51 protein-coding genes and 1 riboswitch are annotated in these 57,671 nt (G+C 59.1%); of the genes, 40 read left to right on the forward strand and 11 right to left on the reverse strand.

The genetic code is table 11. From position 1 onward, the window contains the following. The first annotated feature begins 710 nt into the window (after positions 1-710). The 16 genes from ACFFT4_RS18610 to ACFFT4_RS18685 all read left to right on the forward strand — a co-directional run bounded on the left by ACFFT4_RS18610 (position 711) and on the right by ACFFT4_RS18685 (position 13,965). Positions 711-1,136 carry a Fur family transcriptional regulator gene (locus tag ACFFT4_RS18610; protein WP_378050194.1) on the forward strand — a complete coding sequence of 142 codons (426 nt, stop codon included), beginning with the start codon at positions 711-713 and terminating at the stop codon, positions 1,134-1,136. A 229-nt stretch (positions 1,137-1,365) separates the two neighbouring features. Further along, positions 1,366-1,515 carry a 50S ribosomal protein L33 gene (rpmG, locus tag ACFFT4_RS18615; RefSeq protein WP_378050196.1) on the forward strand — a complete coding sequence of 50 codons (150 nt, stop codon included), beginning with the start codon at positions 1,366-1,368 and terminating at the stop codon, positions 1,513-1,515. A gap of 147 nt (positions 1,516-1,662) precedes the next feature. Further along, positions 1,663-2,370 carry a metal ABC transporter ATP-binding protein gene (locus ACFFT4_RS18620; RefSeq protein ID WP_378050198.1) on the forward strand — a complete coding sequence of 236 codons (708 nt, stop codon included), beginning with the start codon at positions 1,663-1,665 and terminating at the stop codon, positions 2,368-2,370. Next, positions 2,316-3,137 (forward strand): metal ABC transporter permease, encoded by an 822-nt coding sequence (locus ACFFT4_RS18625; protein WP_378050393.1) that lies wholly within the window; start codon positions 2,316-2,318, stop codon positions 3,135-3,137. The genes ACFFT4_RS18620 and ACFFT4_RS18625 overlap by 55 nt, the downstream gene beginning before the upstream one ends. Positions 3,138-3,165: 28 nt before the next feature. After that, on the forward strand, positions 3,166-4,269 hold the full coding sequence (locus ACFFT4_RS18630) for a metal ABC transporter substrate-binding protein (protein ID WP_378050200.1): 1,104 nt from the start codon (positions 3,166-3,168) through the stop codon (positions 4,267-4,269). Between the two features lie 186 nt (positions 4,270-4,455). Beyond that, positions 4,456-4,827, forward strand: a complete 372-nt coding sequence (locus ACFFT4_RS18635) for a DUF3024 domain-containing protein (RefSeq protein ID WP_378050202.1) — start codon at positions 4,456-4,458, stop codon at positions 4,825-4,827. Then, positions 4,814-5,653 carry an AAA family ATPase gene (locus ACFFT4_RS18640; RefSeq protein ID WP_378050204.1) on the forward strand — a complete coding sequence of 280 codons (840 nt, stop codon included), beginning with the start codon at positions 4,814-4,816 and terminating at the stop codon, positions 5,651-5,653. Before ACFFT4_RS18635 ends, ACFFT4_RS18640 begins: the two co-directional genes overlap by 14 nt. A 26-nt stretch (positions 5,654-5,679) precedes the next feature. Further along, positions 5,680-5,937 carry an AbrB/MazE/SpoVT family DNA-binding domain-containing protein gene (locus tag ACFFT4_RS18645; RefSeq protein WP_378050207.1) on the forward strand — a complete coding sequence of 86 codons (258 nt, stop codon included), beginning with the start codon at positions 5,680-5,682 and terminating at the stop codon, positions 5,935-5,937. 106 nt (positions 5,938-6,043) lie between these two features. Continuing rightward, positions 6,044-6,475, forward strand: a complete 432-nt coding sequence (locus ACFFT4_RS18650; protein WP_378050209.1) for a Fur family transcriptional regulator — start codon at positions 6,044-6,046, stop codon at positions 6,473-6,475. A 44-nt stretch (positions 6,476-6,519) separates the two neighbouring features. Then, the gene (locus ACFFT4_RS18655; protein ID WP_378050211.1) at positions 6,520-7,731 is read left to right on the forward strand and encodes a GTP-binding protein; all 1,212 of its coding nucleotides are present in this window, start codon (positions 6,520-6,522) and stop codon (positions 7,729-7,731) included. Between the two features lie 74 nt (positions 7,732-7,805). Further along, positions 7,806-8,279 carry a hypothetical protein gene (locus ACFFT4_RS18660; RefSeq protein ID WP_378050213.1) on the forward strand — a complete coding sequence of 158 codons (474 nt, stop codon included), beginning with the start codon at positions 7,806-7,808 and terminating at the stop codon, positions 8,277-8,279. A gap of 4 nt (positions 8,280-8,283) precedes the next feature. Continuing rightward, entirely contained in the window at positions 8,284-9,498 is a 1,215-nt protein-coding gene (locus ACFFT4_RS18665; protein WP_378050215.1) for a GTP-binding protein, read from the forward strand. Positions 9,499-9,742: 244 nt separating this feature from the next. Next, positions 9,743-10,741 (forward strand): helix-turn-helix domain-containing protein, encoded by a 999-nt coding sequence (locus ACFFT4_RS18670; protein ID WP_378050217.1) that lies wholly within the window; start codon positions 9,743-9,745, stop codon positions 10,739-10,741. 70 nt (positions 10,742-10,811) lie between these two features. Then, positions 10,812-11,420: an ECF transporter S component gene (locus ACFFT4_RS18675; protein WP_378050219.1), complete on the forward strand. Its 609-nt coding sequence runs from the start codon at positions 10,812-10,814 to the stop codon at positions 11,418-11,420. A gap of 14 nt (positions 11,421-11,434) precedes the next feature. Beyond that, complete coding sequence (locus ACFFT4_RS18680) at positions 11,435-13,174, forward strand: ABC transporter ATP-binding protein (protein ID WP_378050395.1); 1,740 nt, start codon at positions 11,435-11,437, stop codon at positions 13,172-13,174. Then, a complete protein-coding gene (locus ACFFT4_RS18685) occupies positions 13,171-13,965 on the forward strand; it encodes an energy-coupling factor transporter transmembrane component T family protein (protein WP_378050221.1) in 795 nt (264 codons plus the stop codon). Before ACFFT4_RS18680 ends, ACFFT4_RS18685 begins: the two co-directional genes overlap by 4 nt. A 64-nt stretch (positions 13,966-14,029) precedes the next feature. Here the strand turns inward: ACFFT4_RS18685 and ACFFT4_RS18690 are convergent, their stop codons facing one another. Further along, positions 14,030-14,734, reverse strand: coding sequence for a response regulator (locus ACFFT4_RS18690; RefSeq protein WP_378050223.1), 705 nt, complete (start codon positions 14,732-14,734; stop codon positions 14,030-14,032). Between the two features lie 121 nt (positions 14,735-14,855). Continuing rightward, positions 14,856-16,280, reverse strand: a complete 1,425-nt coding sequence (locus tag ACFFT4_RS18695; protein WP_378050225.1) for a sensor histidine kinase — start codon at positions 16,278-16,280, stop codon at positions 14,856-14,858. 264 nt (positions 16,281-16,544) lie between these two features. After that, positions 16,545-16,703, forward strand: a riboswitch (cyclic di-AMP (ydaO/yuaA leader). Positions 16,704-16,813: 110 nt separating this feature from the next. On the opposite strand from ACFFT4_RS18695, the gene ACFFT4_RS18700 reads away from it, so the two are divergent. From ACFFT4_RS18700 to ACFFT4_RS18725, 6 genes are all read left to right on the forward strand, one after another. Then, positions 16,814-17,230, forward strand: a complete 417-nt coding sequence (locus ACFFT4_RS18700; RefSeq protein WP_378050227.1) for a hypothetical protein — start codon at positions 16,814-16,816, stop codon at positions 17,228-17,230. A gap of 150 nt (positions 17,231-17,380) precedes the next feature. Next, positions 17,381-19,051 (forward strand): potassium-transporting ATPase subunit KdpA, encoded by a 1,671-nt coding sequence (gene kdpA, locus ACFFT4_RS18705; RefSeq protein ID WP_378050229.1) that lies wholly within the window; start codon positions 17,381-17,383, stop codon positions 19,049-19,051. 27 nt (positions 19,052-19,078) lie between these two features. Further along, entirely contained in the window at positions 19,079-21,106 is a 2,028-nt protein-coding gene (kdpB, locus tag ACFFT4_RS18710) for a potassium-transporting ATPase subunit KdpB (protein ID WP_378050231.1), read from the forward strand. Between the two features lie 30 nt (positions 21,107-21,136). Next, positions 21,137-21,715: a potassium-transporting ATPase subunit KdpC gene (gene kdpC, locus ACFFT4_RS18715; protein WP_378050233.1), complete on the forward strand. Its 579-nt coding sequence runs from the start codon at positions 21,137-21,139 to the stop codon at positions 21,713-21,715. 64 nt (positions 21,716-21,779) lie between these two features. Continuing rightward, positions 21,780-24,092, forward strand: coding sequence for a histidine kinase (locus ACFFT4_RS18720; RefSeq protein ID WP_378050235.1), 2,313 nt, complete (start codon positions 21,780-21,782; stop codon positions 24,090-24,092). Positions 24,093-24,206: 114 nt separating this feature from the next. After that, on the forward strand, positions 24,207-25,061 hold the full coding sequence (locus ACFFT4_RS18725) for an SDR family oxidoreductase (protein WP_378050237.1): 855 nt from the start codon (positions 24,207-24,209) through the stop codon (positions 25,059-25,061). Here the strand turns inward: ACFFT4_RS18725 and ACFFT4_RS18730 are convergent. Further along, positions 25,053-25,940 carry a MerR family transcriptional regulator gene (locus ACFFT4_RS18730; RefSeq protein WP_378050239.1) on the reverse strand — a complete coding sequence of 296 codons (888 nt, stop codon included), beginning with the start codon at positions 25,938-25,940 and terminating at the stop codon, positions 25,053-25,055. The two genes, ACFFT4_RS18725 and ACFFT4_RS18730, sit on opposite strands and share 9 nt — an antisense overlap. 186 nt (positions 25,941-26,126) lie before the next feature. On the opposite strand from ACFFT4_RS18730, the gene ACFFT4_RS18735 reads away from it, so the two are divergent. After that, complete coding sequence (locus ACFFT4_RS18735; RefSeq protein WP_378050242.1) at positions 26,127-28,085, forward strand: AraC family transcriptional regulator; 1,959 nt, start codon at positions 26,127-26,129, stop codon at positions 28,083-28,085. 19 nt (positions 28,086-28,104) lie between these two features. On the opposite strand, the gene ACFFT4_RS18740 is transcribed toward ACFFT4_RS18735, so the two are convergent. From ACFFT4_RS18740 to ACFFT4_RS18755, 4 genes are read right to left on the reverse strand one after another with little or no spacing between them, the layout of a single operon-like run. Beyond that, positions 28,105-28,332 (reverse strand): hypothetical protein, encoded by a 228-nt coding sequence (locus tag ACFFT4_RS18740; protein ID WP_378050244.1) that lies wholly within the window; start codon positions 28,330-28,332, stop codon positions 28,105-28,107. Next, positions 28,329-29,438, reverse strand: coding sequence for a GerAB/ArcD/ProY family transporter (locus ACFFT4_RS18745; protein ID WP_378050246.1), 1,110 nt, complete (start codon positions 29,436-29,438; stop codon positions 28,329-28,331). The genes ACFFT4_RS18740 and ACFFT4_RS18745 overlap by 4 nt, the downstream gene beginning before the upstream one ends. Then, complete coding sequence (locus ACFFT4_RS18750; RefSeq protein WP_378050248.1) at positions 29,435-30,652, reverse strand: Ger(x)C family spore germination protein; 1,218 nt, start codon at positions 30,650-30,652, stop codon at positions 29,435-29,437. The genes ACFFT4_RS18745 and ACFFT4_RS18750 overlap by 4 nt, the downstream gene beginning before the upstream one ends. Beyond that, positions 30,649-32,196: a spore germination protein gene (locus tag ACFFT4_RS18755; protein WP_378050250.1), complete on the reverse strand. Its 1,548-nt coding sequence runs from the start codon at positions 32,194-32,196 to the stop codon at positions 30,649-30,651. The genes ACFFT4_RS18750 and ACFFT4_RS18755 overlap by 4 nt, the downstream gene beginning before the upstream one ends. Positions 32,197-32,523: 327 nt before the next feature. Here ACFFT4_RS18755 and ACFFT4_RS18760 point away from each other — a divergent pair, with 327 nt between their 5' ends. Further along, positions 32,524-34,248 (forward strand): ABC transporter ATP-binding protein, encoded by a 1,725-nt coding sequence (locus ACFFT4_RS18760; protein WP_378050252.1) that lies wholly within the window; start codon positions 32,524-32,526, stop codon positions 34,246-34,248. A gap of 79 nt (positions 34,249-34,327) precedes the next feature. After that, entirely contained in the window at positions 34,328-34,690 is a 363-nt protein-coding gene (locus ACFFT4_RS18765) for a DUF1304 domain-containing protein (RefSeq protein ID WP_378050254.1), read from the forward strand. Positions 34,691-34,791: 101 nt separating this feature from the next. Here the strand turns inward: ACFFT4_RS18765 and ACFFT4_RS18770 are convergent, their stop codons facing one another. Next, entirely contained in the window at positions 34,792-35,499 is a 708-nt protein-coding gene (locus tag ACFFT4_RS18770; protein WP_378050257.1) for a response regulator transcription factor, read from the reverse strand. Between the two features lie 184 nt (positions 35,500-35,683). Between ACFFT4_RS18770 and ACFFT4_RS18775 the strand changes: the two genes are divergently transcribed. From ACFFT4_RS18775 to ACFFT4_RS18825, 11 genes are all read left to right on the forward strand, one after another. Next, on the forward strand, positions 35,684-36,682 hold the full coding sequence (locus tag ACFFT4_RS18775) for a helix-turn-helix transcriptional regulator (RefSeq protein WP_378050259.1): 999 nt from the start codon (positions 35,684-35,686) through the stop codon (positions 36,680-36,682). A 94-nt stretch (positions 36,683-36,776) separates the two neighbouring features. Further along, the gene (locus tag ACFFT4_RS18780) at positions 36,777-37,841 is read left to right on the forward strand and encodes an ABC transporter substrate-binding protein (protein WP_378050261.1); all 1,065 of its coding nucleotides are present in this window, start codon (positions 36,777-36,779) and stop codon (positions 37,839-37,841) included. A gap of 42 nt (positions 37,842-37,883) precedes the next feature. Continuing rightward, positions 37,884-39,719 carry an ABC transporter ATP-binding protein gene (locus ACFFT4_RS18785; protein ID WP_378050263.1) on the forward strand — a complete coding sequence of 612 codons (1,836 nt, stop codon included), beginning with the start codon at positions 37,884-37,886 and terminating at the stop codon, positions 39,717-39,719. Next, positions 39,688-41,424, forward strand: a complete 1,737-nt coding sequence (locus ACFFT4_RS18790; protein WP_378050265.1) for an ABC transporter ATP-binding protein — start codon at positions 39,688-39,690, stop codon at positions 41,422-41,424. Before ACFFT4_RS18785 ends, ACFFT4_RS18790 begins: the two co-directional genes overlap by 32 nt. 143 nt (positions 41,425-41,567) lie before the next feature. After that, on the forward strand, positions 41,568-41,918 hold the full coding sequence (locus ACFFT4_RS18795; protein WP_378050267.1) for a helix-turn-helix domain-containing protein: 351 nt from the start codon (positions 41,568-41,570) through the stop codon (positions 41,916-41,918). A gap of 234 nt (positions 41,919-42,152) precedes the next feature. Further along, positions 42,153-43,727 carry a helix-turn-helix domain-containing protein gene (locus ACFFT4_RS18800; protein WP_378050269.1) on the forward strand — a complete coding sequence of 525 codons (1,575 nt, stop codon included), beginning with the start codon at positions 42,153-42,155 and terminating at the stop codon, positions 43,725-43,727. A 143-nt stretch (positions 43,728-43,870) separates the two neighbouring features. Further along, complete coding sequence (locus ACFFT4_RS18805; protein ID WP_378050271.1) at positions 43,871-44,863, forward strand: ABC transporter substrate-binding protein; 993 nt, start codon at positions 43,871-43,873, stop codon at positions 44,861-44,863. Between the two features lie 260 nt (positions 44,864-45,123). Beyond that, entirely contained in the window at positions 45,124-47,463 is a 2,340-nt protein-coding gene (locus tag ACFFT4_RS18810) for a helix-turn-helix domain-containing protein (protein WP_378050273.1), read from the forward strand. Positions 47,464-47,484: 21 nt separating this feature from the next. Next, entirely contained in the window at positions 47,485-48,387 is a 903-nt protein-coding gene (locus ACFFT4_RS18815) for an ABC transporter permease (RefSeq protein ID WP_378050275.1), read from the forward strand. Then, positions 48,378-49,259 (forward strand): carbohydrate ABC transporter permease, encoded by an 882-nt coding sequence (locus tag ACFFT4_RS18820; protein ID WP_378050397.1) that lies wholly within the window; start codon positions 48,378-48,380, stop codon positions 49,257-49,259. Before ACFFT4_RS18815 ends, ACFFT4_RS18820 begins: the two co-directional genes overlap by 10 nt. A gap of 30 nt (positions 49,260-49,289) precedes the next feature. Continuing rightward, positions 49,290-50,813, forward strand: coding sequence for an extracellular solute-binding protein (locus ACFFT4_RS18825; RefSeq protein WP_378050277.1), 1,524 nt, complete (start codon positions 49,290-49,292; stop codon positions 50,811-50,813). Between the two features lie 295 nt (positions 50,814-51,108). Here ACFFT4_RS18825 and ACFFT4_RS18830 read toward each other — a convergent pair whose 3' ends face one another. Further along, complete coding sequence (locus ACFFT4_RS18830) at positions 51,109-52,380, reverse strand: TolB family protein (protein WP_378050279.1); 1,272 nt, start codon at positions 52,378-52,380, stop codon at positions 51,109-51,111. Between the two features lie 133 nt (positions 52,381-52,513). On the opposite strand from ACFFT4_RS18830, the gene ACFFT4_RS18835 reads away from it, so the two are divergent. Together ACFFT4_RS18835 and ACFFT4_RS18840 are read left to right on the forward strand one after the other, a co-directional pair. Next, positions 52,514-53,449: a helix-turn-helix domain-containing protein gene (locus ACFFT4_RS18835; protein ID WP_378050281.1), complete on the forward strand. Its 936-nt coding sequence runs from the start codon at positions 52,514-52,516 to the stop codon at positions 53,447-53,449. Between the two features lie 265 nt (positions 53,450-53,714). Then, positions 53,715-54,545: a nicotianamine synthase family protein gene (locus tag ACFFT4_RS18840; protein WP_378050283.1), complete on the forward strand. Its 831-nt coding sequence runs from the start codon at positions 53,715-53,717 to the stop codon at positions 54,543-54,545. An 83-nt stretch (positions 54,546-54,628) separates the two neighbouring features. Here the strand turns inward: ACFFT4_RS18840 and ACFFT4_RS18845 are convergent, their stop codons facing one another. Beyond that, positions 54,629-55,147: a nitroreductase family protein gene (locus tag ACFFT4_RS18845; protein WP_378050285.1), complete on the reverse strand. Its 519-nt coding sequence runs from the start codon at positions 55,145-55,147 to the stop codon at positions 54,629-54,631. Between the two features lie 25 nt (positions 55,148-55,172). Then, positions 55,173-55,748: a nitroreductase family protein gene (locus ACFFT4_RS18850; protein ID WP_378050287.1), complete on the reverse strand. Its 576-nt coding sequence runs from the start codon at positions 55,746-55,748 to the stop codon at positions 55,173-55,175. A 269-nt stretch (positions 55,749-56,017) separates the two neighbouring features. On the opposite strand from ACFFT4_RS18850, the gene ACFFT4_RS18855 reads away from it, so the two are divergent. Both ACFFT4_RS18855 and ACFFT4_RS18860 read left to right on the forward strand, forming a co-directional pair. Continuing rightward, positions 56,018-56,905: an SMP-30/gluconolactonase/LRE family protein gene (locus tag ACFFT4_RS18855; RefSeq protein WP_378050289.1), complete on the forward strand. Its 888-nt coding sequence runs from the start codon at positions 56,018-56,020 to the stop codon at positions 56,903-56,905. A 96-nt stretch (positions 56,906-57,001) separates the two neighbouring features. Further along, positions 57,002-57,661: a Uma2 family endonuclease gene (locus ACFFT4_RS18860; RefSeq protein ID WP_378050291.1), complete on the forward strand. Its 660-nt coding sequence runs from the start codon at positions 57,002-57,004 to the stop codon at positions 57,659-57,661. The last annotated feature ends 10 nt before the right edge of the window (positions 57,662-57,671 follow it).

Genomic DNA, 57,671 nt, shown 5'->3' on the forward strand with positions numbered 1-57,671 from the left:
AGGAGATTTTTTTATGGATGGACAGGTAAAACAATTAACAATTACCATAATTAGTAACATATAGCTTGTCTTTTTTTATGTCAGGTTTTACGCATGGCTAGTGCGTCGGAAGTGCTTATCGGCCCGAAATCGTCACAGGGGCGAGGGTTAAGCTCGTCGGAAGTGCTTATCGGCCCGGAACCGACACAGGGGCGAGGGTTAAGCTCGCCGGAAGTGCTTATCGGTGGCTGATTATCTTGTTGACAGGTCTTATGAACGAGATTCGTTCTTGCTGGAAGCGTTGTGGGTTACGCATAGCTCTCCCGTGAGGGGACAACCGTTCGATCGATGAATAGGTACCGGGGTATGTATTTTTTTCCGCTACAATGTACGCCAGAAAGTGACGAGAAGCTTCGCAGCTTATTCCGATTACTTTCCGGGATCCCGAAGCGAGGTCATGAAGTCAGGAATGGTTAAACCCGTGACAGGGTAATTTCATGACCGTATGAGGCAGGCGCTTCGCTCTGCAGGAGATACATCCCCCTATTTCTACTTCGATCCTTCAAATGGTCTGACTTAGGAGACATTCCCCGCCGGTGCGAGACAGCCTCCAACCGTTCAGCACCTATCAAGCCTCATATGACAAATGCCATCGTTCTTGGTAAAATACGAAGTAAAGACAATGTCCGCTGCGAAACCTGCAAATTTCGGGCGAAGGGAACGGTTGGATAATGGCGAACGACAAAGTCAAAAACATGCTGGACACGATGTCCAGGAACGGCTGGAGAGTGACCGAGCAGAGAAAAACGCTGGCCGGCATTTTCGCGAACTACGACGGGTACCTGTCCCCCAAGGACGTCTACGATCAAATGGTCGTACACTATCCGAGCGTAAGCTTCGATACCGTCTACCGGAATCTCCGCATGCTGAGCGAGATGGGCGTTCTGGAGCATTTTTATTTTATGGAGGGCGGCTTGAAGTTCAGGGAGAACTGCATTTCCCACCACCACCACCATTTGATTTGCGTCAACTGCGAAAAAACGCTGCCCTTCGAGTATTGCCCGATGGAGCAAAACGTGAACCTGCCCGGAAACTACAAAGTTTTGCGGCACCGTTTTGAAGTATACGGACTTTGCGAGGAGTGCCAGCTTCAATAATATCGAACCCGCGAATGGCTCCGGCATGCGGTCTAAGACCATGTGCGACCGGGGCCTTTTTGCCCTCCCTTTCCCCGCCGATCCGCGGAATTTTCCTTTCTTTGTTCACGATTTCTCCAATTTCTTTTTGCGGCTTTGCCGGCTAGACGTTGACAGACCGGTCTGGAGGCGCTATGCTTTCTATATGCGTAATAATTACAAATAAATACGAACAAAGGAGGTGAGCGTAATGAGAGTGATCGTCACGCTGGCTTGCACGGAAACGGGAGACCGCAACTACATGACCTCGAAAAACAAAAGAACGCACCCCAACCGTCTGGAGCTCCGCAAATACAGTCCTCGTCTCAAGAAATATACGCTTCACCGGGAAACCCGTTAATTTCCCGCAAGCATGGCCGGGCGCGGCTCGGTCATCCTTGGAACGCTTTTTTTATGACCCCAAATCGTAATCGTTACGCATACGCCGGGAAATTTCCGGAGCGCAACGGCCGGGGGCATGACGGATGGAAGGGGGGAGACGCGGCTTATGCGAATGGTATCGCTGCGAAACGTAAATTTCGGTTACGGGGACGTTCCGTGCCTGGAGCAGGCGGACGTCGATATTTTCTCCGGAGAATTCGTGACAATCTCGGGTCAGAACGGGGCCGCCAAAACCACGATGCTTAAGCTGATGCTGGGGCTGCTGAAGCCTTGGAGCGGCACGGTGGAGTTGGCCCGGCGCAACGCCGAAGGGGGCAAGCTGGCGATCGGCTACGTTCCGCAGCAGATCGCCGCTTTTAACGGCGCGTTCCCGAGTACGGTTACGGAGTTTGTCCGTTCCGGCAGACATGCCAGAGGCTCGTGGCTGCGCAGGCTCGATCAGGAAGACCGCCGGATAACGGAGGATGCGATCCGGCAGGTAGGCATGTGGGAGTTTCGCCATCGCAAGATCGGCGAATTGTCCGGCGGGCAGAAGCAGAAGGTGTGCATCGCCAGAGCGCTTGCGCAGGAGCCGGATCTGCTCGTGCTGGACGAGCCGACGACCGGCATGGATCAGGAAAGCCGGCTCGGATTTTATCGTCTGCTCCAGGCCCAGGTCAAGGATTACGGCCGGACCGTGGTGATGGTCACGCACAACCTGTCGGAGATGACGGACTTTCTCGACCGCTGCATCACCTTGGAACGCAAAGAAGATGGAGGCTGGAAATGCTGCACTACGACTTCATGCAGCGGGCATTTTGCGCCGGTGGGATAATCGCGCTCATCGCTTCGGCGCTGGGCGTGTATCTGATGCTGCGCAGACAGGCTTTAATGGCGGATATGCTCTCGCACGTATCGCTGGCCGGCGTGGCTGCGGGAATTTATCTTCACGTTAACCCGACTTTGACGGGGTTTGCGACGGCCGTCGCGGGCGCGATCGCGGTGGAGTACGTAAGAAGAGCCTACAAAACCTACAGCGAGATGTCGGTCGCCATTATTATGGTCGGCGGGCTGTCCACCGCCGTTATTTTGATGAGTCTTGCCCGCGCGACGAACAAAAGCTTCACCTCTTACTTATTCGGTTCCGTCGTAGCCGTGAACCGGACCGAGCTGCTGCTCATGGGCGCGGTGGCATTGGTCGGAGGCGCGTTTTTTTATTTCATGCGCAGGCCGCTGTATCAGATGACGTTCGATGAGGAAACGGCGAAGACGAACGGCCTGCCGGTCAAGTGGATCTCGCTCGGCTTCAGCGTCATTACCGGAATGATCGTCGCGGCGAGCATTCCGATCGTCGGCGTGCTTCTCGTCTCTTCCCTTATTGTGCTTCCCGCGGCGCTGGCCATTCGGATCGCTCCCAGCTTCGCCGCGGCATTGGTCATCTCCATGGGCATCGGATTGACGGGCGTGTTTTCCGGCCTGGCGGCCTCTTATCAATTGAGCACGCCGCCGGGAGGGACGATCGCTTTCGTGCTGTTAATCCTGCTTATTGCGGGAATCGGAATAAGGAAAGCGACGCTAAAATTCAAGAAACTTCAATCTTAAATATCGGATTTTCGGGAGGAAATAAACGGTGAAAAAAGGGTTCAAGACATCGATGGTATTGGTAGCGGGATTGGCTTTGGCATTGGCGGGCTGCGGCAAGAACGACCAGCCGTCCGGCACGGCGTCCGGAAGCGCGGAGCCTTCGGGCAGCGCGGGCGCCGCGGAAGCCGCCAAGCTGAAAGTCGTCACAACTTTTTATCCCATGTACGAGTTCAGCAGGCAGGTGGGAGGGGAATACGCCGACGTGGTCGCGCTCGTCCCTCCCGGAACGGAGCCGCACGATTGGGAGCCATCGCCGCAGGACATGGTGAAAGTGAAGGAAGCCGATATTTTCGTATACAACGGTCTCGTGGAAGAATGGGTCGAAGACGCCCTGGCCAGCGCGGCCAACGACAAGCGGATCGTCGTGAAGGCGAGCGAAGGCATCGAGCTGATGGAAGGCCTGCCGCACGAACACGAGCACGGCCATGAACACGGAGAGGAAGACGAGCACGCGGACGAACACGAACACGCCGACGAGCATGCGGACGAACACGCAGACGAAGGCGAGCACGCCGACGAGCATGCGGATGAACATGCCGATGAGCACGACCACGAACACGAGCATGTGCTCGATCCGCACGTCTGGCTCGATCCGGTGCTGGCCCAACAGCAGGTCGCCGCGATTGTCGACGCGTTCGCGCAGGCCGATCCGGACCACAAGGACGACTACAAGAAAAACGCGGACGCTTATACGGCCAAGCTGCAGGAGCTGGACGAAGCGTTCAAGACGGAGCTGAGCGGCGCCAAGCGCCAGGAATTCGTGACGCAGCACGCGGCGTTCGGCTATCTCGCCAAGCGCTACGGACTTACGCAGCTTCCGATCTCGGGGCTTTCTCCCGACCAGGAGCCGTCCCCGAACGAAATGGCGGAAATCGTGGAATTCGCCAAGGAGCATCAGGTCAAGACGATCTTCTTCGAGACGCTGGTCGACCCGAAGGTGGCGCAGACGGTGGCCGACGAGCTCGGCGCGCGGACGGATGTGCTTAATCCGCTCGAAGGGCTGACGGAAGAGGAAATCGGCAACAACCTGGACTACATCGCGATTATGAAAAGCAACCTGGAAGCTCTGAAGAAGGCGCTGAACGAGTAGAATACCAGCCGCCGCAACAACGAACGATCCGCCGAATCGGCCGTCCGCACAGGAAGCCGGTTCGGCGTTCCCTTGCGCGATGGCGGACGGTTGCATAATCGAACGTTCTATTGTACAATTTAATCGTAATAATTACTTTTAAACAACAAAAAAGAAGCACATCCGCACAAGGCGAGGTGAAGAGGGTTGGACCCGTTTACGATCCGCAGACTCGAGAAGCTTTTGGATGGATATATCGATTTGAAGGTCCCTCGCGAGGTTCGTTCGTCCGTTCGCTTAAGGTATGAATGGGACGACAACCGGCTCACCTTGTCGGAGGAGCGCCCGGATTACGGCGGTCGACAGTGGACCCGCGCGGCAATCGCGCAATTCCGTCTCGAGCGCGGCATGTGGAGCGTCTATGCGCTGGACGACGGCGGCGGGTGGAGCCCGGTCTCGTCGATCGCGCCGTGTCCCGACTTCGAGAATCAGTTGGAGCGGGTAGAGCTGGACCGGGAGGGGGTCTTCTGGACTTCCCCGGCATTCATTAAGGAGTTTTTCGAGCATGAACAAAAATAAAGCAAACCTTCGCCTCCCCCGATCCAAAGGCATCGACATGGGCACCTATTACGAGGTGAAGGAATGCGCCAGGAAGGTCAAACGCATTGTTCTGCCGCCGGTGAACCGGCAAATCGTCGAGGAGTTTATAACGATTCTCGGCATGAAGGACAAATTCGAGCAATACGACGTGCCGATCCCCAACAAAGTCGTCATGTTCGGCCCGCCGGGCACCGGCAAGACGCTGACCGCCTTCTATATGGCAACCCGGCTCGAGCTGCCGTTGATTTTGGTTCGGCTCGACGCGATCATTCACAGCCATCTGGGAGAGACGGGGAGCAACATTCGCAAAATATTCGATTACGCCAAAGGCTCGCCCTGCGTGCTGTTTCTGGATGAGTTCGACGCGGTGGCCCGAACGCGGGAGAACAACGACGAAGTCAAGGAAATGGCCAGAGCCGTCAACACGCTGCTGCAGTGTTTGGACGAATTCGAAGGGGACAGCGTGTTCGTGGCCGCGACGAATTTGGAGGAGGAGCTGGATCATGCCGTCTGGCGCCGTTTCGATACGAAAATGACGTACGGCATGCCGGAGGAGGCCAGCCGCAACGAGTTCATTTCGCTGTTGATCGGAGATTTCGCGAGTCGGGGAACCGTCCATCAAGCGGCTTCGGAGCTGCTGAGCGGCTGCAGCTTCGCGGATATGGAACAAATCATTCTCAAAGCCAAGCGCAAAGCGATCATCGAAGACAGTCCGCTGCTGCAAGGGCATATTGAAACCGCCTTTACGGAATATAAGCCCAAAACGACCGGGAGCAGACAGAATGCTAAAGTTGGGGCGCCGTAAGAGAATCGCCAGAGGAGGAGCAGCCTATGATGAAAGCGACAGGCATCGTCCGCAAGGTCGACGAATTGGGGAGGATCGTCATTCCGATCGAATTGCGCCGCACGATGGGCATCGGAGAGAAGGACCCGATTGAAATCTTCGTGGACGGAGAGCGAATTATGCTTCGAAAGTATGAGCCCACATGCATCTTTACCGGAAGCACGGAGAACTTGGTTTATTTTCATGGGAAAATGGTGAGCCGGGATTGTATTGAAGAGCTTAAGCGACAATTTCCTGAATATTAATCGTAATAATTACTCATTGTGAATTCCGTGGTTGGCGGGCAAAAGCGATTATTCTTTCTCGACTCCCTATGCATCATTATGCTTTCCGGCAGGCAGGTGAAATCATTTGAACAGAGATGAGCTGCTGAACGAGATGCTCCAGCAAGGGTTTCGCATTACCGAACAAAGGAAGGCATTGGTCGATTTGGTTCTCAACTACAAACGTCCGTTCACCGCCATTGAGCTGTACCAGGAGATGGCGAAGACGTTTCGCGGCGTGAGCTACGGCACAATCTACAAAAATTTGAAAATCTTCGGCGCGATGCGGGTCATCGAAACCTTCGCGATGGCCAACGAAATCCGCTATCGCGTCATCGACCGGGCGCAGCCTCGGCTTCATTTTATTTGCATGGATTGCGAAAAAACGATCCCTGTCGATTTTAATCCGGCACAAGTCCAGCTTGCGCCGCCTTTGCGGTTTCATACGGTTAATTATCAACTCGACGTATTCGGATACTGCGCGGATTGCAGCGTTGCGGGAAACAAGAAGACGAGATGACCCCGGCCGATCCGACGATTTGCTTATGAAGGAGCGGAAAAAAGATGAGCGTATTGACGAAGGAAGAAGAGCGGAAAATCCCGGTTACGGTGCTGAGCGGTTATTTGGGCGCGGGTAAAACGACGATTTTGAACCATGTGCTCAATAACAGGGAAGGCCTGAAGGTAGCCGTTATCGTCAACGATCTGAGCGAGGTCAATATCGACGCCGAGCTCGTTCGGGACGGAGGCGGGCTTAGCCGCACGGACGAGAAGCTGGTGGAAATGTCGAACGGCTGCATCTGCTGCACGCTGCGAGACGACCTGCTGCAGGAGGTGGAGCGGCTGGCAAGGGAGAAACGGTTCGATTACATTCTGATCGAATCGACCGGGATCGGCGAGCCGCTGCCTGTCGCGCAAACGTTCACTTACGTCGACGAGGAGCAGGGCATCGATTTATCCCAGCTGACGCGCCTGGACTGCATGGTGACGGTGGTGGACGCCTATCACTTCTGGCAGGATTTCAATACCCGCGAGACGCTGCGAGACCGGAATCAGGATGCCGGAGAGGGCGATACGCGAGGCGTCGTGCATCTGCTGACCGATCAGGTCGAATTTTGCGACGTGCTGATCATCAACAAATGCGACATGGTCAGCGAAGACGAGCTCGAGAAATTGGAGACGGCGCTCAGAGGCCTGCAGCCGCGGGCGCGGATCATTCGCACGAGCCACGGCATAGTCGATCCCAAGGACATTCTCAATACGCATCTGTTCGATTTCGAAGAGGCAAGCCGCTCCGCCGGCTGGATTCAGGAGCTGCAGAAGGACCATCATACGCCGGAGACCGAGGAATACGGCATCTCTTCTTTCGTATACTTGCGCAAAATTCCGTTCCATCCGGAGCGGCTGCTGCGCTGGCTGGGCAGCTGGCCCAAGGAGGTCGTGCGGTCGAAGGGCATTATGTGGGTGGCCACCCGCAACAGCATGGCGATTTCGTTCAGCCAGGCCGGGGTATCCCGGCAGCTCTCTCCGGCGGGACTATGGGTGGCCGCGTTAACCGCTGAAGAGAAACGTCTGTACTTCGGCAGCGAGCATGATTTTCCCAAATCGCCCGATTGGGACGACGAGTGGGGAGACCGTGTGACCAAGCTGGTGATGATCGGCGTCGGTCTGGACCGGGAGAAAATTACGCGCAGCCTGGACGAAGCGCTGTTGACGGAAGCCGAGATGAGGAGCAACTGGCGTTTGTTCAACGACCCGCTGCCGAAATTTCAATAAAACGGATCAGGGACACGCGCCGCAGGCTGCCTCAACACCTGCGGCGCTCGCTTGTCCGGAGAGGGGGAGGCCTCGTGGCCCACGTCGTCGGCATCGACAACGAAACGGAAAAGGTGATCAGCGTTCATTCGCCGGAAAGCTGGCAGAGAAGGGAGACGGAACTGGCGAGCTGGCTGCGGCGAACCAAGCCGCGCAGGCGGGCCAAGCAAACGGCGCATTTGGGCAATATCGAGGTGGATGCCGAGCTTCTCGGCACGTTAACGCTGCTGAAGAGGATGAACGTCCAAACCGAGTTCTCCTGCGCCGGAGTCAGTCTTCTCGACGAGCCGGAGGATCATTCGCTGTACGCGTATATGACGCTGTTCGCATCGGAGCAGGCGGAGCAATTCGTCCATTTCGCGATGCGGCAAATGCGTCACCGGCTGCTGGTCACGTTCGAGGCCTCGCGCAGCCGGTACGACTTGTCTTCCTTCTACATCGGCCACAATCGTTCTTTCTGCCTGCTGCTGCAGCGGGCCGCCGAACGGTTTTATCAAAGAAAAGGGTGAAAAAATGACTTCAAACAAAATTCCGGTAACCGTACTGAGCGGGTATTTGGGCTCGGGAAAAACGACCGTGCTCAACCATGTGCTCAACCATCGGCACGGGCTGAAAATCGCCGTCATCGTCAACGACCTGAGCGAGGTCAATATCGACGCTTCGCTCATTAAAGAGGGAGGCGGACTGTCGCGAATCGACGAGAAGCTCGTGGAAATGTCCAACGGCTGCATCTGCTGCACGCTGCGCGAGGATTTGCTGGTCGAGGTGGAGAAGCTGGCCAAGGAGAATCGCTTCGACTATATTCTGATCGAATCGACGGGCGTGGGCGAGCCCGTGCCCGTCGCGCAGACGTTCTCCTATATGGACGAAGAGCAAGGGATCGATCTGTCGCAGCTGTGCCGGCTCGATTGCATGGTTACGGTCGTCGACGCTTACCGTTTCTGGCATGACTTCTCGTCCGGAGAATCGCTGCTGGAACGCAATCAGGCCGTAGGGGAGGACGATACGCGAGACGTTGTCGATCTGCTCATCGATCAGATCGAATTTTGCGACGTTCTGCTGCTGAATAAATGCGATATGCTGGCCGACGACGAGCTGGACGAGCTGGAGGGCGTGCTCCGCAAGCTGCAGCCGCGGGCCAAGCTGATTCGAACGGTCGACGGCAAGGTGGAGCCGCTGGATATTTTGAATACGGGGCTGTTCGATTTCGAAGAGGCCAGCCGCTCCGCGGGCTGGATCAAGGAGATGGAGACCCCCGTCCATACGCCGGAAACCGAAGAATACGGCATCTCCTCGTTCGTGTACGAGCGGGTTAAGCCGTTTCATCCGCAGCGTTTGATGGGGTGGATGGAGGAGTGGCCGGCCGAAATCGTTCGCGCCAAAGGGACGATCTGGCTGGCTTCCCGCAACGACATCGGCCAAAGCCTCAGCCAGGCCGGGCCGTCCATCCAGTTCGGGCCTGCGGGACATTGGCTCGCCGCGCTGCCGCGGGAGGAACGCGAAGCCCTTCTGAGCGAGGAGCCGGAAGCGGTCGAGAACTGGGACGACCGGTACGGAGACCGCATCAATAAAGTGGTGTTTATCGGCATCGACCTGGAACGGGAGCGGCTGATCGCGGAATTGGACGCTTGCTTGCTGACGGAGGGCGAGATGCTGCAGGATTGGAGCCGGCTCCCCGATCCTCTGCCGGGCGCCGAGCAAATGGGTTCGACAGGGGCTGTCCTCTAAGTAAACCAAGGCGTACCGAGAGATGATCGTTGGAATATTGTAAGTCGCATCTATCTCCTTCCGATGCTATACGATCCTGAAATTTTGAACCGGTAAACCCGTGAATGGGTCATTTCACCGGACTCTCGACATGGCGGCCATGTCCGTTCGTTTCGCCGCCCCGGCTTTCGCTTCGCTGTTGTCATCGGAGTAGTCAGGCGGCCGGACTTATGCGATACTTGATCCAGCAAGTCCGGGGAGGTAGATGACAATAGCCGGCAATCTCGATAAACGCGTAGTTTACGGCGACAATATTGAGATGGATCAGAGGGAAGACGGGTGTACGGTATTTACGATGAGGGACGCTACCGGCACGGGCGTCATGACGAGCTACGACGTATATCCCGGCATCAAGCTTATGTATAACGATTTTCGCATGAAAAGCTGCTTTTCCCGGTTTCGTCCGAAGGTGCCGATGCTGTTCATCAACCACTGCCGCGAAGGACGGATCGAATGCGAGGTTCGGGACGGCACGTACATGTATTTGGACGAAGAGGATTTGCAGATCAGCACGAGAAATCTTTCGGATCAGACGTTCGGATTTCCGTTGGACGAATATAAGGGCATTACGGTCGGTATCGCTCTGGACGAAGCGCAGCGGGAATCGCAGGCTTTGTTCGCTTCCTTTTCCATCGATCTGCCGACGCTGCGGGCCAAGTTTTGCAAGGAAGACCGTACCTTTCTGATGCGGACTACGGAGCCGATCCGGGACATTTTCGCGGATCTGTACGCGGCTTCGCGGGAGCTGCGAATTCCGTATTTTCGGATTAAAGTCATCGAGCTGCTGCTCGTTCTTGGCGCCGCGGACGTTCCCGAGAACGGGGAGAGCCGACCCTACTTCCCCAAGAAGCAGGTCGATACGGCGAAGCGGATTATGGAGTACATTCGCGATCATATGGACCGGCATATGACGCTGCAGGAATTGTCGGACCGCTTCCGGATTTCGCAGACGGCGATGAAGCTGGTCTTCAAGTCGATATACGGGCAGTCCGTCTACGCGTATTTGCGCCATTACAGAATCGAAAGGGCCGCCTGCTTGCTGCGGAACGGCAACGATTCCATTACCGTCGTGGCCGGCAAGGTCGGCTACAGCAATCCGAGCAAGTTCGCGGCGGCCTTCAAGGCGGTGAAAGGAATGCCGCCGGCTCAATATCAGAAAGAAGCTGTCCGAATGGAGCATATCGAAACGGAATGGAGCGGCTAAGCCGCTCTTTTTTTATGACAATAAACAAGTAATTGAGATTGATTATCAATTGGAAAATGGAGGACCGAACATGGAAACCGCATTGGCGAATCGCAAGTCCCCGCAGCACGGAAGGCGGAGTTGGAATACAAAGGATATTTTGATTACGGGAATGATCGGCGTCGTATTTGCGTTCGTATTGCTCGCTGTGACCTTCGCTTATTTCCCGCTTGCCGCCCTGCTGGGTCCGGCATTTTCGAGAATTACCGACGGTCTGTTTATGATTCCGGGCCTTATGTCGCTGTATCTCATTCGCAAGCCCGGCGCCGCTCTGGCGGCGCTGACGATCGGCGGCATCGTGATGCTGCCGTTCTCGCCTTACGGACTCATCGGCATCGTCTGGGCGGCCGCCGGCGGACTGGAATGCGAAGTGCCGTTCCTGGCGGCGCGGTACCGAAAATATTCGACGTCGTTCCTGATGCTCGGCGGCGCGGTCGCCACCCTGATCAGCACACTGCTGGAGTATCCGCTGTATGGACATGCGGCTTTGGCGCTCGGTGTTCAAATCACGATGCTCGCGGTGACCGTCTTGAGCGGGGCGCTCGGCGGGTTATTGTCCAAGCTGCTGGCGGACGCGATGCTGAAAGCGGGCTTTATGGCAGACTATCGCAGATCGTTCGCGGCGACCGACGGGAAGTGATGGACGTGATCGAGATGAGCGACGTCCGCTTTGCCTACGCGGGAACGAGCAAGCCTGTACTGGACGGCGTGCGGCTTAGAGTCGAGGCGAATGAAACGGCGCTGCTGCTCGGCGCGTCGGGAGCGGGAAAAAGCTCGCTCGCGCTGTGCCTGAACGGCCTGATTCCGGGCGGCATTCCCGGCGAATTCGGCGGAGTCGTCCGGGTGGCGGGGAAGGATACGGCCGCGGCGCCGATTGCGGAGCTGGCCGTGCAAGTCGGCCTTGTTTTTCAAGACCCGGAAGCGCAGCTGGTCACGATGAAGGTGGAGGACGAGGTCGCCTTCGGGTTGGAAAATATAGCGCTCGAGCCGGAGGAGATGGAGCGGAGAATCGAGGAAGCGCTGCGGCAGACGGGATTGTCGGAGTTCAGGCACAGCCGGATCGACAAGCTGTCCGGCGGGCAGAAGCAGCGGCTGGCGCTGGCTTCCGTATTGGCGATGCGGCCGAGCATTCTCGTTCTGGACGAACCTACGGCCAATCTGGACCCGGAAGGAACGCGGGAGCTGTTCGCGATTTTGCGCGAGCTGCGAGCGAGCGGCCGCTATACGATTCTCCTGATCGAGCACAAGCTCGACGAGCTTATGGAGATGACGGATCGCGTCCTCGTGCTCGGCCGCGGCGGCAGGATCGTGGCGGACGGTCCTCCGCGGGAAGTGTTTTACCGCCAATACGACGAGCTTGTCCAAGAAGGCGTATGGCTTCCTTATGCCGTTCAATTGGCCCATCGGCTGATCCGACGGGGAGTTCCGGTACCCGGAGCTCCGCTTACCGTGCGGGAAACCGTAAAAATGCTGGAGGCGGTTCGTTTGACGGAAGAGGTGCGGGAGCTCGTTCTCCATGCCGCAGTGGGACGGAAATCCGAATCCGCCGCCAATGCCGCCGTCGGCGCCGAAACCGGAGCCAATGCCGGTATCGACTCCGAGTCCGACGCCAATGCCGTCGCCAGCGCCGAACCCGAGATTATTCTGGAAATTAAACCGGCCGAATTTACGCGAGACAAAGACGCCGTGCTGAAGCCGATGCATTTGCGCGTGCCCAAGGGCGATTTTCTGGCCCTAGTCGGCCAGAACGGAGCGGGCAAGTCGACGCTGGCGCGCTATATGATCAAGCTGCTGCGGGCGGAACCGGGCGTGATCTACTTGCAAGGGCGCGATCTTGCGACATGGCCGGCGCAGCTTCTGGCGCGCGAGATCGGGTACGTGTTCCAGAATCCCGAGCACCAATTCGTGACGAATCGGGTATCCGACGAGCTGGCGTTCGGATTAAACAGCCTGGCGCTGGCCAAGGAGGAGGTCGACGCCCGGGTGGAGCGGATGCTGGAGCGATTCGGACTGGCGGCGTACGCCGATGCCAATCCTTTTCAGTTAAGCCACGGCGAGAAAAGGCGTCTTAGCACGGCTTCCATGCTCATTGGCGGGCAAAGGCTGCTGATCCTCGACGAGCCGACGTTCGGTCAGGACCAGCGCAACGCGCGGCAGCTGATGCGAACGATGAAGGAGCTGCAGGAGAGCGGCCATACGATCGTGATCATCTCGCACGACATGGGCCTGATCGCCGAGTATGCCGATCATGCCGCGGTGCTTAAGGCGGGCCGGCTGATCTTCCACGGCAGGACGCGGGAGCTGTTTGACCGGGAGGAGCTGCTGGCGGAAGCCGGCCTTGGCCTGCCGCCTTCCATAGAGCTCGAGCGGCGGCTGCGGGCGGTCTGCGTATGAGCTGCCTGCATCGTCTCAATCCGCTGGCCAAGCTGCTGGCGATCGGTCCGCCGGCGCTGTTTCTGGCTTTGACGACCAACGTTTGGACGCCGCTGCTGTATATCGCGCTGACGATCGGGGTTACGCTGACGCTGGGGAATATGCCGGCGTTGCGTTATTTTCGGGTATGCGCGCCAATGCTGCTTGTCGTGCTCGGATTCGTTCTCGTTTATCCGTTTCTGGTGAGCGGCCGGGTCAACGAAGGCTCGGAGCTGTGGCTGGATCTGGGATTCGCGAAGGTGTACGAGGCGGGTTTCCTGTTCGGGCTGGCTACCGGCTTGCGGCTGCTTGCCATGCTCGTTCTGTCGCTGTTATTCACTTTAACGACCGATACGACCGATTTTATTCGCGCGCTGATTCAGCAATGGAAAGTCAGCTACCGGTTCGGATTCGGCACATTGGCCGTGCTTCGGTTCGTTCCCCTGCTGAAAAGCCAGTTCCAGCTTGTCCGAATGGCGCACCAGGTTCGCGGTTATACGGGCAAAGGTTCCCGCAAAATCCTGGAGCGAACGCAAAGATACGCGCTGCCGCTTCTGTCCGTCTCCTTGCGTCACGCCGAGCGAATGGCCTATTCCATGGATTCGCGCGCCTTCGGGGCATATCGCAATCGCACCTATCTCCGGCGCTCTGCCATGGCGGGACGGGACTATTTCTTTATCGGCGCCTTCTGGATCGGGGCGGCTGCGGCGGCGCTCGTCCTGTCCCGCTTCGGCCTGCTCGGGAAGCTGTCCCTTCTCAAGACCTATCATTAGCGGCGGGCAGCCGCGGCACGAAATGGAGCGGCGAGAGACGCAGCATCCATTCCGGCAGGAGCCGTTATTCCTCGCGGCCGAGAAAGCGATAACCGATGCCGGGTTCCGTCACGATATATTTGGGACGCGTGGAATCCTCCTCCAGCTTCTTGCGCAGATGTCCGATATAGACGCGCAAATAGTGGCTGTCGGATTCGTCGTGCTGTTTGCCCCAGACCTGCTGCAGCAGCTGCCTCTGCGTTACCACTTTTCCCGCGTTCGAGGCGAGCGTTTTGAGCAGCTCGTATTCCGTCGGCGTCAGCTTGATTCTCTCCCCGTTCAGCTCGACGATGCGCTGAGCCAGATCGATCGTCAATCCGCCGTGCTTCAGCACGGGCTTGTTCCCGGACTTGGCGACGTGACGCAGCGCGACCCGGATTCGGGCGAGCAGCTCGCCCATTCCGAAAGGCTTGGTCACGTAATCGTCGGCCCCGCTGTCCAGCGCTTCGATTTTATTTTCCTCCCAGTCCTTTACCGTCAGCACGATGACCGGCGTCTTGGACCATTCGCGTATGCGGCGAAGCGCCTCGATGCCGGACATATCCGGCAAGCCCAGATCGAGCACGATCAGGTCGGGCAGGCAGGCGGCTGCCTGCCGCAAGCCTTCTTCGCCGTCGGCCGCTTCGTATATGGCATAGCGATGGGCTTGCAGAGTCACCTTCAACAGCTTGCGAATTTGCGGCTCGTCGTCGATGATCAGAATGCGCGCCCCGTCAGCTGGATGCGTCATTGCCATGTTCCTCTCCTTCTTGCGATCCGGGTCGATGACCGCTTTCGTCGACGATACAGAATTTGTAAGTTTCACCCTTATCTTTGTCTGTATCGTCTCCGACAAAAACGCGTTTGCCGTCCTAAGGACGCCGCAGGCGTTTTTGCTTGGGGCTGCCGTTCAGGGGCAGTCTGACGGTAATCGTCGTTCCTGCCGAAGCGTTGGCCCCGGCCGTAATCGTTCCCCCGTGAAGCTCCGCTATTCCTTTGCAGATCGCCAGTCCCAAGCCTGTGCCCGGAATGTGGCGGGTCGATCCGGCGCGATAAAACTTCTCGAATATTCGATCGTACTCCTCGTCCGTCAGGCGGATTCCGTTATCGGCGACGGCAATTTCCAGCCAATCGTTCTCCGTCTTGACCGACAGCGCGACGTCGCTGCCGTCCGGCGAATATTTGAACGCATTGCTCACGATATTCGCCAGCATCTGCTCCAGCAGAATCTCGTCGCCGACGATAAGGGGCGCCGGCTCGGAGATATGAACGCGGAGGCTGCGGCGCTGCTGGAATTCCTTTACGCGCGACAGCGCAATCCCCAGCAGATCCTCGATGTCGCACCAAGTTTTGTTCAGCCGCAGCATTCCGCTTTCCAGCCGGACCATGTGCAGCAGGTTGACGACCAGTCTGTTCATGCGCAGCGCTCCGTCGCGAATCGTATACAGCAGCTCCGTCCGATCCGCGGAGCTGAGCAGCTGCTCGCTCTCGATCAGACCGGTGGCCGCGCCGATAATGGCCGCCAAAGGAGTTCTCAGCTCATGGGACACGGAATCCAGCACGGCGGCGCGGAGCCGCTCCGATTCCGCGGTCAGATGGGCGATTTTCGCTTCTTCGGCCAGCTTTATACGGGCGACGGCGCCGGCGGCAAGCCCGCCTACGGCGTCCATCAATCGGCGCCGCTCTATCGTAAATTCCCCATCCTCGTCGCTGCGCCGTCTAAATTGGATGAGCCCGTAGCCGCGGTCTTCGCTCCGCAGGAGAACGTCATAACTCAGGGGACCGTCCGAGGCCGCCGCCTCGTCGTCCAGGCGAATCGAAGCTTCGATGCCCATGCTTGCGGAAATCTGTCTGGCAATCGTGGCGGACAAGTCGTCGATCGTCGACACGGCGCCCAATTGCTTGCTGAGCGCATAGAGTATCGCGGTGTGAGCCTCCCGCTGCTCGGCAAGATGGACCTGCTGCTTCAGCTTGACGGCCAGACCGGCCGTCAATCCGGCCACGAGCAGGAAGACGCCGAAAGAGATCAAGTATCGCAAGTCGGCCACGGAGAAGCTGAGGACGGGCGGGATAAAAAAAAGATCGAACGACAATACGCCCAACACCGCCGCATAATAAGCGGGCCTCAGTCCCCAGCGCACCGAACTGAGCAGCACCGGCAGCAAATACAGCAGCACGATATTGTCCAGATCGAAGACGAGCCCGAACCGATGCAGGAAATAAGTCATCGCCGCAATCAACGCGGCGATGAAGACATAGATCCGGACGGACGTCCATAACGATTGCGGACCGCACATTTTCTCCCCCTCCGTTCTCCTCTAGGTTACTGTAAAAAAGAGATCAAATAAACCGTTTGCAGGTGTAAAAATCGCATAAAAACGATTTACAGCGCATCGCGGCGAGAGTATGATTCAGAGCGAACGGAGGAACGGACGGCGTGACGACCGCTTGTGTGAGAGCAGGCGGGCGTCACGATCGGCCCCCTGCCGTCGATGAGCAGCAGGAGGAGGCGGGACGACTCTCACCGTCCGAAATCCGCAGCTGCAAGCCAAGTTTCATTTTTAGTACGTTCGCTGAATCCTATGCAGTTTTGGGAGCGGGGGAACCAACGGAGGCCGGAACGCAGGCCTCATGGGGTGAATCGCCGGATGTTCCGGCGTAGGGCGACTCTTACGCCCGAATCCGTCAGCTAACCTCGTAAGCGTCTGAAGAGAGGCAACGATTGTCACGGCCGGACACGGTTTGTTTTTCCGTGCTGAGGAGCTGACGAAAGGGACCTCTTTTTCGCAGCTCTTTTTTTGTTGCCCGCGAACAAGGTGGAGGAGAGGGTATGACATCCCGCGAGGATTGGATTGTAGTATACCCGGGAAATGACGCCGGGGAACAATTTATCGAGTCGTTGATTCGGGAACGCTTGCCCTTTGCGGCCGCAGCCGTCAACGAAGGGCAGAGGGCGAGACTGGCGAGATCGGGAGTGCCTTGTTTGAGCGAGGCGGTCGACGCGGCGCTCCCGCGCTCGCGCATACCGGAGCTGCCGATCGGCAGGGTTTATTTGTTCGAGGACGGCCTTCCTGCATGCTGCCGGCTCATCCGGCTGTTCCGTTCATGGACGGGAAGACCGATTTACGTCATTACGCAGGGGAGCAACTTCCGAGCGATTTACAGGGAGATCGGCGCCGATTACGTGATTCATACGAACGGCAGCGACGTTTCTTTTTTGATCCCGCATGAAAACCATATCGGATAACGGGGGGAACGGTATAAATGGACATCGGAATGGCGGCGCTGACGGCGGCGTTAACGATAGCAATGCTTGGACTTCTCTCGTGGGCGGGGCGCGTCGTCGGGGAAGAAAGCGCGAAAAAATGACGGAGCTAATAAAAAGGAGCTATTTACGATGAGCGAATGGGTATCCATTGTCACGACGCTGCTGCTCGCGGGATTGCTGGCCCGCCCGGCCGGCCTGTATCTGGTCAAGGCGTTCGGCGCGGAGCCGACCGGGCTGGACAGATGGTTCGGTCCGGCGGAGAAGCTGCTTTACCGCGTCGGGGGCGTCAGGCAGGAGTCACAGACCTGGAAAAAATACGCCGCTTCCGCGCTAATCGTCAACGGTGCGATGATCTTGCTGGTTTACGTTGTTTTCCGCACGCAGAGCGGCTTGCCATTGAATCCGGGCGGCATCGGCAGCATGGAGCCGACGCTGGCCTTCCATACGGCGGTCAGCTTTATGACCAACACGAATCTGCAGCATTACGGCGGCGAGAGCGGTCTGTCGTATTTGTCGCAGATGATCGGAATCGTATTTATGATGTTTACCGCGTCGGGGACCGGACTTGCCGTCGTCATGGCTTTTATGCGGGCGTTGTCCGGCAGGCCGATCGGCAGCTTCCATGTCGACTTGATCCGTTCCGTTACGAGGGTTCTGCTCCCGATCTCTATCGCGGCGGCCGTGATCTTCGTCGCGTTGGGGGTGCCGCAGACGTTGGAGCCGGCCGCGGCCGCGCAGACGCTGCAGGGAGGAGAGCAGGCGATCGCCCGCGGTCCGATGGCCTCCTTCTTGTCGATCAAGGAGCTGGGCAATAACGGCGGAGGCTTCATGGGCGTCAATTCCGCGCATCCGTTCGAAAACCCGGGCGCGATCAGCAATCTGCTGCAGATCGTCCTGATGCTGCTGCTCCCCACGTCGCTGCCGTTCGCTTACGGCCGGATGGTCGGCAATGCTAAGCAGGGCCGCGTATTATTCGCCTCGATGGCGATACTGTTCATCGCGATGCTGGGCATCTCGCTCGCCGCCGAGCACGCGGGCAATCCGGCGCTGAACGCACTCGGTCTTCAGCAGGGGCAGGGCAGCATGGAGGGCAAGGAAACGCGCTTCGGCATCGCGCAGTCCGCGCTGTATTCCGTCGTCACGACCGCATCGGAGACGGGCGCCGTCAACGCGATGCACGATTCGCTGACGCCGATCGGCGGGCTGGCGACGATCGCCAATATGATGCTCAATACGGTATTCGGCGGTGTCGGAGCGGGCTTCATGAACGTGCTGATGTACGCGATGATCGGCGTTTTCCTGTCGGGATTGATGGTCGGGCGAACGCCCGAGTTTCTCGGCAAGAAGCTGGAGGGCAAGGAGATGAAGCTGATCGCGCTGACGCTGCTCGTTCCGCCGTTTCTTATACTGGTCCCGACGGCCGTCGCCCTAATCGCTTATCCCGGCACGCTGTCCAATCCGGGCTTTCACGGATTGACCCAGGCGCTGTACGAATATACGTCGTCCGCCAGCAACAACGGCTCGGGATTCGAAGGACTGGACGATAATACGCCGTTTTGGAACATTTCCACGGGACTTGTCATGTACGTCGGCCGTTATTTCCCGATCGTGACGCTGCTGGCGGTTGCCGGTTCGCTGGGGGCGAAGAAGCCGGTGCCGGAGACGAGCGGCACGTTCCGCACGGATACCGGACTGTTCGCGGCGGTATTGCTCGGCGCGGTGCTTATCGTCGGCGCGCTTACCTTCTTTCCGAGCCTTGTACTCGGACCGATCGCCGAACAATTGACGCTAAAGCCTTAGCTGCTTTCTGGAGAGGAGAGACCTGCAATGCATGGAACGAAAGCCTTACTGAACGGAGAGATCTTGCGGCAAGCGCTCAAGGAGTCCGTACTGAAGCTTGATCCGCGGGTCATGATCCGCAATCCGATCATGTTCGTGGTGGAAATCGGTTTTGTCGCGACGCTGCCGCTCGCATGGATGCCGGATGCCTTCGGCGGCGGATCGCCGGTCTGGTTCAATATCGCGGTGTCGATCGTTTTGCTGGTCACCGTGCTGTTCGCCAACTTTGCCGAGGCTTTGGCCGAAGGAAGAGGCAAGGCGCAGGCCGACTCGCTAAAGCGGTCGAAAAAGGAGACCACCGCGTATAAAGTAACGGGAGGCGCCGTCAAGCAGGTGCCGTCGACCGAGCTGCGCAAGGGCGATATCGTCGTTGTCGGGCAGGGCCAGTGGATTCCCGGCGACGGCGAGGTGATCGAAGGACTCGCCTCGGTGGACGAATCGGCGATCACCGGGGAATCGGCGCCGGTCATCAAGGAGGCGGGCGGAGATTTCAACTCGGTGACGGGGGGAACGAGGGTGCTCAGCGACCGAATTAAGGTGCGCATTACGAGCGATCCCGGAGAATCGTTCCTCGATCGGATGATCTCACTCGTGGAGGGCGCGAAGCGGCAAAAAACGCCTAACGAGATCGCGCTCGGCACGGTGCTGACCAGTCTGACGCTGATCTTCATGATTGTTGTCGTCACGCTGCCGTTTTACGGCCGCTATTTGAACGTGGAGCTGGAAGTTCCGGTATTGATCGCTCTGCTCGTCTGCCTCATTCCGACGACGATCGGCGGGCTGCTGTCGGCCATCGGCATTGCCGGGATGGACCGGGTGACCCGGTTCAACGTTCTGGCGATGTCGGGCAAGGCGGTGGAGGCCGCGGGCGATATCAATACGATCATTCTGGACAAAACGGGCACGATTACGTACGGAAACCGGATGGCGAGCGAGTTCATTCCCGTCGGCGGAGCGACGGAGGAAGAGACGGCGTTGTGGGCGGTCGTCGGCTCGCTGAAGGACGAAACTCCGGAAGGACGTTCGATTCTGGAATTGGCGAGCAGAAAAAATTGGACCCGCGACGAGAGGCTGACGGAGGAGGGAAGCTTCGTCGAGTTCAAAGCCGAGACGCGCATGAGCGGCGTGGATTTGAAGGACGGCCGCAAGGTGCGCAAGGGCGCGGTCGACGCGATTCGGAAATGGGCGATTGCGCAGGGCGGGACCGTTCCCGCCGACCTGCAAGCCCGCGGAGACCAGGTCGCGTCTGCGGGCGGCACTCCGCTTGCGGTAGCTGTGGACGATCGAATTTACGGCATCGTTTATTTGAAGGATACGGTCAAGCCGGGCATGCGCGAGCGCTTCGAGCAGCTGCGGCGAATGGGCATCAGGACGATTATGTGCACGGGAGACAACCCGCTGACCGCCGCCACGATCGCGAACGAGGCCGGCGTCGACGATTATATCGCGGAGAGCAAGCCGGAGGACAAGATCGCGGTCATTCGCCGCGAGCAGGCCGAGGGCAAGCTGGTCGCGATGACCGGCGACGGCACGAACGACGCGCCGGCGCTGGCGCAGGCGGACGTGGGCATCGCGATGAACAGCGGCACGGCCGCGGCGAAGGAAGCAGCCAATATGGTTGATCTGGATTCCGATCCGTCCAAAATCATCGAAGTGATCGCGATCGGCAAGCAGCTGCTGATGACGCGCGGCGCGTTGACGACGTTCAGCATCGCGAACGATATCGCCAAATATTTCGCGATTGTTCCGGCGATGTTTATGACGGCCATTCCGCAGATGGAGGCGTTAAACGTCATGCGGCTGCATTCGCCGCTGTCCGCGATTTTGTCGGCGCTTATCTTCAATGCGGTCATTATTCCGCTGCTCATCCCGCTTGCGATGAAGGGCGTGGCCTACAAGCCGCTCAGCACCGCCAGGCTGCTTCGACGGAACCTGCTGGTGTATGGAGGAGGAGGTGTCCTCGTTCCTTTCGCCGGCATTAAAGTCATCGATTGGCTCGTAGGTCTGTGGATATAAAAATTCGGAAGCGGGAAAGGAACGAGACGCATGCGAACAACGATTCTGACGAGTTTGCGAACCAGCCTGGTTCTGATGCTGGTCTGCGGCTTGCTGTATAATCTGGTCCTTACCGGAGCGGCGCAAGCGTTAATGCCGGGGCGGGCGGACGGCAGCCTGATCTACAACGGGCGGGGAGAGGCGATCGGCTCGGAGCTGATCGGACAGAGCTTTACCGATCCGGGGCTGTTCCACGGACGCGTATCGAGCATCGGCTACGACGCCGGCGGCTCGGGAACGCCGAACTACGCTCCCTCCAATCCGGATTTGATCGCCCGCGTGCGGCAGGCCGCCCGGGATTGGCGAACGAACAATCCGGACGTTCCGCTCGGCGAAGTTCCGCTCGACCTGCTGACGAACTCCGGATCGGGCCTCGATCCGCACATCAGCCCGGAAGCGGCCGCGGCGCAAATTCCGCGGATCGCCGGGGCTGCCGGCCTTGACCCAGAACGCCTGCAAGCTCTCGTGGATGAGCATACCTCCCCCAGAGCGCTCGGAATATTCGGCGAACGGACGGTTAACGTATTACGGCTGAATCTCGCGTTGCGGCAGCTGACCGCTTCGCAGTGAACGGCCGCGATGGAGCCGACTTGGAGGTGATGAGGCTGCGAAGCGCATGGGAGGAGGCCATTTCATGGAACCGTTCAAACGCAAGTCGCCCGAGGAAATCCTCGCGTCGATCGCAAAGCTGCATCGCGGCCGCTTGAAAATACTTGTCGGCGCGGCCAGCGGCTCCGGCAAAACGTACCATATGCTGCAGGAAGGCTGCGCGCTGAAGCGGCAAGGGCGGGATGTCGTGATCTGCGCCGTATCCACGATGCAAAGGCTGGAGACGGTTCGGCAGCTCGGCGATCTGGAACGGGTGCCGAGCATTCATTGGTTCGAGAACGGCGAGGAGCGGAAGGATCTCGATCTGGACCGGCTGCTGGAGCGCGATCCGGAGGTCGTGCTGGCGGACGGTCTCGCCCACCGCAACCGGGAAGGCGCCCGGTTCCCGACCCGGCTCGAGGATATTCAATGGCTGCTGGACCGAGGCATCAGCGTCATTACGACAATTAATATTTACGAGCTCGAGGACGCGGCCGAATTGGCGCGCAAGTGGACCGGAATGGCGAAGGTGGATACCGTGCCGGCGCATACGCTGGAGCTGGCCGACGAAGTGCGGTTGATCGACGTGGCGCCGGAGACGATCCTGGAGCGAATGACGGAGGATCGGCTTCATCGTCGGCCGCCATCCTGGTTTAAGCGGGGCAATCTGGCCAAGCTGAGAGAGCTGGCTCTGCGCCATGTCGCCGAGGGCGTCAACGAAACGTTGGAGAAGCATCGGGAGGAGCAAGGGTTGACGGGGACGTCCGGCATTGCCGAGAGAATACTCATCTCCGTACAGTATCATTGGAACGGCTCGATCTACGTGCGCCGCGGGCATCAGGTGGCCAAGAGGCTGGGCGGGGATTTCCACGTCGTGTCCTTTATTCGATCCGGCAAGCCGCTGTCGAAGGAGGCCGAGGCATTCCGCGATTCCATCGGGCAGTTGACCCGCAAGCTCGGCGGAACGTTCCGGGAGCTTCCGTTCCATTCCCGCAGGCAGCTGTCCGGCAAGCTGATCCGCTATGCCGAAGAGAATAAAATCACCCGAATCGTGATGGGCCATTCGCGGCATACCGGCTGGCAGGAGCTCTGGAAAGGGTCCGTGGCGAACAGGCTGCTGCGCAGCGTTCGAAATATCGATCTGCTGTTCGTGGCCGATCGCGCCGAACGGGAGGGGGAGCGCATTTTGCCGGCGCGCAACCGGAACGGGAACGGGCAGGACCGTTTCCGTCGTTTGACCGAATCCGAGCTCGAAGAGAAGATCGGCCGTATTCGCGGCGGCAAATTCAAGGTGTACGTCGGCGCCGCTCCCGGCGTCGGCAAAACCTATACGATGCTGCGGGAAGGCAACGATCTGCTGAAAAAAGGCATCGACGTCGTCATCGGTTTGCTGGAAACGCACGGCCGCGCGGAAACGCAGGAGCAGGTCGGCGAGCTGCGGCTGATCCCCCGGCTGCGGCGCGGCTATCGCGGGGCGGAGCTGGAAGAAATGGATGTGGACGCGATTGTAAGGTGCAATCCCGAGGTCGTGCTGGTCGACGAGCTGGCGCACACGAACATCCCGGGCAGCAGCCGCAAAAAGCGGTACGAGGACGTCCTGGCTCTGCTCAAGGCCGGCATTTCCGTTATCTCGACGATGAACGTGCAGCATCTGGAAAGCCTGAACGACGCGGTCGAGCAGATCACCGGCGTTCGCGTGCGGGAGACGGTGCCGGATTATGCGCTGCGGCTGGCGGACGAGGTGCAGCTGATCGACGTCGCGCCCAAGGCGCTGCAGGAACGGATGCTGGCGGGCAAAGTGTATGCCGCGGACAAAGTGAACGAAGCGCTGAGCCGGTTTTTCCGAATCGGCAACCTCATCGCGCTGCGCGAGCTGGCTCTGCGGGAAATCGCGGACGACGTGGACGAACGTCTCGAAGCGTGGGATCGGCGGGAGTCGTTGAGGGGACCGTGGCGCAGGGAGGAGACGATCTTTGTCGGCGTTACTCCGAGTCCGCGCGCGGAACGGCTCATCCGCCGCGGTTTCCGGATCGCCTTCCGTCTGAAGGCGGAGTGGACCGTCGCTTACGTCCATGAAGGCGCTTCGATGAGCGAGGAGGTTGCGGCCAGGGTGGAGCAGCTTCGGCAGCTTGCTTCGAGGCTTGGCGGGACGTTCGATTTGCGGATCAAGCCCGCCTCGCGTTCCGTCGCCGACGTATTGCTGGAGCGCGCGGAAGCAAGCCGCGCAACGCAATTGATCCTGGGCCAATCCGCGCCGAAGGGCTGCAAGCTGCGGAGCGGACGGGCCGTCGTCCCGACGATCCTCGCCCGCGCCCGTCATCTCGACGTGCTGGTTGTGGCCGATTCCCCCAACCGGTGACGACCGGCCTGTTTTTTTCGCTTCGCGTATGGCCGTTTTTCTTGCTATGATGAGAAGGCAAGCTTAATAGCCGCGCGTGTTCGTTGTTGTTCGGCTAGGGAAGGGGACGGGGAAATGAAAGATAAAGTCTGCATGGTCACCGGCGCCAATTCCGGTATCGGATTTGCCGCCGCCAAAGGGCTGGCGGAACGAGGAGCCGCTGTCGTTATGGTGTGCCGCAATCGGGAGCGCGGGGAGGAGGCGCGGCAGGAGATCGTCCGGCAGACCGGCAACGAGCGGATCGAGCTGCTTCTCTGCGACCTGTCTTCCTTGCGGTCCGTTCGAGATTTGTCGGAAGCCTTCCGCGCCCGTTGGGACAGGCTGGACGTGCTCGTCAACAACGCCGGCGGACTGTTCGACCGCCCGCAGACGAGCGCCGACGGCTTCGAGCTGACATTCGCCGTCAATTATTTGGCGCCGTTCCTGCTGACGCATCTGCTGCTGGACAGGCTGCAGGCCTCCGATAACGGCCGCATCGTTAACGTGGCTTCCGTCATGCAGGCCAAGACGCTGGATCTGGACGCCGCTATTGTGCCGCAGGCGCCCTATTCGGGCTTTAGCGCTTACCGGACGGCCAAGCTGGCGGTCATTATGGCGACGTATTTTATGGCCGGGCGGCTCGCAGACAGCGGAATTGCCGTCAACGCGCTTCATCCGGGCGTGATCTATACGCCGCAATCGACGAGAGGCGTGCCCGGCTTCCTTCGTCCACTGGCCAAGCTGTTCATGAGTCCTCCCGAGCGGGGAGCCCGGCTGATTTTGCAGCTGGCCGCATCCCCGGAAGCGGGCGCGTCGAGCGGGAAGTATTACGCGGGCAGCCGCGCCGTATCCACGGTGCCGGTGTCCTACGATTCGCGGCTGCAGCGGGAGCTGTACGAACGAAGCCTGCAGTGGACCGGTCTGCCCGAGGACGCGATTGTCTTAGACTGAGTCGGGCGCTCCCGCTTGGTCCGCTCCGGGATACCTCCCGCGCAGCATGTCCGCCGCCTGTTCCAGCTGCCGAGCATACTCGCAATAGGAAGGGCTCAACCGTTTCATCGCCGGGATGAAGCGCTCGTGATAACCGATGTTCCGCTGAAATTCGCGCAGCCTCTGCTGCAGCTGGAAAGCGGGAGATTGCCGATAATCCTCCGAGCGCTTGAACGCCAGATAGGCGGCGATCCCTTCGTCGTGTTCATTCACAAACCGCTCGGGATTTTGCGCGGCGCGAAGCATTTCCGCCGACAGCTCGCTCCAGGCGGAGGGGGAGAGCGATAGCCGGTCCTCCGCCGGCCGCTCCCGCCATTCCGCAGGATAAGAGAGGTCGGCCGCGTCATCGAGGAAGCCGACAATTTCCTCGTAAGCCGCTTGCTGCTCATCCGTGACGATCGCTTCCCTGAGAAAAGAGGAGAAATGCAGCGCAATAAATTGGCCGTACCCCCCGGGAAAAACGTCCAGCAGCCTGTCGATTATCCCGGCCTGCCGTTCGAGGGTCTGGAGCGAATCGTCCGCCTCCCGCCAGTCCGCTCCTTCGCTCAACCGCCGCAGAATGGACTGCCGGGCGGCATCGCGGGCCAGCCGCAGCTCGTTCTCCACGAGAATCCGGCGCAGCACGCTCTCCTCCTCTTCCTCAAGCGCTTGCTTAATGTCGGCCGTGCCGAGACCCAGCTTGCGCAAAATCATGATTTTGCGCAGCCGCTCCACATCCTCCGGATTAAAATCGCGATAGCCGTTATCCAGCACGGCGGGGCGGATAAGCCCCTGCTCCATATAATAGGTCACGGCCTTCTTGGTCGTGTTTAATCGGCTGCATACTTCTTGAATCCGCACAGCGCATCACCTCGTTACCATCATAAGATGACCCCCAGGGGAACAGTCAACCTCTGCGGTGCGTCTTTTTTCGTCCCTCCCCTTTGACATTGAGAATCAATCTCAATTATAATCAAATTATGTCAAAGCAAGTCGAAGCGGCGCCGATCCGGGGCGCCGTTTCGGCTTTGCGAAGGAGCGAGCGGAATGATGGAGAAACGACCGGCAGAACGTATGCCCGATCGGGAGGAGCTGGGCAAGGCGGTTCAAGTGTGGCTGCAATCCTCCGTGGCGGTAGCGGATATCCGACAGTGGACGATCGAGGCCGGAGAGCCGATCGACGAGTACCGGATGCCAAGCAGCATGTTCGTCTGCTCGTACGGCGGACCGGCGGAGGTGCGGCTGAACGAGACGCTGTACAGCGTGGAAAGGTTCGGCCTGTTTCACGGCGGCAAGGGGACGCGGCTGTCCATTCGGGCGGCCGGGCCGAGATGCGATTGCTATGCGCTGTATTACAAAGCGGAGGAGCCGCCGTTCTACAAGACGGAGCTGAGGCGGCTGCTTGGCGTCGTGAATCCGTTTCGGGAGCTGTACGGCTTCGCGCCGCGGAATCCGATTTTTTTCGTGGAACAGTTGAGGGAAATGCACGAGCGCTGGAACGGGCCGGCTCCGCTTCAGCGTTTTTTCGGCAAAGCCGCCTTCTATCGGTTCGTCTGCGAGATTTACGAGGAGCTGGAGCGGGGGAACGTGCAGATTTTGCGGCCCGACGTCGTGGCGCTCGTCAAGAGGCATATCGACGGCCACTATCGCGAAGCGGTATCGCTGCAGGCGATGGCGGAGATGTTTCACGTCAGCGCCGGCCACCTGAGCCGGCTGTTCAAGAAGCAGGAAGGCGTCAGCCCGCAGGAATACTTGATCCGCAAAAGGGTGGAGGCTGCGAGAACGCACCTGCTCGGCACGGATGCCACGCTCAGGGAAATTGCCTGGAGCTGCGGCTTTTCCGACGAGTTCCATCTGATCAAAACGTTCAAAAGCCATTTCAAGATGACGCCCGGCGACTGCAGGAAAATAAGTTCAATCCGATTGCACGATACCGCCATGGGATACGGCGTTAACCTCCCTTATTCTGATAGTGGACTGGCCATGCCGGATCATTTCTCGGGAAAAGGGGAGTATTCGATGTTCGGAACAAATAGAAGCAAGACGATGGTTGCGGCTGCCGCGCTCAGCTTGATGCTGATGCTGTCGGCCTGTTCATCCGCGCCGGCCGCGTCGCCCTCCGCCTCGGGCGGCTCGGCTTCGAGCCCGGCGGCAAGCGCTGCGGAGAGCGCGCCGAGCCAGACGGCGGCCGCAACGAAGGAGTTCGAGCATGCCGGCGGAAAGTCGGTCGTTCCGGTCGATCCGCAGCGCATCGTGGCGGATTGGTACTACGGAGAGCTGCTGGCGCTTGGCGTCAGGCCGGTCGGTTATCCGCAATATTTGCTGAGCGAATATCCTTACCGGGACGCCGAGGGGACGGAAGGGTTCGCCGAATCGATGGAGCAGATCGTCGAAATGAAGCCGGATCTGATCATCTCGACCTGGGACGACAGCTACAAGGAATTTTCCAAGATCGCGCCTTCGGTGCTGCTGAAGCTGAACAACGGCGTGATCGACAAGATGCGCGTGCTCGGACAACTGGTGAACAGGGAAGAGGAGGCGGAGAAGTGGATCGCCTCGTTCGAGGAGAAGCTGGAGAACGCCAGGCAGCGTCTGGCCGACAACGTTCCCGCGGATGCGACCGTAACGATTCTAAGCATTTTCCAGAAGGACGTGAAGGTGTACGGCTACCGCAATATGGGCGGGGACGTGGTGTACAATCTGCTGCAGATGAAGCCTCCCGAGAAAGTAAGGGAGATGTTCGACGGGAAGGATGAATGGAACTATTCGGTTTCCTTCGAGGAGCTGCCGGAGATTGCGGGCACGCATATTATTTTGACGGCGTACGATCCCGAGGACACGGGGCGCGAGACGTTGGAGCGGCTGGAGCAGAGCCAAATTTGGCAAAATCTCGATGCGGTCAAACATAACCGGGTGCACAAAATTTCCTACTACGACCTGTTCTTCGACGATCCGATCGCCACCGAGCATCAGATCGACATGCTGACGGACAAGATTGCGGAATAATATCGCCGCAAGCCCGACATCACGTCCCCTTGCCGACGATCCGCCGTTCAAGCGAGCCGAACAAGGCTTCGATGACGATCGACAGCTGAAAACGATCGGCAAACAAGTACAGAACCTCGCTTGCCGACAGCAGCGTCAAGGTAAACGCGAGCATGATGACGATCGTGCTCGTTTTGCGTTTTTTGCTCCGCATATACTGCCATTCCGCGGCCGCCACTCCGGCGTAGACGAGCAGGATCGCGATCATCGGCCCGCGGTCCCCTTTCTTTTGCCGCGGCCGAAGCGGATGCTGTCCACGACGTAGTAGAGAAACGGAATCAGCTCGGAGATTGTGAAGACGGTCAGAATGCCGCCGGTAATCAGGCTGTGAAACTGCACGTTCGATCTGACGACGACGAGCGAGCACGCCGAGATGAACACGGTAATGGGAAAAACGAACGGCTTCATATCCTTTAGCTTGAACATTCGGGTCGTGATCAGCGAAATGTTGAATACGATAAACGCCAGCTTGACGAAAAGACTGATGACCCACAGCGCAATCAGGGCCGGATCGAGCGTTTCGAGGAAGGAACCGCTCCGCGTAAAACGAAGCAGCTCCAGCTCCGGGTAATTGAGGTTGGAGCTGAGCTCCGGACCGAAGATCAGCAGCAGCGGAACGGTGTGGAACAGCACGACGGACGAAGCGACCGCGGCGGCCGCGGCGAGCGAGCGGAACGTTGCGGCCGGAGACGACAGGTACGGAAAGATGAGCAGGACGAAGGACAGCTCCCCGAAAACGGACAAGGTGTAATAGGCCGCCGGCCACGCTTCCCGCGGATTGAAATGGGTAGCCAGACCGCGGAGCGCGAACCAATTGTAGCTGTCTCCGACCAGGAAGGGAATCAGCAGGAACGACAGCAGGCTGATCAGGAAAATGCCCTCCGCCGCCCTGAATACCGAATTGACTCCGAACCGCACCGTATAAGCGATACACAGCCCGCACAAGGCGACGATCGCCCACGGAGGCGTGTTGACCAAATAAAACTGAATCAGAAAATCCTGCAGCTCCCAGAAGTTGATGATGCCGATCAGCAGATTGGACGCCGCCAGGAACAGCAGAAGCGGGTAATGCAGCCATTTTCCGACGATTTCCGCCCCGTAATCGACGAAGAAGCGGTCGGGCCGGCGCAGGCCCAGCCTGCAGGCGAAGAACGCGAACGCCAGCCCGAGCAGCGAGCCGAGCGCAATGCCCAGAGGCGCGTTATAGTAGCTGGCTTGAAGCATGATTCCCAGCATGAAGGCAATCATCGTCGTAAACAGATGCATGGCAAAAAGCTTGAATAATTGATTCGGAGTGACCGACCGGACGCTCATCGCTCCTGCCCCCTTTTCGACTCAGCCGCGCCTTTCAGAAATTTGTCCCGGTAGGAGTCCGTGGACGCTCCGACCCTTCTGAGCAAAATGATCGAATCGATCCGGACGTCGAGGTCGTTCTTGAAATAAGCTCTCCAATCGTTGCGAATGCGGTTCCACTCCTTGGGGTACTGCACGGAAACGTATCTCGCGAAGTTAAACACGTCCGCTTCGGAGGTTTTGATTTTCTCGACGACGGAAATCGTGCTCGAATCGGCGAATTTTTTGATTTCCCGCTGCAGCAATCGAATGTTGTCCTGCTTGCTCAAGTCGATCGTGGAATCGGAGCCTATAATTCCGGCGTCGGAATAGGAGCGAATCAGAATGCCCAGCCTGCCGCCGGATCGGAAGGGATGGATCTCCGTTCTGAGAGAGGTCGTATAGAACCCCATTTCCTGGCCGTCCGTGGGCGATTTCACGCTGTAGGTATACTGCTTGAGCTGGGCCAGAATCGCGCGGGCGGAGGACGTTTCGTCCGGATTAAGCCGCGGCTTGACGACTTTGCCGGCGAGAAGGATCGCCGCTCCGGCGGTGCCGACGCTCGGGGGCGTGTCCGCGGGCAGCGAAGCGTCCTTGCCGTCGAATCGCAGAATCGGGAGCAAGCCGTCCCCGCCGTTGGCGGAGGAGTACATCAGGTCCTTGACCGTCGTGTTCAGTACTTGATGGTTGCGAATGTAGCCGTTCAGCACCGAAGCGAAAAAGCGTTCGAAAACGACCGGCGATTTGGCCACCTTTTCCTTCGCCTGGCCCTCGACCATGAACAGGCTGGTGTTCAGGCGCAGGTACGGATTGCGGGAGACGAACTCGAGGATCGGAGCGATGCCTTGCTCCGCGAGACGACTGCCGACAATGATGCTGTGCGTCTGGCCGAACGAGATTTTGCGGGGAAGATCTCCCTGGATTTTCTGCAGCGCCTCCTCCAGCGTAGCTCCCGTACGCGTCACGAAGGCGACCGGCTGTTTGTTTGTGCCTCCCGTGCCGCCCGTCTGACCGGGAATGAGCCGGCTGGTAAGCGGAATGTTCAGCGTCAGCTCGAGACCTTTGTCCGTGCGGTCGACGATCATCGTGCTGATGAAGGCGCGGTTGTTCAGCTCGATGGACGACCAGCAGCCGGCAAGCAATCCCAGGACGGCGCATGCGGCGGCGGCCCGCCCCAGTCGGAGATAAGCTCTCAATCTTCCGATTCCCCTTTGCTGCGCGCCCAGGCGCGGAAATTCCCGCTTTCGCGCTTGCGGTTGCGAACAACGGCGGTCGTCGGTCTCGAGCGCATCCTCCACCAGGGCGCGCGCACGAGCGTATCCTTGAACGATCCCCAAATTTGCGGCGAGACCGGCGACAAGTACGGCATGCCGAACGATTCCAGGTTCAGCAGGTGAACGTAGATCAGGATCAAGCCGCAGGCGATGCCGAAGATGCCGAAGGCCCCGGCCAGCACCATCATCGGAAAGCGCAGGAGCCGGAACGACAAGCCGAGATCGAAGTTCGGAATAATAAACGAAGCGATGCCGGTCAAGGACACGATGATGACCATGGCGGCCGACACGATTCCGGCCTGCACGGCGGCGGTGCCGATAATGAGCGCACCGATGATCGAGACGGCTTGGCCGATCGATTTGGGGATGCGAACGGACGCCTCCCGCAGCGCTTCGAAGGCGACTTCCATCATCAGCGCCTCCATCAATGCCGGGAAGGGCACGATCTCCCGGGAGGAAGAGACCGAGACGAGCAGATTAAAGGGAAGCATTTCCGGATGGAACGTCGTAATGGCAATATAGAAAGAAGGCAGCAGCAGGGAAGTCGCCAGAAAAGCGTAACGAATCCAGCGAATCCAGGTAGCGGCGATAAAGGGCTGATAGTAATCCTCCGCGGATTGCAGCATCATATAGAAATTCACCGGAGCCAGCAGGGCGATCGGCGTATTGTCCGTAAGAACGGCGATGCGTCCTTCCAGCACCGAGGCCGACACCGTATCGGGGCGCTCGGAATACTGCAGCTGCGGAAAAGGGGAGGAAGGGCTGTCCGCGATCGATTCCTCGATGTAGCTGGAGCCCAGAACCCCGTCGATATCGATGCAGGCAATGCGGCGCTTCATCTCGGCGATCAATTCGGGCGGGCAGACGTTGTCCAGGTAGACGAGGATGACCGCGGTTCGCGTTTCCTTGCCCAGCACCAGCTTTTCCGTCTTGAGACGGGGAGTGCGAATGCGGCGGCGCAGCAGCGTCACGTTCGTATCCAGGCTCTCCACGAACGCTTCGCGCGGGCCGCGGATGACCGATTCGTTGGGAGCGTCCTCGATCGCCCTTTTTTCGAATTGGGGAAAAGGAAGCGCCAGCAGCTTGCGTTCGCCCTCCGCGATCAAGAGGCCGCACCCGTCCATCAGGCGAGCAAGGCCGGCGTCGGCCGGATCGCTCAACTCCTCGCAGCCGGCCAGCGGAACCCGATGCTCGGCAAAAAACAGGAACAGCTCCTCGCCGGACTCGAAGCTTTCGGAGAGAAGAGGAGTCAGCAGGTTCTCTTCGACATTGCGATAATCGAACATGCCCTTCAAATAAATCAGCGCGCAATGGACGCCGTTCCCGGCGACAAAAGAATAAAAAACCGCGTCCGAGCAGCCGTCCAGCTTCGCCTTGAACCATTCCAGCCGGGGCCGCAGCAGCGGCGACTTCGGATAATCTTCGTCCGCGGGAGGAACGGACGCTTCCGGTTCTCTCTTCTTCATCGGCAATCTCCGCCCTCTCATCGTTCACGGGCGGTTCAGCCACTGTCTTCGCGTTCGCCGCATTTTCGCACCGTGGAATAGATTTACTCCAGTGGTATTGTGCGGCAATTTCCTTCGGATTATTCTCCCTTCGACTGTTGTCCGGCGTTAGCGGATATCGGCGCTCTTTTTCTAGACTCCGCGCCTTTTCGATGATTGTCCATCTTATTTTCAGAAATGCTCCATTTCCATTCTCTCTCCTTTTTGCTACAATCACTTTGATATTGAGAATCATTATCGGATTTGGCGGAGATCAGAGTGGATCTGCGCGGGAGGAGAGAGGGAAACTTGATTCGACGTTTTTTTGCTTATTACCGTCCTTATAAAGGATTGTTCATGCTCGATTTCGGCTGCGCGATTGTTGCCGGCTTGCTGGAGCTGGCGTTCCCGATGGCCGTGAACGCGTTTATCGACGATCTGCTTCCGGGAGGCAAGTGGGATCTGATCATCTGGGCTTCGGTCGGCCTGGTGGCCTTGTACGCGATCAATACGGGGCTCATGTACATCGTCAACTACTGGGGCCATACGCTCGGCATCAATATCGAGACGGACATGCGGCGCAAGCTGTTCTCGCATATTCAGAAGCTGTCGTTCCGCTTTTTCGACAATACGAAAACCGGGCACCTGGTCGGGCGTCTGAGCAACGATATGAACATGATCGGGGAGATGGCGCATCACGGGCCGGAGGACCTGTTCATCGCGGTCATGACGCTGGCCGGCTCCTTCGCGCTTATGCTGGCGATCAACTGGAAGCTGGCCGTCATGACCTTTATCGTCGTTCCGGCGATCATCTGGGTCGTCGCGTACTTCAACGGCAAAATGACGAAGGCGATTCATCAGCTGTTCCGCGACATCGGCGATTTCAACGCCCGCATCGAGGACAACGTAGGGGGCATTCGCGTCGTCAAAGCGTTCTCCAACGAACCGTTCGAGGAGAAGAGGTTCGCCGAAAACAACGGGCGCTTCCGCCTGACGAAGCTGACGTCCTACAAGCTGATCGCCAAAAACGGTTCGATCAGCTACATGATGATGCGGTTCGTCACGCTGTTCGTCATGGTCTGCGGTACCTGGTTCGTCATTCAGAATCAGCTTACCTACGGGGAGTTCGTCGGGTTCCTGCTGCTGACGAACGTGTTTTTCCGGCCGATCGAGAAGATCAACGCCATTGTGGAAAATTACCCGCAAGGCTTCGCCGGGTTCAAGCGTTACACGGAATTGATGGACACCGAGCCGGACGTGGCCGACGCTCCGAACGCGGGCGAGCTTGCGGCCTTCGAGAGCGACGTCGAGTTCGACCGGGTGAGCTTCGGTTACGAAGGCGAGAAGAAGGTGCTGCAGAGCGTAAGCCTGACGATCCGCAAAGGGGAGACGATCGCTTTCGTCGGTCCTTCGGGCGCGGGCAAGACGACGCTGTGCAGCCTGCTGCCGCGCTTCTACGAGGTTGAGGAGGGGGCGATCCGCATCGACGGCGTCGACATCCGCGAGGTGACGCAGGAGTCGCTGCGCCGGCAGATCGGGATTGTGCAGCAGGACGTCTTCCTGTTTAACGGGACGATTCGCGAGAACATCCTGTACGGCAAGCTGGACGCCGCGGAGGCGGAAATCTGGGAAGCGGCGCGTCGGGCGCGTCTCGACGAGTTTATCCAGGCCCAGGAGAACGGACTGGACACCGTCATCGGCGAACGGGGCGTGAAGCTGTCGGGCGGGCAGAAGCAGCGGCTGGCCATTGCGCGGATGTTTCTGAAAAATCCTCCAATTCTCATTCTGGACGAGGCCACCTCGGCGCTGGACACGGAGACGGAGCTGGCGATTCAGCAGTCGCTCGCCGAGCTGTCCAGAGGGCGGACGACGTTGGTCATCGCCCACCGGCTGGCGACGATCAAGGACGCGGACCGCATCGTCGTCGTGACGGAGGAGGGCATTGCCGAGCAGGGCCGCCATCGCGACCTGATCGCCGCGGGAGGCGTCTACAGCCGCCTTCACCAGGCCCAGTTCGGCGCCGTTTCCGTTTGAAAAAAGCTGGAAGCGGGCTCCGCTCCCGTGCTAAACTGTAACCATTCGTTAGCAGTTGAACAAGAGGAGCTGGAAGTCGATGGCGTGGATTGGAATGGTTTTAGTCGCCGTAGTGGCCGTGGAGCACATCTATATTTTGATTTTGGAAATGGGGATGTGGACATCGCCGCGAGCGAGGAAAATTTTCGGAACGACCGAGAAGTTCGCGGAGGAATCGAAGGCGCTGGCCGCGAATCAGGGACTGTACAACGGATTTCTGGCCGCGGGCCTGATCTGGGGGCTCGTTCATCCGGCTTCGGCGTTCGGGCACCAGCTGCAAATTTTCTTTCTGGCGTGTGTGCTGACGGCTGCGGCCTACGGAGGCGCGACCGCGAAGAGATCGATTCTCGTCACGCAAGGCCTGCCGGCGCTTCTGGCGCTCGCGGCCGTGCTATTCCTGTAACAGAGCGCAAAAACAAACGGCCTCGGAGCATGCATCCGGGCCGTTTTGTCGTGTATGCGCGGAGAAATCGGTTTTCGTCCCTTCCGCGAAGGAAGCCGCGCTCAGGAATCGATCAAGCCGTAGCCGAAGCCGCGGACCGTTTGGATGATTTCGCCGGAGCCGGGGGAGGCGGCGTTCAATTTCTCCCGGAGGCGCTTGATGTGGGTGTCTACCGTACGCGAGTCGTTCCGGAAGGCGTACTGCCATACGCTCTTGATCAGCTGCTGCCGCGAGAGCGGCTTGCCGAAGTTGGCGGCCAAATAATAGAGCAGCTCGAATTCCCTTACGGTCAGCTCCAGACGGGCTCCGTCCGCGGTCACTCGGCGCGTGCTCGGGTCCATCCCCAGGCGGGGCAGGGCGATCGGGCTGACGGCCGTCGCCTTGTGCGTACGCTTCGCCGTCGCGGACGTGCGGTGCAGTATGCCGCTGATCCGGCAGACGACCTCGCGAGGGCTGAACGGCTTGACGACGAAGTCGTCCGCGCCCGCCTGGAAGCCGCCGATCACATCCTGCTCACTTTCCCTTCCGGTGACGAACATGACCGGCGTGTCGCTCCCGCTCTTGATGATATGGCACAGCTCCAGTCCGTTGATGCCCGGCAGCTCGATGTCGAGCACGATCAGATCGAAGCTTCGGTTCAACAGGCGCCGCAGGGCGCTTAGGCCGTGCGATTCCTCCAGAACGCGGAAGCCTTCCTTTTTCAAGTATCGGCCTAGCGTACTGCGGGTATGTTTCTCCTCGTCGACAATTAAGATTTGCGCGGCGGACATCGGATCCGGCCTCCTTATCGTTCGCATTTCCGGATCGTCCTCCGGCAGCGCAGGCCGCACGACGGAGTTTTTTTCCCGTGAGCCCATTTGCTTCTTCTCGGCAGACCCGGTTAGCTGTTACAATAGATAATGATAATCATTATCAATTATAACCGAAGAAAAGATTCAATACAAGGAGGCCATGATGGTCCATATTGAACACCGCGATATGCATCAGCATTTTTACCAATACAAGCCCGGCCTGGACATGATCGACGACGATCGCGATCTGACGATGGAGACGCTGCGGCTTCCGGAGCATGTGGGCGCGGGGGAGGTCAGACGGATGATTCTTCGCGGCGGGCTGGAGCTGTGCATCACCGAGTACCGGATGTTCGCCGAGCGGATTACGACGTTCAAGGGGACGGATTCGCTGGTGGAATTGAACTATTGTCTGAAAGGGGGCGGCGTCTTCGAAGTCGCGGGCCAGCGCGTCGAGATCCGGGCGAACGAGTGGCAGCTGCTGCTGATGAAGGATGTGCTCGCCTCGATGAAGCACGAGCCGGGCAGGGAGATGTGCTTTCTCGGCATTCGCATGAAGGAGGAGGATTTCCGCGAGTACGTCAGGGCGGGAATGGACGGGGAGGCGTCGCCCGTTCCCCGGCTGCCGGAGGGCCGGACGTTCCATGCGGCGAACCGTCCGATCACCCCGGAGATCGGCGAGGTGCTGCGGCAGCTGGCGGGCCAGGCGCGGAACGAGACGTTAAAGAGGCTTTATATGGAGAGCAAGACGATGGAGCTGCTGCTGCTCAGCCTGCGCCAGTATTACGCGTCCGAAGGCGGGCAGCGGACGAAATCCGTGCTGCGCGGCAACGATCTCGACAAAATCAAACGGGCCAGAGCCGTTCTGCTCGACAGGATGGTCAATCCTCCGGCGCTGCTGGAGCTGGCCAGGCTTGTCGGGCTGAACGACAACAAGCTTAAGCTCGGCTTTAAGGAGGTGTTCGGCAACACCGTGTTCGGCGTGCTGCGGGAGATGCGGCTGGAGCACGCGAGACGCTGCATGGAGGAGGGCGGGATGAACGTCGGCGAGGCGGCCTGCGCGGTCGGCTATTCGAATCCCGGCCACTTTGCCGAAGCTTTCCGCAACAAATACGGCATCCAGCCCCATACGCTGCTCGTTCGCGGAAAAAGCTCCGTATAACCGCCGAAATAATCCGTCTGCGGGGAGACGAAGCTTCCTCTACGGTGATAATGTTTCTCATTGAGACAGAATTAACGTACAGGAGTGAGCGGACATGGAGAAAAAACGGAGCAAATACATCGGGATCGCGGCGCTGATCCTGTTGACGGCGCTCGGAGCGGCGGGATGCGCGAATCGGGAGAGCGGCGAATCGTCGGCGGCGCCGTCGCAGTCGTCTGCGGGGGCCGGCGGACAGACGGCGGAAGGACAGGCGACGGAAGGGCCGGCGGCAAGCGGGCAAGCGTCGCCGGCCGAATCGTCCGGACAGCCAGGCGAGCTGCGCCGGGTGAAGGATATGAAGGGCGAGACGGAAATTCCGGCCGCGCCGCAGCGAATCGTCGATATTTCCGGCGCGACGGAGGAGCTGCTGCTGCTCGGCTTCAAGCCGGTCGGCACGGCCAATCAGGACAGTCTGAAGCCCGGCGGGACGCCGGCGTATTTGCAGGAGGAATTGACAGAGACGCAGCTTGTCGGCAACTACGCGAGCGGCGAAGCGAACCTGGAGCAGATTACGGCGCTTAAGCCGGACTTGATCGTCTCCAGCGCGATGTTCGACAACGTGTACGAGCAGTTGACCCGGATCGCGCCGGTGTTCGTGATCGAGGACGATCCGTTGTCCTTCGCCGGCTGGCGCGGCCGGCTCGTGCAGCTTGGAGCGGCGCTCGGTCAAGAGGAGAAGGCTGCGCAGTGGCAGAAGGCTTACGACGAGAAGGCGAAGGCGATCGGAGAGCGGATCAGGACCGAGGCCGGAGAAGACAGCTTTGCCGTTGTCGTAGCGTTCCCCAACAATCTGAGCGTCTTCAGCGGCACCGGACTGGGAGATATGCTGTACGCCGACTTGGAGCTGCCGCGCGCGCCCGGCGTTCCCGCGGAAGGATGGGGCGAGACGATCAGCCTCGAGGGCTTGACGAACATCGACGCGGACCGTATTTTCCTGCAATACATGGCGGGGACGGAGGAGGAGCTGGAAGGCAGCGTCGTCTGGCAAAACCTGAAGGCCGTGCGCGGCGGTCACGTGTATAAGCTTCCGAACGAAGAGTATTACGATATGTCCTTCAGCCCGATCGGCAAGGAGCGGCTGCTGGACGCGATCGCCGACCTTGCCGCGCCCGCCTCGTAAGCCTGCGCGCGGCAAGGTCGCAGAGAAGAAGGAGGAGAAGACGTGCGAAAGAAAACGGGTCTTGCCCGAATGCTGGAGATCGCGGGGGAGAAGCGGGGGCTGCTGATCGTCTCCGGCCTGCTGTCGGCGCTCAGCGCGGTCGCGTCGCTGGTGCCCTACGCCTCCGTCTATTTTATTTTAAGAGAGCTGCTGGAGCACGCGGCCGAGCCCGCCCGCGCGGACGGCGCCTGGATGACCCGCTGGGGGCTGTTCGCCCTGCTTGGGCTGCTCGGCGGCCTGGCGCTGACGTACTCGGGCGGCCTGGCGTCGCACGCCGCGGCCTTCCGCATTTTGTATGGTCTGCGGGTCAAGCTGTCCGCGCACATCGCCAGACTGCCGCTCGGCTGGCTGAACGGAACGTCGACGGGCGCGGTCAAGAAAACGCTAGAGCAGAACGTCGAGAAGGTCGAGACGTTCGTGGCGCACCAGCTGCCCGATCTCGTTCATGTCGCGGCGACGACGCTGCTGATGATCTCGATCATGCTGACGCTGAACGTCTGGCTGGCGCTCGCTTGCATCCTGCCGATCTTTCTGGCCTTCGCCGTGCAGATGCGGCTGATGAGCGGCCCGGGGACGCAGGACAACGTGAAGAAATACTACGATTCCCTGGAACGGCTGAGCGGCTCGGCCGTGCAGTACGTGCGCGGCATGCCGGCGGTCAAGGTGTTCGGGCAGACGGTGCATTCGTTCCGCAAGTTTTACGCCGACATGATGCATTACCGCGATTATTGCGTGAAGTATACCGACCAATTTCAGAACGGGTTTCTGATCTTCAAGGTCGTGCTCGTCTCGTTCGCCGCTTTTGTTCTGCCGGTCGGCGTGTTCCTGCTGTCCCGCGATCCGGGCAGCGTCGCCTTCGCGTCGGTGCTGCTGTTTTTCCTGATCATGGCGCCGGGCATCTCCGCTCCGATGTTCAAGATCATGTTTCTGACCTCGACGCTGCGGGATATCCGCGAGGGCGTCGAGCGCATCGACCGCATTCTGGAGGAGCGGCCGGTGCCGGAGCCGGAGCATCCGCGGAAGCCCTCCTCCTACGACGTCTCCTTCGATCGGGTAAGCTTCTCTTACGGCGCGGATGAGGCGGCAAGCGAAGCGCTTGCCGACATCTCCTTCACAGCCCGGCAGGGCGAGGTCACCGCGCTCGTCGGCCCTTCGGGCGCCGGCAAATCGACGGTAGCCAATCTCGTGCCGCGCTTCTGGGACGTGTCGGCGGGAGCGATTCGCATCGGCGGCGTCGACGTGCGGGAGATGGCGGCCGCGGACTTGATGGACACGGTGGCGTTCGTGTTCCAGGACACGTTTCTGTTCTACGATACGATCTACGGCAATATCGCCGTCGGCCGGCCGGACGCGACGCCGGAGGAGGTATACGCGGCGGCGCGCTCCGCGCAGTGCCACGAGTTTATCGGCAAGCTGCCGCAGGGCTACGAGACGCGGATCGGCGACGGCGGCGTGTACTTGTCGGGCGGGGAGGAGCAGCGAATCGCGGTGGCGAGGGCGATCTTGAAGAACTCGCCGATTCTGGTGCTGGACGAGGCGACGGCGTTCGCCGACCCCGAGAACGAGTACGAGATGCAGCTCGCGTTAGGCGAGCTGATGAAGGGCAAGACGGTCATCGTCATCGCCCACCGTCTGGCGACGATCCGCGACGCGAATCTCATCCTCGTCCTGAACGAGGGCCGGATTGCCGAGCGGGGGAAGCATGCGGAACTAATCGCCGCGCGTGGAATCTACGAACGGATGTGGCGCGCGTACACGGATGCGAATCAATGGCAGCTCGGCTCGGACAGAGAGGAGGAGAAGGCCAATGGGCATGCTGCGCAACATTACCGCGGGTAATCCCCGTTCCCTGGTCAAACCGGTCATTTATACGACGCTGGCCAATCTGGCGGGCGTTCTTCCGTTCGCGCTGCTGGTGGAGGCGGCCCGGCTCGTCTACGAGCCGTTCGCGTTTCCCGGGACGGCGCTCGATACGGCGCGGCTGTGGTGGGTATGCGCCTTGATGGGCGCGTCGCTGCTGCTGCTGTACGCGTTCGAGGTTCCGGCGTACCGCTCGCAATTCCGCAACGCGTACAGCGCGGCGGCGGACGGACGCGCGCGGCTGGCCGAGCATCTGCGCAGGCTTCCGCTCGGTTATTTGAACAGGCGCGACCCGGGCGATCTCGCCAACATGATGATGGGCGACTTTACGATGCTTGAGCACGGCATCTCCCACCTCGTGCCGCAAATCGTCGGCGCGCTCGTCATGCCCGTGGTCGCGCTGGCGGGGCTGTCGCTGCTCGACTGGCGAATGGCGCTCTCGCTGTTCGCGGCGCTGCCGGCGGCGGCCGCGCTCGTGCTGCTGACGACCGGCTTCCAGCGCAGGCTGGGCGCGGCCCATATGCGGGCGAAAGTCGATGCGGGCAACCGGCTGCAGGAATATTTGAACGGCATTCGCGTCATCAAGGCGTACAATCTGACTGGAGAGCGGTTTTCGAGGCTGGAGCGTTCGTTCAAGGAGCTGATGCGGCGCAGCATTCGCCTCGAAGGCCTGCTCGGGCCGATCGTGCTCAGCGCGATCGCCTTCGTTCGCGCCGGACTGACGCTGATGATCGTGGTCGGCGTGCACCTGCTGCTGGGCGGCCGGCTCGATATCATCGCGTTCGTCTCTTTCCTGATCGTCGGCTCGCGCCTCTTCGATCCGTTAACGTCCGCGCTGGCCGGCTACGCGGAATTCCGTTACCACGAGCAGGCGGGGGAACGGATCGTCAAGCTGCTCGAGGAGCCGGTTATGACCGGGGAGCGGCAGCCTCCAGACCGGCATGAGCTCGAGCTGAAACGGGTTACGTTCGGCTATCGGGAGAAGGCGGTGCTGAAGGACGTCAGCCTGGCGATTCCGGCTCGTTCCTTCACGGCGCTCGTCGGGCCTTCCGGCAGCGGCAAGAGCACCGTGCTGCGGCTGATCGCCCGCTTCTACGATCCCGACGCCGGAGAGGTGCTGCTGGGCGGCGAGAACGTCCGGAGCATGGAGCCGGAAGCGCTGCTGCGCAAAGTGTCGATGGTGTTCCAGGACGTCTATCTGTTCCAGGACACGATCGCGAACAACATCCGCTTCGGCAAGAGCGACGCGACGATGGAGGAGATTGTGGAGGCCGCCCGTCAGGCGTGCTGCCACGAATTCATCCTGAAGCTTCCCGACGGCTACGACACGCTGGTCGGAGAAGGGGGCAGCACGCTGTCGGGCGGAGAGAAGCAGCGGATATCCATCGCCCGGGCGATTCTCAAGGACGCGCCGATCGTGCTGCTGGACGAAGCGACCGCCTCGCTCGATCCGGAGAACGAGGCGTCGATCCAGCAGGCGATCGACCGGCTCGTGCAGGGGAGAACGGTCATTGCCATCGCCCACCGGCTGAAGACGGTGAAGGGGGCCGACAACATCGCGGTGCTGTCCGAGGGGCGGATCGTCGAGCAGGGCCGCCATGACGATCTGCTGGCCGCCGGAGGCTTGTACAAGCGACTGTGGGACCTGCAGCAGCAGGCAAGCGGCTGGAAAATTTCATCGTAAGGCGACGCGCCCGGCATCCGGCCGATTGAACCGGAGGCCGGGCGCGAGGTATTTTTGTTTGCAAATCTCCGCCGATTCCACTACAATATTATTGAGAATGATTATCAATGATAATGAATGGGATCAGGAGGCGATTCACCGTCATGAGGAGAGCCATATCGCGTGACACGATCGATGCCACTATCGTCTATATGGAAGGCCATCTGCAGGAGAAAATCACGAGGGATCAATTGGCCTCGCTGGCCGGTCTGACCCCGGAGCATTATTCGCGGGTGTTCAAGAAGTACACGGGCCGCTCGCCCTTCGAATATATGATGGGCCTGCGCGTCGAGCGCGCGCTGGAGCTGCTGCAGCGCTCTCCGATCAAGATCAAGGAAGTGGCCAGGCGGGTCGGCATAGACGATCCCTATTATTTCAGCCGCATGTTCAAGCGGCTGACGGGCGCGCCTCCTTCGGACCGCAAAGTCAAACAGGCGATCGGACAGACGCGTTGACCGCATCCGACCGATGCCGAACCGCCGGACCTGCGATTCCCGAGCCGGACAATCGCCGCCCGTCGGTCGGCACCCCGTCCGTATTTTTCCATTGACGCCGCAGGATCGCAACGAAGCATGCATAGAGGCGCTTAAGAGACGGTGCTTTCGTTCTTGGGCGTTTTTTGCTTATTATGGGATCAACGCCGGGAAGAACGAATCAAGGCAAATGGCATGCTTTAAGAGGAGGACATTATGCTTTCATTGGAGTCGTTGTTATTCAAACTGATCGATATACAGGCGCTGGATGCGGTCGGGCTGCGAAGCATGGACGGAGCCGAGCTGCTTTCTCCCGCGCTGTTCATTGTCGCTTCAGGCGAAGGCAGGTGGTTCGCAGGCCGCGTCTCGATTCCGATGAAGCGGGGCAGCGTGCTGTTAATGGGCGCAGGGGATCGTCTCTATACGACGAATTCCCCGTTGTCGACTTCAAATACGATGCTCGCTTACCGCATCTCCTTCCGGGTTTTTGAGGCGGCCGATGACGGGAGCGTTCGGACGGGAGACCGGGTCGGTCCTTCGCTTGTATGCTTGCAGGATTTCATGGCTCTCGTCGATATAGCGGAGAGAATTTACGGGTATCGCGGCAAAAGTCGGCCGCTCGATCGAATGAGAGTCAACCTGTGGTTTCAGGAAATGGTTCTCGGCGTGCTGGAGCGTGCGGACGATGTCGAGAACAAACGCGATGCGGCGCAGGCGGTTTCTCTAACGACAGATTTTATGGAGCGTCATTATATGCGGGAGATTACCCGGGAGCAATTGGCCGCTATGGCCGGAATGAGCGCGAATTATTATTCCCGCATCTTCAAAAACCGGACAGGCAAAAGCCCGATCGAGCATTTGAACGAGATTCGGATGAAGCATGCCAAGCGCCTGCTGTCCTTTTCCAACCTCTCTGTCGGTAAAATCGCGCAAACGATCGGATACCGCGACGAGTTCTATTTCAGCCGAAAATTCAAGGAAAAGATCGGTGCGTCCCCAACCGTCTTCGCGAGGGAGAGGAAGCCCCAACGGAAAATCGTATCGCTGTCCACCGCTTATACGGGGCATCTCATGGCGCTGGGAGTTGAGCCTTACGCCACGCTGATGCACGATTCCTACCCGATCGGCGATCATCTCCGCAATACGATTCTGTTGGGGACAACCGTACCCGATTTTTCCCGAATAGCGGATCGGGACATCGATTTGATTTTGTGCTTCGAATCCGACGACCGGCGGCAATTGGAGGCTTTGAACCGGCTGGCGCCAACTTATCCGATTCCGTTCCATCCGATGGAATGGCGCGATCATCTGCGAACGATTGGCGAAATCGCCGGAAAAGAGAAAGAGGCCGAGCTCTGGCTGGACAAGTACGACCGCAAAGCGCGCTCCGCCCGGGAGCTTCTTGCCCGCAAAATCGGAACCGATTCGATCGCGATCGTCGCGCTGGGCCGGGACGGGCTTGCCGTTTACGGCAATCGCAACATGGGCGCGGTTCTGTACGGGGATCTGGCGCTGACCCCGGCGGCAGGGGCAGCCGATATCTATCATTTCAAAATGATTGCCGAGTGCGAGCTGGCGGATTACGATGCGGATTATATGCTTGTGATCGGCGACGGGGAGGAGACGGCCGAGCAGTGGTCCGCGTTATTGCACCGCGAGCCCTGGAGCGAATTGACCTCGGTAAGGAAGAGACAGGCGTATCTGGCGGACGGCCGCCGTTGGGGCGGCTACAATCCTATGTCGCATGAATGGATTGTGGACGACATGCTGCGTATGCTGACGATACAATAGTACAAGCCCGGGATTGAAATCTCTATTCCGTCTTCAACTAGAAATGATTATCATTATCAATCGAAGAGATTGATAAGTTCAAAGGAGAGGGTAGAGATATGCGGTTTTACGGGTTTTTGACTGCAAAAAGCGGAAGGGGAGGATTGGCAGCCGCCATACTGCTATCGTTCGTATTGGTCCTGGCGGGCTGCGGAGGAGAGAACAACAAGGCTTCGTCATCCGCAACGACCGCCCCGAGCGCGTCTCCGCAAACGGACGAGCAGGAGCCTGCTCTGAGGACGGTTCGGCATTCGCTTGGCGAGATCGCGATTCCCGCCAATCCCCAACGGATTGTCGTACTGAACTATATGCCGATCGATCATCTGCTGTCGTTGGGAATCCAACCGGTTGCGGTGGCCACGATGGACGGTTTGAATTATCCGCCGTATCTGAAGGACAGGCTTCAGGGAGCGGAGCCGCTTGGAGACGGCTCGGAGCCGAACCTGGAGGCGATTCTTGCCGCTCAACCGGATCTGATTATCGCTCATGCCGGCTGGCATGCCGAGGTCTACGATTCGCTGAGCAAGATCGCCCCTACGGTGCTGCAGGATTTTCCGTCCGACAAGATCGAATGGTTTAAAGAGACGGCCGCGCTTTTCGGCAAAGAGGCGGAAGCCGAGGAAATCGTTCAAGCCTTTAAGAAGAAGGCTGAGGAGGCTAAAAACAAGCTGGCCGAAGCGGGAGTCAATACGCAGACGGTGGCGATCATGCGTGTTCGCGACAAGCAGCTGCAGATTTTCAAAATTGCCGAGGAGCATGAAGGCGAACTGTTCGGGACGGAAAATCTGCTGCAGGAATGGCTGGGATTAAGCTCGCCGAACACGGACGGTCTCGAGTTCAACTTCGGATTGGCGACGCTCTCGTGGGAGCTGATGCCGGAAATCGATCCCGATCACATTTTCATGCTGACTTACCCTGAACAGGGGAGCGAGGCGGAGCTGAAGGAGCTTCAGAACAACGTGCTGTGGAGAAATTTGAAGGCGGTCAAAAATAATCATGTGCATATGGCCGAAAACTCCACTTGGGTGGCGGGGAACGGCATGATCGGATTGAATCGCGTCATTGACGAGGTGCTGGAGGCGTTGATCGAAGATTAAAGCCGAGGAAGGATAACCCCATAGCCCGGCCGGTCCAAAGCGCTTAAGAAACGGAGCTTCCGTTCTTAAGCGCTTTTTGCCGTTTCCGCCACCGCTTATAATGAAGCAATAGCCGGGCCGCCTGCCGCGGAGAAAGTCCAACGGACGCGAAGAAAAATGTCCAATCCGTAAACGGAACCGCAATAAAAATGTCCAATTGTCTGCAATAACCCGCCCTCTTATAGTGTGAGGTAAGCAGACGGGGGAAGGGATACGAAGCGATGAAGGTCGTCAAAACTCAAAGCAAGATCAGCTTCTTCCACAAAAGCTTAATCATCACGCTGCTCATCTCAAGCATTCCGTTAATTCTGCTGGCCATCCTTACTTATTACAATGGCACCCGCGAAATCGAACGCGAGGTCGGCAGAACGCAGAAGCTTCAGTACGAGCAAGTATCGGAAAGGGTGGATGCCGAGCTCGCGCAACTGAAAATGACGGTGAACCAGTGGGCGTACAATCCGCTCATGATGGAGCTGCAAAATCACTCCATCGGCCAGGACGTCCGCTACACGCTGGATTTGTTTAATCAACTGGTCGTTATGAAGCAATCCGATCCGCTGATCCATCAAGTCTCGCTGCTGCTCAGGGAGGGCGGCGGGCTGCTGATCGACGGGGAGAACGGCAGCCGTTCGCTTGCCGGGGAGCTCTACCGGGAGCGCTATCTTCCGCTGCTGGAGCAGCAGCAGATCATCTTCTGGACGGACCGTCCGGCGAGTCCGGAGGCGAGCGGGGACAGCCTGAACGTGTCGCTCGTGCAGAAGGTGCCCGTGCTGAGCGATCCTTCGTACGGCGCTCTCCTCGTGGAGCTGAACAAGCGCGAGATCGCCTCGCTGCTCGAACAGCTCAGCCCGCCCGGTCAAGGAGTCGCGTTCCTTCATGAGGAGAGTCGAGGTTATCTGGTCGCCAACGCCTCGGAACGGACTGCCGGGAGAGCGGAGCTGGAAGACTCGATCCTCGAAGAGGTTCGCAATCGGAACGAGCAGACCGGCTCCTTCTCCTACTCGTCCGGACAAGAGGTATACGTAGTGACGTACGGACAATTGAAGAGCACGGGATGGCTGTACGTCTGCGCCACGCCGTTGTCCCATCTGATCAAGCCGGTGGAGCGCGTGTTCAAGCTGCCGCTTATCGCGGGACTGCTCGGGCTTGCGATCGCCTTCGTCCTGTCGTGGTTCGCTTCCAAGCAATTGTACCGGCCGCTTCTCCATTTAACGAAGCTGTTCGGGCACGATCAGCCTGTGGCGGAGTCGTCCAGAAAGAACGAGGTGCATTTTATCGAATCCAGGTGGAACTACCTGCTGCGCGAGAGGACGGATATGCAAGCCAGGCTGGAGAAGGCTTTGCCCGCCCTGCGGGAAGGGTTTGTGCTGCAGCTGGCGCAGGGGCACCTCAACGCGCTGCCGGATTATCGAATCCGCGAGCAATATGAGCAATTCGACCTGCCCTTCGACCATGCGCGGTATTCGATGCTGCTGATCGAGCTGTACGGATTTGCCGATCGCTACGGCAACCGCACGCAAGGCGACGATCGGCTGATCACGTTCGCGGCGGCCAACATCGTGGAGGAAATGCTGCGGCAGCGGCAGCCGGACGATGCGACGTCCGCGTCGGTGATCAACTTTCAGGATTTGACCATCGGCGTGCTGTTCTCCTATGCGCACGACTGCGCGAACGAGCGGATCAAAGCCGCGATGTCCGAATTCGGCCGCGCCTTGATCGAGCCTTTGCAAACCTATTTGAAGCTGCAAGGAATTGTGGGCGTCAGCCGGGTGACCGCGTCGGTCAAGCATCTGTCCATTATTTTGGAGGACACCCGCCAGGCGATGCGGCACCGGAATCTCGAAGCCGACGATTCCATTATCGACGCGGAGCAAGCGATGCCGCGCGGGGAAGGCGAGCCGGTTCCGGTCTATCCTTTCCTGGAAGGCAATATGCTCGTCCAGGCGCTGCAGTCGGGCGCGGAGGAGCAGGTGTTCCAGCATGCGCAGGCTTTCGTGGAAGCGCTGCGGGCGAAGTCGTCCAACGAGTTCGCCATCCAGCAGGGCATGCTGCAGCTGCTGGGCAACGTCCAGTTTACGATGACCCAGATGGGCTGCAATCCGCAGCAGCTGTACCAAGGCGCCAATCTGTACGAGCAATTGCTGCAAATTCGCGAGCCTTCGGCGATGCTGGCGTGGTTTAACGCGGCGGTGCTGGCGCCGTTCATGGACGAGATGCAGTCGCTGCGGGATTTGAAGATCAAGCAGGCCGTGGAGAAGGTTGTCGCTTTGATGCAGGAGAACTACATGCAGGATCTGTCGCTGGAATATTGCGCCGATCGGTTCGGCACCTACCCGCAGAAGCTGAGCGCAAGCTTCCGGCAGATCGTCGGCATCAATTTCATCGATTATTTGACCCGCTTGCGGTTGAACAAATCCAAGGAGCTGCTGATCGGCACGCAGTTGAAAATAAGCGACATCGCCGCGCAGGTCGGCTATCAGCCCGCTTATTACAACCGGACGTTCAAGAAGCATGAAGGAATGACGCCTGGCCAATACCGAGAGCTGCACACGCCGGAGTAACGGCTTAGGAGGAAAGAAGCAATGAAGGTTGTAACCGGCATACGCAAGGATTTATTTCTGTATGCGCTGATTTTACCGGGGTTTCTGTATTTTCTGCTGTTCAAATATGTGCCGATGTGGGGAATCGTCATCTCCTTTCAGGAATATTCGCCGTATTTGGGATTTTGGCAGAGCCCGTGGGTCGGGTTCGAGCATTTCGCCACCTTGTTCAACAACCCGGATTTCCTGATCATCTTCCGCAATACGATGGTGATCAGCATGATGAACATCGTGTTTTATTTTCCGATGCCGATCCTTGTCGCCCTTATGCTGAACGAATTGCGCCTGAAGAGGTTCCAGCGGGTAATTCAGTCGGTGATCTACTTGCCCCACTTTCTGTCGTGGGTCATTATTTCCGGCATCACCTTCCTGCTGCTGTCCCAGAGCGGGGGCATCGTCAACAAGCTGCTCGTCGAATTCGGACGGGAGCCGTACAATTTTCTGACCAATCCGGGCATCTTCTGGCAGTTGCTCACGGCGCAGAGCATCTGGAAGGAGACCGGCTGGGGAACGATCATCTTCCTGGCCGCGATGGCGGGCATCGATCCCCAGCTTCACGAGGCGGCCAGAATCGACGGAGCCGGACGGCTTCGGCAGATTTGGCACGTCACGCTTCCCGGCATCCGCAACGTAATCGTTACGCTCCTGATTTTGCGCCTGGGCAGCATTATGGACGTCGGCTTCGAGCAGGTGTTTCTGATGATGAACAGCGCGGTCACCGACGTCGCGGACGTATTCGAAACCTATGTGTACCGCAACGGGATTCAGCAGGGGCAATTCAGCTACAGCACGGCGGTCGGCTTGTTCAAGTCCGTGATCGGCCTGCTGATGGTGATCGGGGCCAACAAGCTGGCCAAGCGATACGGGGAGGAGGGATTGTACTAGTGAAAGAAAGCAAACTGTTCGACGTCGTCAACGTTACCCTGCTCATTCTGGTCGGGCTGGCGACGCTGTTTCCGCTGTATTACGTATTCGTCGTTTCTTTTACCGATCCCTCCGAGTATATCGCGAAGCAAGGGTTCGTGCTGTTTCCCGAGAAGTGGTCGATTCTGTCCTACAAATACATTCTGTCGACGGATTCCTATCTCCGGGCAACCGGGGTCAGCGCGTTCCTGGCGACTGCAGGCACCGTACTTAGCTTGATGGTGACGGCTTCGCTGGCTTACGGACTGTCGCGCAAAAGGCTGAAAATCCGCAAGCCGCTTATGCTGATGGTGCTGTTCACGATGCTGTTCAGTCCCGGCATCATCCCGCACTACATTCTTGTCCGGGATCTGCATTTGATCAACAACCTGTGGTCGCTGATCCTGCCCGCGCTCAGCAGCGGATGGTACGTTTTCCTGATGAAAAGCTTCTTCGACAGCATTCCGCCCGCGCTGGAGGAAGCCGCGATGGTGGACGGGTACAACGATGTCGGCATTTTCTTCCGTATTATACTGCCTCTGTCCCTGCCCGCCATGGCGGCGTTCGGGCTTTTCTACGCCGTGGGCTACTGGAACACTTATTTTAACGCGGTTCTGTACATCAACGATCCGACGAAATGGCCGCTGCAGATTTTGCTGCAGAACATTCTGATCGAATCTTCCACCTCGTCGCAGGGCTCGGGGGCCGCGGAGCTGATGAACGAACGGCAATTGCCGGCGCAGACGCTGAAAATGGCGGCGGTCGTCGTCGCGACGACGCCGATTCTGCTGATCTACCCGATGCTTCAGAAGCATTTTGCCAAAGGCGTTATGCTCGGCTCGATCAAAGGTTAGTCGGATAACAAACAGGGAGGGTTTATTTTCATGAACAAGCGCACGAATCGACGATTGAGAACGATGCTGGCAGGGGGGCTGGCCCTGACTTTGCTTGCCGGCTGCGGCTCCAACTCCGCTTCCCCGACCGGATCGGCCGGCCAGACTTCCGCGGGAGCGGACGAGAAGCCGGTGGAGATCAGCATCATTACGGAATTCAATACGCCGGAGGCTCCGGGACCGGACAATCCGGTGCTGCTGGAGTTCGAGAAGAAAACCGGCACGAAGCTGAATATTTTGTGGACGTCCCCCAACAGCTACGGAGACAAGATCAATCTTGTGCTCGCTTCCGGGGACATGCCCGACCTGGTTAAAGTGCTGGACTTCAACAACTCGCTGATGCGTCAGATGATCAAGCAGGGCGCTTTCTGGGATCTGACTCCTTATCTGAAGGACTATCCCCATCTGATGGAATATCCCGAATCCACTTGGGAGAAAACGAAGATCGACGGCAAAAACTACGTGATTCCGTCCGTTCGTCCGTCTCATGGCGGACCGTGGCTCCCGATCGTGCGCCAGGACTGGCTGGAAAAGCTGAATTTGGAGGTGCCGCGCACGCTGGACGATTTGTTCGAGGTTATGAAGGCGTTCGCGGAGCAGGACCCCGACGGCAACGGCGCCGCCGATACGATTCCGCTGCTGCCCCGCAACGATCTGGGCTGGGCGGAAGGCGTGCTGAACCGCAGCAACGGCAAGTGGAAGGAAGCCGACGGCAAGCTGATCGATACGACGTTCGAACCCGGAACGCGCGAGGGGATCGAGTGGCTTCGCAAAGTATACGCCGCCGGTTACATGCCGGCCGATTACCCGATCATGAAGGAAACGCAGTCCGAGGATCTGGCGAAAACCGGCAAAGTCGGCATTTATCCGAATACGATCGAAGCGATCTGGCGGGTGCAGGCGGAATTGATCAAGACCGATCCGGAAGCCAACTTCCTGCCGCTCAGCTATCTGGAATCCGCGGCAGGCACCTATGCGCCTTCCTCTCCCGGCTTCAGCGGCGTGTTCCTCGTTCCGAAGTCCGTGCCGGAAGACAAGCTCAAGAAGATTCTGGAGCTGATGGATTACGGGGCGTCGGAGGAAGGCTTCGCGCTGGCTTGCTTCGGGATCGAAGGGGTCCACTACACGGTCGGCGAGGACGGCTTCAAGAACGCGACCGAGCAGGCGTTCAAGGACAGCGTCTCGCAGAGCTCCTTCGGCAAAATCTTCGAGCGCTCCGATCCTTATCTGTGGGCTTACCGCACGGGCATGCCGAAGGAAGTGTTCGAACGCAACAAGACGATCGTGGACGAGAGAACGCAGCATTCGGTCGACGATCCGAGCGTGGGCCTGATCTCCGAAACGTGGCTTAAGATCGGACCGGACTATACGAAGAAAATGAACGATCTCAAAACGAAAATCATTATGGGCCAGGAGCCGATCGAGGCGTGGGACCGTTACGTGGACAGCCTGAAGGCCGATGCCGACTACCAGAAGGTGATCGAGGAGATGAACGCCGCTTACTCGGCTAAATAGGCTGAAATGGAGGCCGTCTCTTAAGTCTTTCGAGCAACTGTGATTATTGTCGAATAGAACCGGGGCATGTATCTCCTGGAGAGCGAAGCGCCTGCCTCATACGGTCCTGAAATCACCCCTTTACGAGTTTTCAATTCTCATTTCAGGATGTCGCTTCGGGGTCCCCGGAAAGTAATCGGAATAAGCTGCGAAGCTTCTCGTCACTTTCTGGGGTACATTGTAGCGTAAGGAGATACATGCCCCTCTTTTTCCATCGATAATCTCAACTGCTTCGACTTAAGAGACGATCTTCCGCTTATTTCAGCAGAGGACCGAAGTCGGCCAGGAAGACGCGGCGCGTGCCGTCGACGTAGCCGTTGAACACGACGTGGCGATCGTCGGGCGCCCACGCGGGATGCGGATCGACCCGCAGCGCCGGGGATACGCGCGTACCCGGATTGGCGACCGGGATGCGCACCGCGATTTGCTCCGTTCGGCGTTCCAGATCAATCCACCGGAGCGGCACGGTGCCGTCCTCGTAAGCGACCTTCTCTTGCTCGTAGGCATCGGTCAGAATATGTCTGCCGTTCGGATGGACGGTAGGGTGGCCCGAGCCGGGGAAGACGTCCGTTATTTTGGCCAGACCGCTGCCGTCCTCGTTCACCTGCGTCAGATACAACCGCTTGTCCCCGTCCAGGCATAAGTTCATGGAGAGCCTGCGTCCGTCGGGAAACCAGTTGATATGATGGCCTCCCTTATCCCATTGCTCCGGCCCTACGGCGACGGCGATATCGCTGCCGTCCGGCTTCATCGTCACGACCCAGAATTTCAACGCATGCTTGTGCAGCATGTTCCACGGCTGATCTTCATCGGTACGGAACCAGCGCATCGTAAAAATAATCCGGTCCCCCTGCGGATTGAATTTGCAATGGAATCCGTAGCATTCCCCGTCCGCGTACCGCTCCCAATCGATGGCCGGTTTGGCCCGCTCGACGATCTGCCGCAGCGATACGAGCAAAGTGCGAGCTCCCGTCGCGACGTCCGTCGCATAGAGGCCGTCGTCGTCCGGGAACCCGGAATTGCGCGGCACGAATTCGTCCGGCACGACGACGCCGTAGCCGAATTGCGTGCGGCGCATCCGTTTCATACAAGCGGAAATAACGGTTCGGCCGTCCGGCGATATTTTGTAAATGCCGCCTTCCAGCCGCCGGGTCCGTCCGGTCTGCGGGTCGAGCTCGATGCCTATCGGCTCCCAGGTTTCCGTATCCACATCGTTATAATACAACGTCGAATCGGTCGGTCCCCAATTGAGATTTGCGCCAAGCTGCGATTCCCAGCCGCGCGTATGCGCCGCGACGCGCTCTTCGCCTTCGTGGAGGTCGATCAGGACGATCTCCGCGGTTTGTCCGGGCATCGGAAGGCGATCTTCCCGCGGCATCCGCAGGACGGCGACATAGCGGCCGGAAGGACTGACCGCCGACGTGTCGAAGAAACGATGGAAGCTGCCTTTGCCGTCGGGGGTCAGGCACCATACGGGAACAAGCGGATCGAAAGCGGTATAGCGCGGAAAACGGCTGCTGATGATCAAGGGAAATTCCTCCTTTGTCGGTGTGCTGCCCTTTTATTGTAGTTCCGGGCGAGAAGGCCGGTTTATCGGGAAAAGATTTGCATTTGTCGCGACGATACGTAAACATGCGATTAGGAGGAGGAGGAGGCATGGCATGAGACGTCACGGGGTGCACATTCATTGGGCCGCCCGCTTCGATTACAAGCCGGGCGTTCGTCTGGAGCTTCATCGACACAGCTTCTATCAGATCATCTATTTCGTCGACGGAGCGGGAAGCTTCGTTCTGGGCGATCGAAGCTATGCGATCGCGCCCGGAATGCTGTTCCTGATCGCACCCGGCGTTATGCACGGCATGACGCCGGGCGGAATCCGGGCGATCCGGACGCTCGATCTGAAATTTGCGCTCCACGACAACGATCTGGAGCAGGCCGCGCGGGCTTGCTCCTCGCCGTGCCCGGACGAGAAGGGAGAGGCCGGACTGCTGCTGGAACGCATACGCGCGGAAGGGGCCCGCAAGGAAAAGTATTACGACTCGATAGCCGCGCTGATGCTCGGGCAGCTTCTGTACGGACTTGCCAGACGGCAAATGCCCCTTGATCGAACGGGTCTTCCGATGAAGCAGCCGGCAAAGCAACCGATAGCGCAGCTGATAGAGCAATCGGTAGAACAGTCGGTAGAACAGTCGGTAGTGCGGCCGATAGAACAACCGGTCAGGCAGCCGGCAGCACGGGCCCACGAGCCTCTCGACGCGGCGCGGCGATTGGAGCAATACTTGCGAACCCATTATGCGGAGGAGATCACCCTGGGCGATGCCGCCGCGGCGATCGGCTATAACAAGAGTTATTTGGGCCGCGCGTTTCGTAGCAGCTATGGCGTTACGTTTACGCAATACTTGCGCAGGGTGCGCATAGAGAAAGCAAGGGAATTGATCGTCGGCACTCCGACGAGCCTGAAGACGATCGCCTGGCAGGTGGGGTTCAAAACAATCTATCATTTCACTCGCGTATTCAAGGAACTGGAACGGATGTCGCCCGCCGAGTGGAGAGAGAGGGAGCGCCTGGAAATTCGCAAGGGCATTTACTTTGACTGAAAATGCTCTAGGGCGTGTCTGAAAACCCGCTCAGGGGCATCTTTCACCGCCTTTTCGCCCCCTGCTTCGTCACTTTTGCTTGACGTACCTCCGGTACGCCTTCACAAAAGTTCCTTGCATGGAACGAAAATTCGGCTAAATCTGCTGCCCTCGGAGTATTCAGACACGCCCTAAACGGAATCGCGCAGCCTCAGACATGATCCGCTTGTCCCCGTTCATATACTTGCTTTGTTTGGCATTGCCGGAGACGGAGGGATGGGCGACGATGAATGACGGGGGCTTTGCCCGGATTTTGAACGCCTTGGCGGACGAACTGGGAGAGTTGACGGAGGCTGCGGAGCGGCGGCGGGAAAGCTGGCCGCGGCTTGGCGACAAGCTGGATCGGCTGTGCGAGTTTATACGGAATGAGGACAACGAGAGAGCATGGAGCCGCCGGGCGTGCGACACGGATACGAGAGCGGCTGCGAGGAGGCTGAGGGAGGCTTCCGCCCGGGCGCTCGGCGTCGTGGAGAAGGCGAGGGCCTGGCAAATTTATACGGATAAGCGGGCTGCCGATCCGTATACCGCCCTGCTGTCCGCAGCAACGCGGGGAGAGTGGGAGCGGGTAGGCACGCCAAGGGGAGCCAAAGTGATGTTTGTCGGGGCAGGCGCTTTTCCGGTATCGGCCTTCACCATAGCGGCCGAAACGGCAGCGGAGGTGCTGTGCGTCGATATCGACGAGGAAGCCGTTCGTCACGGCACGAAGCTTGCGCGGTATTTGGGATTGACGCGGACATTCCGTTATACGGGCAGCCATCTGGGCGAGCCCGAGTTTGCGAGCTCGGCCACGCATGTGTTTATCGCTTCCCTGGTGCCCGAGAAGCTGGACATTTTGCGAGAGCTGCGCTTCTGCGTTCGCCCGGATTGCCGCGTCGTCGTCAGATACGGGAACGGCCTCAAGTCTCTGTTCAATTACCCGCTCGACGTCGCGGCGCTGACGGACTGGCGCGCCGCAGAGCCGGGCGGGGCCGGGAGCCTCTACGACACGGCGATATTGGAGCCGCGGACAACGGCTTACGAAGCGCAGCTCCGCTATCTCGTCGCGTCGGGTACATAACGGACCTCCCCGGTTTCGGCATATCGCTTTGGATTTCGCGGAGCCGCACCGGGGCCCGTCTCGTTTCGGGATCGTCGAACCGTTTACCAGATTTCGAGCCTGTCGTCCAGAGGGACGACGGGCGGCTTCTCGGGAAGCGAATCGAAGAAGCCGAGCCCGAGGATGCCGGCAATCCGCTCGTCGTCCCGAACGCCGGCGAGCGCCCGCAGCTCCTCGCATCCGGAGTAATCCGCCAGCTCCCAGGACATGCCCAGCCCCTGGGCCCAGCCGAGCAATTGTATGTTCTGAATAAGGCAGCAGACGGCTCCGAAGTCGTCGCTGTCGGTTCGCTCGTCCTTGTTGATCGGCGACGTTACGACCAAGGCGACCGGAGCCTGCGCCAGGGTCTCGACGAGACGGGGATGCTGGCGGGCGTCGACGGCGTCGGCCAGCCGCAGCTTCGCCGCTCCTTCCGCATAGACGAAGCGCCACGGCTCCCGCAGCTTGTGATTGGGCGCCCAGACGGCGTCGTCCAGAATGGACAAAATAAATTCCCGCTCGACGGGCCGGTCGGCGAACCGGCGAACCTCTTGCGTTTCCCGGAACAGGGATAAGGTACTCATATAAACAACCTCCGTTCGTTCAATATTACAAATGAGTCAGCTTGCTCGCCGCGGGCGTGCGCGGCTTCGTTTTCGGCGTTTTCTCGCAATATCCCAAATAGAGTATCGTGACGATGCGCTCGTCCGCCCGCAAGCCGATGCCGGACGTAAAGGACGGCTTGTGCATGAAAGGCTCCGTATTCCACACCGCTCCGATGCCCTGCTCCCAGGCGAGCAGCGCCAGGCTCTGCAGTACGGCGCTGACTGTCGCCAGCTCCCGTCCGCCCTCCCCGCTGTCTTTCGCGATCACGATCAGGAAGGCGGGAATCTGTGCGATGCGGTCGGCCATGAGCTGATTAAGCTTGTTCGGAATCCACTTGTACAGTCCCTGTTCGGCATAGGTGTCCATGATCAGGGAAGCCGCTTTCGCTTTGCCTTCCGGACTGGCCACCAGAATGAAGCGGTGGGAGGGCTCCCGCTGCGCCGCAGGGGTCGACGCCTCCGCCGCCTGAAGCAGCTCAACGACCAGCTCCCGGGACAGGGCGCGCTTGGCGAAATTGCGAATCGATCTTCTCTCCCGAACCAAGCGAGAGAGCTCCGACTTCTGTTGAGTGGCTGACATGGATAGAATCCATCCTTTCGGTTTTCTGCTCTTATCATATCGCAAATGATAATCATTATCAATTAATAGAAATGAAGTTTCGCACCGCGCAGCTCCCGGAGCGCGAGGCTTCGCTGCATAACCGCGGTCGGATAGGATAAGAGTCGAACCGGGCTTCGACCGCGGCGCCGCTCGGCTTGGGGCGGGAGAGCGCCGAGGGTTGCGCGCGATATATGCCTCGCAGTACGATGTACACATACACGCAGCATATAACGGGGAGATGAATCGGTGTGAAGAAGCAGGCGGAAGCGGTCAACGTGGAAAAATCGGTGCTCGGGGAAGGGCCGTTATGGCTGCCGAAGAGCGGACAACTCGTATGGGTCGACATCGAGGGGATGAAAATACGGACGTGGCATCCGAAGACGGGCGAAGAGGGAGTTATCTCCGTCGGACAGCGGATCGGGGCGGTCGTGCTGGCGGAGGACGGACGGATGGTGTGCGCGCTTCAGAACGGTTTTTATTTCCTCGACCCGGCTGCCGGAGCGCTGGAGCCGATCGTCGATCCGGAGGCGCATTTAACGGGCAACCGTTTTAACGACGGCAAGTGCGATCCTTCCGGCCGATTCTGGGCCGGCACGATGCCGATGACGGGCGGAGCTCCCGACGGAGCGCTGTATCGGTTGGATGCGGACGGCTCCGCGCACCGGATGGCAAGCGGCGTCGGCTGTTCGAACGGCCTGGGCTGGAGCCCGGACGCCAGGACGATGTACTACATCGACACGAGCACAAGGCGGGTGGACCGGTTCGACTACGACGCGGCAAGCGGCGGCATCTCCAATCGTCGGACCGTCGTCGTTCTCCCCGACGGTCAGGGCTTTCCGGACGGCATGACCGTCGACGCCGAGGGCAAGCTGTGGGTCGCGCATTGGGACGGGTACGCGGTCAGCCGCTTCGATCCCGACACGGGCGAATGTCTGGAGCGCGTCGAGCTGCCCGTCTCCCGAGTCACCTCCTGCTGCTTCGGCGGCGACGATCTGGACGAGCTGTACATCACATCCGCCAGCGTCGGACTGAGCGAGGAGCAGCTGCGGAAGGAACCGTTGGCCGGCAGCCTGTTCGTGTACAAGCCGGGCGTGAAGGGCCTCCCCGCCAACGACTTCAAGGTTAAGAGCGTCTAGTCGTCAGCAGGGGGGCTGTCTCATAAGGCAGTCACGTGCCTGGCAGAAAGTTTGTGATAATATGGAAAAAAACAGCCGAAAAAAGGCGGTGGGACGATGGCGAACAAACGCGAAAAGGACGAGCTTAAAAAGCAGGAGCCTATCGTTAAAGAGCAAACAGAGAATTACGCATACGAAGACGGGGGCGACCCGAGCTTTCCCGCAACGGAGAAGGGACGCTGCGAAATCATCGAAGGCGTTCGCTACGCCATGGAGGAAGAACGCTACGAAATCATCGAAGGCATTCGCTACGATATGCAGGCGGCGCCAACGATTCGTCATCAGCAAATTTCCGGCGCGATCTACGTGATGCTCCATCAGACCAGTCATCCAAACGGCACGATTCTCTATTCGCCCGTCGACGTTTATTTGGACGAGGAGAATCAATTTCAGCCCGATCTGGTGTACGTTTTGCACGAGAATGCCGCCATCATCAAGCCCGAACGGATCGAAGGCATTCCGGATCTGGTCGTCGAAATTTTGTCCCCCTCTACGAGCCGCAACGACAAGATCGGAAAAAAACGCCAATTCGAACGCTTCGGGCTGAAGGAATACTGGATCGTCGATCCGGTTCATCTGACGTTGGATCAGTTTATTCTCGATGAGCATGGCAAGCTGCAATTGGCAGAAACGTACGTCTCCCCGCAAAAAGTCGCGTCGCCTATGTTCTCTTGCATCGATATCGATGTGAAGCGCGTATTCGCCAACCTGCTTTGAGACGCTCGGC

This window comes from Cohnella cellulosilytica (assembly GCF_042431195.1).
Classification (GTDB): Bacteria; Bacillota; Bacilli; order Paenibacillales; family Paenibacillaceae; genus Cohnella; species Cohnella cellulosilytica.

Bases quoted from the DNA above. Each gene is read 5' to 3' on its own strand.
- ACFFT4_RS18610 (WP_378050194.1), top strand. From the start codon at position 711: ATGGCGAACGACAAAGTCAAAAACATGCTGGACACGATGTCCAGGAAC.
- rpmG (WP_378050196.1), top strand. From the start codon at position 1,366: ATGAGAGTGATCGTCACGCTGGCTTGCACGGAAACGGGAGACCGCAAC.
- ACFFT4_RS18620 (WP_378050198.1), top strand. From the start codon at position 1,663: ATGCGAATGGTATCGCTGCGAAACGTAAATTTCGGTTACGGGGACGTT.
- ACFFT4_RS18640 (WP_378050204.1), top strand. From the start codon at position 4,814: ATGAACAAAAATAAAGCAAACCTTCGCCTCCCCCGATCCAAAGGCATC.
- ACFFT4_RS18645 (WP_378050207.1), top strand. From the start codon at position 5,680: ATGATGAAAGCGACAGGCATCGTCCGCAAGGTCGACGAATTGGGGAGG.
- ACFFT4_RS18655 (WP_378050211.1), top strand. From the start codon at position 6,520: ATGAGCGTATTGACGAAGGAAGAAGAGCGGAAAATCCCGGTTACGGTG.
- ACFFT4_RS18665 (WP_378050215.1), top strand. From the start codon at position 8,284: ATGACTTCAAACAAAATTCCGGTAACCGTACTGAGCGGGTATTTGGGC.
- ACFFT4_RS18670 (WP_378050217.1), top strand. From the start codon at position 9,743: ATGACAATAGCCGGCAATCTCGATAAACGCGTAGTTTACGGCGACAAT.
- ACFFT4_RS18675 (WP_378050219.1), top strand. From the start codon at position 10,812: ATGGAAACCGCATTGGCGAATCGCAAGTCCCCGCAGCACGGAAGGCGG.
- ACFFT4_RS18680 (WP_378050395.1), top strand. From the start codon at position 11,435: ATGAGCGACGTCCGCTTTGCCTACGCGGGAACGAGCAAGCCTGTACTG.
- ACFFT4_RS18685 (WP_378050221.1), top strand. From the start codon at position 13,171: ATGAGCTGCCTGCATCGTCTCAATCCGCTGGCCAAGCTGCTGGCGATC.
- ACFFT4_RS18690 (WP_378050223.1), bottom strand. From the start codon at position 14,734: ATGACGCATCCAGCTGACGGGGCGCGCATTCTGATCATCGACGACGAG.
- ACFFT4_RS18695 (WP_378050225.1), bottom strand. From the start codon at position 16,280: ATGTGCGGTCCGCAATCGTTATGGACGTCCGTCCGGATCTATGTCTTC.
- ACFFT4_RS18700 (WP_378050227.1), top strand. From the start codon at position 16,814: ATGACATCCCGCGAGGATTGGATTGTAGTATACCCGGGAAATGACGCC.
- kdpA (WP_378050229.1), top strand. From the start codon at position 17,381: ATGAGCGAATGGGTATCCATTGTCACGACGCTGCTGCTCGCGGGATTG.
- kdpB (WP_378050231.1), top strand. From the start codon at position 19,079: ATGCATGGAACGAAAGCCTTACTGAACGGAGAGATCTTGCGGCAAGCG.
- kdpC (WP_378050233.1), top strand. From the start codon at position 21,137: ATGCGAACAACGATTCTGACGAGTTTGCGAACCAGCCTGGTTCTGATG.
- ACFFT4_RS18720 (WP_378050235.1), top strand. From the start codon at position 21,780: ATGGAACCGTTCAAACGCAAGTCGCCCGAGGAAATCCTCGCGTCGATC.
- ACFFT4_RS18725 (WP_378050237.1), top strand. From the start codon at position 24,207: ATGAAAGATAAAGTCTGCATGGTCACCGGCGCCAATTCCGGTATCGGA.
- ACFFT4_RS18735 (WP_378050242.1), top strand. From the start codon at position 26,127: ATGATGGAGAAACGACCGGCAGAACGTATGCCCGATCGGGAGGAGCTG.
- ACFFT4_RS18740 (WP_378050244.1), bottom strand. From the start codon at position 28,332: ATGATCGCGATCCTGCTCGTCTACGCCGGAGTGGCGGCCGCGGAATGG.
- ACFFT4_RS18745 (WP_378050246.1), bottom strand. From the start codon at position 29,438: ATGAGCGTCCGGTCGGTCACTCCGAATCAATTATTCAAGCTTTTTGCC.
- ACFFT4_RS18755 (WP_378050250.1), bottom strand. From the start codon at position 32,196: ATGAAGAAGAGAGAACCGGAAGCGTCCGTTCCTCCCGCGGACGAAGAT.
- ACFFT4_RS18765 (WP_378050254.1), top strand. From the start codon at position 34,328: ATGGCGTGGATTGGAATGGTTTTAGTCGCCGTAGTGGCCGTGGAGCAC.
- ACFFT4_RS18770 (WP_378050257.1), bottom strand. From the start codon at position 35,499: ATGTCCGCCGCGCAAATCTTAATTGTCGACGAGGAGAAACATACCCGC.
- ACFFT4_RS18775 (WP_378050259.1), top strand. From the start codon at position 35,684: ATGGTCCATATTGAACACCGCGATATGCATCAGCATTTTTACCAATAC.
- ACFFT4_RS18780 (WP_378050261.1), top strand. From the start codon at position 36,777: ATGGAGAAAAAACGGAGCAAATACATCGGGATCGCGGCGCTGATCCTG.
- ACFFT4_RS18790 (WP_378050265.1), top strand. From the start codon at position 39,688: ATGGGCATGCTGCGCAACATTACCGCGGGTAATCCCCGTTCCCTGGTC.
- ACFFT4_RS18795 (WP_378050267.1), top strand. From the start codon at position 41,568: ATGAGGAGAGCCATATCGCGTGACACGATCGATGCCACTATCGTCTAT.
- ACFFT4_RS18800 (WP_378050269.1), top strand. From the start codon at position 42,153: ATGCTTTCATTGGAGTCGTTGTTATTCAAACTGATCGATATACAGGCG.
- ACFFT4_RS18810 (WP_378050273.1), top strand. From the start codon at position 45,124: ATGAAGGTCGTCAAAACTCAAAGCAAGATCAGCTTCTTCCACAAAAGC.
- ACFFT4_RS18815 (WP_378050275.1), top strand. From the start codon at position 47,485: ATGAAGGTTGTAACCGGCATACGCAAGGATTTATTTCTGTATGCGCTG.
- ACFFT4_RS18825 (WP_378050277.1), top strand. From the start codon at position 49,290: ATGAACAAGCGCACGAATCGACGATTGAGAACGATGCTGGCAGGGGGG.
- ACFFT4_RS18835 (WP_378050281.1), top strand. From the start codon at position 52,514: ATGAGACGTCACGGGGTGCACATTCATTGGGCCGCCCGCTTCGATTAC.
- ACFFT4_RS18840 (WP_378050283.1), top strand. From the start codon at position 53,715: ATGAATGACGGGGGCTTTGCCCGGATTTTGAACGCCTTGGCGGACGAA.
- ACFFT4_RS18845 (WP_378050285.1), bottom strand. From the start codon at position 55,147: ATGAGTACCTTATCCCTGTTCCGGGAAACGCAAGAGGTTCGCCGGTTC.
- ACFFT4_RS18850 (WP_378050287.1), bottom strand. From the start codon at position 55,748: ATGTCAGCCACTCAACAGAAGTCGGAGCTCTCTCGCTTGGTTCGGGAG.
- ACFFT4_RS18860 (WP_378050291.1), top strand. From the start codon at position 57,002: ATGGCGAACAAACGCGAAAAGGACGAGCTTAAAAAGCAGGAGCCTATC.